52 protein-coding genes (2 of these 52 cut by a window edge) are annotated in these 55443 nt (G+C 72.4%); 30 read left to right on the top strand and 22 right to left on the bottom strand.

Features of this window, described 5'->3' with window-relative positions; translation table 11 throughout:
• Positions 1 to 56, bottom strand: partial view of a hypothetical protein gene (locus ASG51_RS21645; RefSeq protein WP_056221917.1) — the 5' end (the start) only. 208 nt of this gene lie to the left of the window's left edge; the window shows 56 of its 264 coding nt (coding positions 1–56); its start codon is at positions 54 to 56; the stop codon falls past the left edge of the window.
• A 208-nt stretch (positions 57 to 264) separates the two neighbouring features.
• On the opposite strand from ASG51_RS21645, the gene ASG51_RS21640 reads away from it, so the two are divergent.
• The gene (locus tag ASG51_RS21640; RefSeq protein ID WP_056221922.1) at positions 265 to 1017 is read left to right on the top strand and encodes a DUF502 domain-containing protein; all 753 of its coding nucleotides are present in this window, start codon (positions 265 to 267) and stop codon (positions 1015 to 1017) included.
• Between the two features lie 139 nt (positions 1018 to 1156).
• Here ASG51_RS21640 and ASG51_RS21635 read toward each other — a convergent pair whose 3' ends face one another.
• A complete protein-coding gene (locus ASG51_RS21635; protein ID WP_244480001.1) occupies positions 1157 to 2122 on the bottom strand; it encodes an AraC family transcriptional regulator in 966 nt (321 codons plus the stop codon).
• A 160-nt stretch (positions 2123 to 2282) separates the two neighbouring features.
• Here ASG51_RS21635 and ASG51_RS21630 point away from each other — a divergent pair, with 160 nt between their 5' ends.
• The gene (locus ASG51_RS21630) at positions 2283 to 2822 is read left to right on the top strand and encodes a DUF2380 domain-containing protein (protein WP_244480224.1); all 540 of its coding nucleotides are present in this window, start codon (positions 2283 to 2285) and stop codon (positions 2820 to 2822) included.
• Positions 2823 to 3039: 217 nt separating this feature from the next.
• Here ASG51_RS21630 and recG read toward each other — a convergent pair whose 3' ends face one another.
• On the bottom strand, positions 3040 to 5187 hold the full coding sequence (gene recG / locus ASG51_RS21625) for an ATP-dependent DNA helicase RecG (protein ID WP_056221929.1): 2148 nt from the start codon (positions 5185 to 5187) through the stop codon (positions 3040 to 3042).
• A gap of 236 nt (positions 5188 to 5423) precedes the next feature.
• On the opposite strand from recG, the gene ASG51_RS21620 reads away from it, so the two are divergent.
• The gene (locus tag ASG51_RS21620) at positions 5424 to 5717 is read left to right on the top strand and encodes a succinate dehydrogenase assembly factor 2 (RefSeq protein ID WP_056221932.1); all 294 of its coding nucleotides are present in this window, start codon (positions 5424 to 5426) and stop codon (positions 5715 to 5717) included.
• Positions 5718 to 6104: 387 nt separating this feature from the next.
• On the top strand, positions 6105 to 6443 hold the full coding sequence (locus ASG51_RS21615) for a hypothetical protein (protein WP_056221935.1): 339 nt from the start codon (positions 6105 to 6107) through the stop codon (positions 6441 to 6443).
• A 76-nt stretch (positions 6444 to 6519) separates the two neighbouring features.
• Here ASG51_RS21615 and ASG51_RS21610 read toward each other — a convergent pair whose 3' ends face one another.
• Complete coding sequence (locus ASG51_RS21610) at positions 6520 to 8532, bottom strand: PAS domain-containing protein (RefSeq protein ID WP_244472569.1); 2013 nt, start codon at positions 8530 to 8532, stop codon at positions 6520 to 6522.
• 1118 nt (positions 8533 to 9650) lie between these two features.
• On the opposite strand from ASG51_RS21610, the gene mfd reads away from it, so the two are divergent.
• Complete coding sequence (gene mfd, locus ASG51_RS21605) at positions 9651 to 13244, top strand: transcription-repair coupling factor (RefSeq protein WP_056382957.1); 3594 nt, start codon at positions 9651 to 9653, stop codon at positions 13242 to 13244.
• 84 nt (positions 13245 to 13328) lie between these two features.
• Here mfd and ASG51_RS21600 read toward each other — a convergent pair whose 3' ends face one another.
• Together ASG51_RS21600 and ASG51_RS21595 are read right to left on the bottom strand one after the other, a co-directional pair.
• Positions 13329 to 13673, bottom strand: a complete 345-nt coding sequence (locus ASG51_RS21600) for a hypothetical protein (protein ID WP_056222214.1) — start codon at positions 13671 to 13673, stop codon at positions 13329 to 13331.
• 306 nt (positions 13674 to 13979) lie between these two features.
• Positions 13980 to 15380: a class I adenylate-forming enzyme family protein gene (locus ASG51_RS21595; RefSeq protein WP_244480223.1), complete on the bottom strand. Its 1401-nt coding sequence runs from the start codon at positions 15378 to 15380 to the stop codon at positions 13980 to 13982.
• A gap of 459 nt (positions 15381 to 15839) precedes the next feature.
• On the opposite strand from ASG51_RS21595, the gene ASG51_RS21590 reads away from it, so the two are divergent.
• Entirely contained in the window at positions 15840 to 16634 is a 795-nt protein-coding gene (locus ASG51_RS21590) for an invasion associated locus B family protein (RefSeq protein ID WP_056221942.1), read from the top strand.
• A 124-nt stretch (positions 16635 to 16758) separates the two neighbouring features.
• On the opposite strand, the gene hspQ is transcribed toward ASG51_RS21590, so the two are convergent.
• Positions 16759 to 17085 (bottom strand): heat shock protein HspQ, encoded by a 327-nt coding sequence (gene hspQ, locus ASG51_RS21585; protein ID WP_244480222.1) that lies wholly within the window; start codon positions 17083 to 17085, stop codon positions 16759 to 16761.
• Between the two features lie 107 nt (positions 17086 to 17192).
• Positions 17193 to 18245 carry a CoA ester lyase gene (locus ASG51_RS21580; protein WP_056221945.1) on the bottom strand — a complete coding sequence of 351 codons (1053 nt, stop codon included), beginning with the start codon at positions 18243 to 18245 and terminating at the stop codon, positions 17193 to 17195.
• Positions 18246 to 18452: 207 nt separating this feature from the next.
• Between ASG51_RS21580 and ASG51_RS21575 the strand changes: the two genes are divergently transcribed.
• Positions 18453 to 19742 (top strand): patatin-like phospholipase family protein, encoded by a 1290-nt coding sequence (locus ASG51_RS21575; protein ID WP_056382952.1) that lies wholly within the window; start codon positions 18453 to 18455, stop codon positions 19740 to 19742.
• Here the strand turns inward: ASG51_RS21575 and ASG51_RS21570 are convergent, their stop codons facing one another.
• On the bottom strand, positions 19743 to 20969 hold the full coding sequence (locus ASG51_RS21570; protein WP_056382950.1) for an FAD-dependent monooxygenase: 1227 nt from the start codon (positions 20967 to 20969) through the stop codon (positions 19743 to 19745). It lies immediately after the preceding gene.
• Between the two features lie 189 nt (positions 20970 to 21158).
• On the opposite strand from ASG51_RS21570, the gene ASG51_RS21565 reads away from it, so the two are divergent.
• Positions 21159 to 22550, top strand: coding sequence for a GntP family permease (locus ASG51_RS21565; protein WP_056349727.1), 1392 nt, complete (start codon positions 21159 to 21161; stop codon positions 22548 to 22550).
• 48 nt (positions 22551 to 22598) lie between these two features.
• Here the strand turns inward: ASG51_RS21565 and ASG51_RS21560 are convergent, their stop codons facing one another.
• Entirely contained in the window at positions 22599 to 22823 is a 225-nt protein-coding gene (locus tag ASG51_RS21560) for a hypothetical protein (protein WP_056221957.1), read from the bottom strand.
• A gap of 320 nt (positions 22824 to 23143) precedes the next feature.
• Here ASG51_RS21560 and ASG51_RS21555 point away from each other — a divergent pair, with 320 nt between their 5' ends.
• From ASG51_RS21555 to ASG51_RS23700, 3 genes are read left to right on the top strand one after another with little or no spacing between them, the layout of a single operon-like run.
• Positions 23144 to 24118, top strand: coding sequence for a quinone oxidoreductase (locus tag ASG51_RS21555; RefSeq protein ID WP_056221959.1), 975 nt, complete (start codon positions 23144 to 23146; stop codon positions 24116 to 24118).
• Between the two features lie 28 nt (positions 24119 to 24146).
• On the top strand, positions 24147 to 24809 hold the full coding sequence (pncA, locus tag ASG51_RS21550; RefSeq protein WP_056382948.1) for a bifunctional nicotinamidase/pyrazinamidase: 663 nt from the start codon (positions 24147 to 24149) through the stop codon (positions 24807 to 24809).
• Between the two features lie 51 nt (positions 24810 to 24860).
• On the top strand, positions 24861 to 25046 hold the full coding sequence (locus ASG51_RS23700) for a DUF3606 domain-containing protein (RefSeq protein ID WP_082514176.1): 186 nt from the start codon (positions 24861 to 24863) through the stop codon (positions 25044 to 25046).
• Positions 25047 to 25122: 76 nt separating this feature from the next.
• On the opposite strand, the gene rimO is transcribed toward ASG51_RS23700, so the two are convergent.
• On the bottom strand, positions 25123 to 26466 hold the full coding sequence (gene rimO, locus ASG51_RS21545; RefSeq protein WP_056349731.1) for a 30S ribosomal protein S12 methylthiotransferase RimO: 1344 nt from the start codon (positions 26464 to 26466) through the stop codon (positions 25123 to 25125).
• Positions 26467 to 26737: 271 nt separating this feature from the next.
• Here rimO and pabB point away from each other — a divergent pair, with 271 nt between their 5' ends.
• From pabB to ASG51_RS21525, 4 genes are read left to right on the top strand one after another with little or no spacing between them, the layout of a single operon-like run.
• A complete protein-coding gene (gene pabB, locus ASG51_RS21540) occupies positions 26738 to 28132 on the top strand; it encodes an aminodeoxychorismate synthase component I (RefSeq protein WP_056274975.1) in 1395 nt (464 codons plus the stop codon).
• Complete coding sequence (locus ASG51_RS21535; RefSeq protein WP_056274973.1) at positions 28129 to 28749, top strand: aminodeoxychorismate/anthranilate synthase component II; 621 nt, start codon at positions 28129 to 28131, stop codon at positions 28747 to 28749. Before pabB ends, ASG51_RS21535 begins: the two co-directional genes overlap by 4 nt.
• Positions 28736 to 29569 carry an aminotransferase class IV gene (locus ASG51_RS21530; protein ID WP_056382946.1) on the top strand — a complete coding sequence of 278 codons (834 nt, stop codon included), beginning with the start codon at positions 28736 to 28738 and terminating at the stop codon, positions 29567 to 29569. The genes ASG51_RS21535 and ASG51_RS21530 overlap by 14 nt, the downstream gene beginning before the upstream one ends.
• A 13-nt stretch (positions 29570 to 29582) precedes the next feature.
• Positions 29583 to 29984, top strand: a complete 402-nt coding sequence (locus ASG51_RS21525; protein ID WP_056382944.1) for a DoxX family protein — start codon at positions 29583 to 29585, stop codon at positions 29982 to 29984.
• 35 nt (positions 29985 to 30019) lie between these two features.
• Here the strand turns inward: ASG51_RS21525 and mazG are convergent, their stop codons facing one another.
• Positions 30020 to 30829, bottom strand: coding sequence for a nucleoside triphosphate pyrophosphohydrolase (gene mazG / locus ASG51_RS21520; protein ID WP_277996217.1), 810 nt, complete (start codon positions 30827 to 30829; stop codon positions 30020 to 30022).
• Positions 30830 to 31482: 653 nt separating this feature from the next.
• Here mazG and ASG51_RS21515 point away from each other — a divergent pair.
• Together ASG51_RS21515 and ASG51_RS21510 are read left to right on the top strand one after the other, a co-directional pair.
• Positions 31483 to 32589 carry a replication protein RepA gene (locus ASG51_RS21515; RefSeq protein ID WP_056274967.1) on the top strand — a complete coding sequence of 369 codons (1107 nt, stop codon included), beginning with the start codon at positions 31483 to 31485 and terminating at the stop codon, positions 32587 to 32589.
• Between the two features lie 126 nt (positions 32590 to 32715).
• Positions 32716 to 33291 (top strand): hypothetical protein, encoded by a 576-nt coding sequence (locus ASG51_RS21510; protein WP_056382942.1) that lies wholly within the window; start codon positions 32716 to 32718, stop codon positions 33289 to 33291.
• A 168-nt stretch (positions 33292 to 33459) separates the two neighbouring features.
• Here the strand turns inward: ASG51_RS21510 and ASG51_RS21505 are convergent, their stop codons facing one another.
• From ASG51_RS21505 to ASG51_RS21485, 5 genes are all read right to left on the bottom strand, one after another.
• On the bottom strand, positions 33460 to 35220 hold the full coding sequence (locus ASG51_RS21505; protein WP_056382940.1) for a methanol/ethanol family PQQ-dependent dehydrogenase: 1761 nt from the start codon (positions 35218 to 35220) through the stop codon (positions 33460 to 33462).
• 119 nt (positions 35221 to 35339) lie between these two features.
• The gene (locus tag ASG51_RS21500) at positions 35340 to 35639 is read right to left on the bottom strand and encodes a hypothetical protein (protein WP_056383013.1); all 300 of its coding nucleotides are present in this window, start codon (positions 35637 to 35639) and stop codon (positions 35340 to 35342) included.
• Between the two features lie 144 nt (positions 35640 to 35783).
• On the bottom strand, positions 35784 to 36929 hold the full coding sequence (locus ASG51_RS21495; RefSeq protein ID WP_056382939.1) for an acyltransferase: 1146 nt from the start codon (positions 36927 to 36929) through the stop codon (positions 35784 to 35786).
• On the bottom strand, positions 36926 to 38245 hold the full coding sequence (locus ASG51_RS21490; RefSeq protein ID WP_056221996.1) for an O-antigen ligase: 1320 nt from the start codon (positions 38243 to 38245) through the stop codon (positions 36926 to 36928). The genes ASG51_RS21495 and ASG51_RS21490 overlap by 4 nt, the downstream gene beginning before the upstream one ends.
• Before the next feature lie 115 nt (positions 38246 to 38360).
• Positions 38361 to 39068, bottom strand: a complete 708-nt coding sequence (locus ASG51_RS21485; protein WP_056382936.1) for a DJ-1/PfpI family protein — start codon at positions 39066 to 39068, stop codon at positions 38361 to 38363.
• Between the two features lie 106 nt (positions 39069 to 39174).
• Between ASG51_RS21485 and ASG51_RS21480 the strand changes: the two genes are divergently transcribed.
• The 5 genes from ASG51_RS21480 to ASG51_RS21460 all read left to right on the top strand — a co-directional run bounded on the left by ASG51_RS21480 (position 39175) and on the right by ASG51_RS21460 (position 43808).
• The gene (locus ASG51_RS21480) at positions 39175 to 40251 is read left to right on the top strand and encodes a helix-turn-helix domain-containing protein (protein ID WP_244480221.1); all 1077 of its coding nucleotides are present in this window, start codon (positions 39175 to 39177) and stop codon (positions 40249 to 40251) included.
• A 123-nt stretch (positions 40252 to 40374) separates the two neighbouring features.
• Complete coding sequence (locus tag ASG51_RS21475; RefSeq protein WP_056222005.1) at positions 40375 to 42129, top strand: glycosyltransferase family 39 protein; 1755 nt, start codon at positions 40375 to 40377, stop codon at positions 42127 to 42129.
• A 21-nt stretch (positions 42130 to 42150) separates the two neighbouring features.
• Complete coding sequence (locus ASG51_RS21470; protein ID WP_056222008.1) at positions 42151 to 42876, top strand: glycosyltransferase; 726 nt, start codon at positions 42151 to 42153, stop codon at positions 42874 to 42876.
• 3 nt (positions 42877 to 42879) lie between these two features.
• On the top strand, positions 42880 to 43212 hold the full coding sequence (locus ASG51_RS21465) for a lipid-A-disaccharide synthase N-terminal domain-containing protein (RefSeq protein ID WP_056222010.1): 333 nt from the start codon (positions 42880 to 42882) through the stop codon (positions 43210 to 43212).
• A 2-nt stretch (positions 43213 to 43214) separates the two neighbouring features.
• Positions 43215 to 43808: a pyridoxamine 5'-phosphate oxidase family protein gene (locus tag ASG51_RS21460; RefSeq protein ID WP_056382933.1), complete on the top strand. Its 594-nt coding sequence runs from the start codon at positions 43215 to 43217 to the stop codon at positions 43806 to 43808.
• Positions 43809 to 44478: 670 nt separating this feature from the next.
• On the opposite strand, the gene metC is transcribed toward ASG51_RS21460, so the two are convergent.
• The 3 genes from metC to ASG51_RS21445 form a co-directional block, all read right to left on the bottom strand.
• On the bottom strand, positions 44479 to 45666 hold the full coding sequence (gene metC, locus ASG51_RS21455) for a cystathionine beta-lyase (RefSeq protein ID WP_056275086.1): 1188 nt from the start codon (positions 45664 to 45666) through the stop codon (positions 44479 to 44481).
• 77 nt (positions 45667 to 45743) lie between these two features.
• Positions 45744 to 46103, bottom strand: coding sequence for a DUF6883 domain-containing protein (locus ASG51_RS21450; RefSeq protein ID WP_244476433.1), 360 nt, complete (start codon positions 46101 to 46103; stop codon positions 45744 to 45746).
• Positions 46100 to 46351, bottom strand: a complete 252-nt coding sequence (locus ASG51_RS21445) for a DUF4926 domain-containing protein (RefSeq protein WP_056222016.1) — start codon at positions 46349 to 46351, stop codon at positions 46100 to 46102. The genes ASG51_RS21450 and ASG51_RS21445 overlap by 4 nt, the downstream gene beginning before the upstream one ends.
• Before the next feature lie 135 nt (positions 46352 to 46486).
• Here ASG51_RS21445 and ASG51_RS21440 point away from each other — a divergent pair, with 135 nt between their 5' ends.
• The 7 genes from ASG51_RS21440 to ASG51_RS21410 all read left to right on the top strand — a co-directional run bounded on the left by ASG51_RS21440 (position 46487) and on the right by ASG51_RS21410 (position 53406).
• On the top strand, positions 46487 to 47518 hold the full coding sequence (locus tag ASG51_RS21440; protein ID WP_056349762.1) for an amino acid ABC transporter substrate-binding protein: 1032 nt from the start codon (positions 46487 to 46489) through the stop codon (positions 47516 to 47518).
• Positions 47519 to 47595: 77 nt separating this feature from the next.
• Positions 47596 to 48744, top strand: coding sequence for an ABC transporter permease subunit (locus ASG51_RS21435; RefSeq protein ID WP_244480220.1), 1149 nt, complete (start codon positions 47596 to 47598; stop codon positions 48742 to 48744).
• Positions 48745 to 48774: 30 nt separating this feature from the next.
• Positions 48775 to 49911 (top strand): amino acid ABC transporter permease, encoded by a 1137-nt coding sequence (locus ASG51_RS21430; protein WP_056382929.1) that lies wholly within the window; start codon positions 48775 to 48777, stop codon positions 49909 to 49911.
• Positions 49912 to 49979: 68 nt separating this feature from the next.
• Positions 49980 to 50678, top strand: a complete 699-nt coding sequence (locus tag ASG51_RS21425; protein ID WP_244472583.1) for an amino acid ABC transporter ATP-binding protein — start codon at positions 49980 to 49982, stop codon at positions 50676 to 50678.
• A gap of 142 nt (positions 50679 to 50820) precedes the next feature.
• Positions 50821 to 51261 (top strand): hypothetical protein, encoded by a 441-nt coding sequence (locus ASG51_RS21420; protein WP_056222033.1) that lies wholly within the window; start codon positions 50821 to 50823, stop codon positions 51259 to 51261.
• 144 nt (positions 51262 to 51405) lie between these two features.
• Positions 51406 to 52263 (top strand): EamA family transporter RarD, encoded by an 858-nt coding sequence (rarD, locus tag ASG51_RS21415; protein ID WP_056222036.1) that lies wholly within the window; start codon positions 51406 to 51408, stop codon positions 52261 to 52263.
• Positions 52264 to 52362: 99 nt separating this feature from the next.
• Positions 52363 to 53406, top strand: a complete 1044-nt coding sequence (locus ASG51_RS21410) for a P1 family peptidase (protein ID WP_056382927.1) — start codon at positions 52363 to 52365, stop codon at positions 53404 to 53406.
• Between the two features lie 57 nt (positions 53407 to 53463).
• Here ASG51_RS21410 and ASG51_RS21405 read toward each other — a convergent pair whose 3' ends face one another.
• Positions 53464 to 53748, bottom strand: coding sequence for a hypothetical protein (locus tag ASG51_RS21405; RefSeq protein ID WP_056382925.1), 285 nt, complete (start codon positions 53746 to 53748; stop codon positions 53464 to 53466).
• A 28-nt stretch (positions 53749 to 53776) separates the two neighbouring features.
• On the bottom strand, positions 53777 to 53983 hold the full coding sequence (locus ASG51_RS21400) for a hypothetical protein (protein ID WP_056222048.1): 207 nt from the start codon (positions 53981 to 53983) through the stop codon (positions 53777 to 53779).
• 429 nt (positions 53984 to 54412) lie between these two features.
• Between ASG51_RS21400 and ASG51_RS21395 the strand changes: the two genes are divergently transcribed.
• Positions 54413 to 55443 carry the 5' portion of an ATP-binding protein gene (locus ASG51_RS21395; RefSeq protein ID WP_056222051.1) on the top strand. The gene runs 541 nt beyond the window's last position, so 1031 of the gene's 1572 nt are visible here — the first part of the coding sequence; the start codon lies at positions 54413 to 54415; its stop codon lies beyond the right edge, outside the window.

Below are 55443 nucleotides of genomic sequence, written 5' to 3'. Positions count from 1 at the left end.
GTCGCGGGAATGAGGCCCAGGTCGCACAGGGCGCGAATCGTCAGCTTCTCGGTCATGCGCTCTTCCATAGGCCCCCGGGGGGCGGGGCCGCAACGCGACCCGTCGCACGGGGCGCGGACGCGGTCTTGAGCCGCGGGAGCGCAGGGGCTACCTCTTGGGACGGGGGCCAAGCTTGCCGGAACCCCGGCTCCGCACGCCGCGCGGGGCAGGGGCGTTCCGTGCAGGGCGCTCCGAGACGCCGTCCCCCCGGCCGAAAGTGCATCCGTGGCACCCACCCTGTCCCCCCCGCTTCCCCCACCCGAGCCCGAGGCCGGCGCCCGCCCGCGGGTGAGCGCGCGGGGCCGCCTGCGGACCTATTTCCTCACCGGCATCATCGTGTCGGGGCCGCTCGCCATCACGATCTACCTGACCTGGTGGTTCATCAGCCTCATCGACGGCTGGGTGAAGCCCCTGGTGCCGGCGAGCTACCTGCCCGACCATTACCTGCCGTTCTCGATCCCGGGCCTCGGCCTCCTCATCGCCTTCGTGGCGGTGACCCTGCTGGGCTTCCTCACCGCCAACCTGGTGGGGCGCAGCGTGGTCGAGTTCGGCGAGGTGCTGCTCGCCCGCACGCCGGTGATCTCCGGGCTCTACAAGGGCCTGCGCCAGATCTTCGAGACGCTGTTCTCCGCCAACGGCACCTCGTTCCGCACCGTCGGCCTCGTGGAATTCCCCGTGAAGGGCACCTGGTCGGTGGTGTTCCTGTCCGCGCCGGCCGCCCCGGACGTGCAGAACGCCCTGGCGCCGGGGGGCGACCATGTCGGCGTGTTCCTGCCCTGCGCCCCCAACCCCACCACCGGGTTCTTCTTCTACCTGCCGCGGACCGACATCGTGGAGATCGCCATGAGCGTGGACGACGCGGCCAAGCTGGTGATGTCGGCCGGCGTGATCCAGCCCGACGACCACCCCGCGAAATTCCAGGCCCTGGCGGCGAGCCTGCGGGCCGCCCACGGCGAGCCCCCGAAGGTCGACGCCTGATCCGGGCGCCCCCGGCGTCTCGTCGTCGAACCCGGAGGCTTGGTGCCGTCTGCAACCGACCGAGGCCCTGGAAGCGGATTTGAAAGGGTTTCAACGGCGGATATTCGCCGTATGCGCGTTCCCGCAGCTTCGTGCTCAATCAGGAGCGCAGACCGTGGTGCCGCCGCCATTGGCTGGGCGTTGAGCCCGTCCAGCCCAGGAACGCACGCGTGAAGTGAGCTGCATCGTCGTAGCCGAGCTCTGCGGCGATGCGCCCGATGCTCAGCGTCGTCTCAACCAGCCGCTCGCCCGCGCGGAGAAGCATGATGCGGCGATGAATGTCGGCGTAGCACGTACCAACCTCCTCCAGGCGGCGCTGGAGGGTCCGGCGCGAGAGGCCGAGGCGTCGGGCCACGCGATCGATGGAAGAGCCCCCCTCGTCGAGTTCGAGGGCGATCACGTGTGCGACGCAATCTGCGAGCCGATCGGTGATCGGCGCGTCCTGCATGGCCCCGTCGCGAACAGGACGGAAGCGGCAGGGATTGACGGTCTCCAGAAGATTGGCTGGGAAGGCGAGCCCAGCGCGTGGGCCTAGCGCGACCTCGCATCCGAACAGGACCTCGATCTCGCCGCGGGCCGGGAGCCACGCCCCTGTCACCACGGCGCGCGTAGGCCGCCAGGCCTTGCCGAGAAAATGGCGCACCGTACCCAGCAGATAGCCGAGCGCCAGGATCTCGTTGGCCTGACGCCCGCACGCGATCCGCTCGGCGACTTCGTAGCCGTAGAAGGCCTCCGCACCCCGGCAGCAGACGCCGGTCCGGGTCGCGGTCTGCAAGAGCAGCGGTGTGACGACCTCCACCCGCCCAAGGGCGTCGCCGAGGGTGTCAGCGGACTGCACCTGGATGCCGATGGGACCCAGGCCTGCGATACCGGTGCGGGTCGAGAGCCGAGCCGGCAAGGCGGGATCGCCGATCTCGCGGATGGCTGCCTCGACGAGCGTGAGCTGATCCCGGAGGAGGATCAGCCGATCCGGAGTATCCAAGAGCGTCAGGGGCATTCCGGCGCGACCGAAGGCGCGGCCGACGGAACCGCCGGCTGCGGCGACCGCCTCGGCGATCGGCCCCATCGTGCGCGCCCTGGTCAGTCCGTATGCCGACATGGATGGCCTCCCGGCCGCAAGGTCCGCGCTTTGGCGCAGGATGGCAAGATTGGGGGTTGGGTGTCGCCTAGACCGGAGGGAATTGGCCGGCGTGGATCAGGCCAGAGGTATCCGGGAGGGAACGGCCATGTCGGCTTTCATCGATCGCAGCGTCATACGGCACGCGTATCGGATCGGTATGATCGGCGGCGTCATGACATCGCTGGCGGGAACACCGATCCGCGCGGCGGAAACCACCCCGGTTTCGGTCGCGGTGCTGCCTCTCAAATTGCTCGACACCTCAGGCGAGCCCGCTGATCAGTCCGTTCAGCACACGGAGCGTCTGGCACGCCTGACGGACGGCCTCGCCGTCGATCTTACCGGCACGGGCATGTACCGCGCGGCCGTGCTTCCCGCCGAGCACCTGCGCCAGGATTGCCCCACGGGCCAAGCGACTTGCCTGCTCCAAGCCGCACGGGATCGCGGTGCGCAGCTGATCTTCGTCGGCGTCGTGCATAAAAGCAGCACCCTGATCCTTCAGCTTTGGGCGCGTCTGGTTGATGCACGGACGGGCCGAGATATCATGACCCGCGACCTGAATTTCCGGGGCGATACGGATGAGTCGTGGCAGCGCGCCGAGGCGTTCCTCGTCGCCCAGATCCGCGATGCGGCGGCGAAGCCGCTTTAGCCGATCACCTATCGAAGGGGAGGCACACTCTCTACAGGCGCAAGATGGCGTTTCGCTCGGTTGGCCAGACTCTCGTACCGGAGCAAATCCTCTGCTTGGAAAAAGCCTCCGGCAGATGACGGATGTTCGCTTCCGCAACACGTTGCTGGGAAGCGAACGGGCAGACATCCCCCGTCCCGGCCGCTCGCCGCGGCGAACCGAGCGCCCGATCGTCCGGTCAGCCCGCCCCGAGCAGGCGGATCGCCGCGTCGCGCTCGAACAGGTAGAGCAGCACCCGGAGCGCCTGGCCCCGCGCGCTCGTCAGGCCGGGGTCGCGCTGGACCACGAGTTGCGCGTCGTCGCGGGCCACCTGGAGCAGTTCGGCGTCGGTCTCCAGGCTGGCCAGGCGGAAGGCGGCCATCCCCGATTGGCGGGTGCCCAGCACCTCGCCCTCGCCGCGCAGGCGCAGGTCTTCTTCCGCGATGCGAAAGCCGTCCTCGGTCTCGCGCATCATCTCGAGGCGCGCCCGCGAGACCTGGCCCAGCGGCCCGCGATAGAGCAGCAGGCAGGTGGAGGCGCGCGCGCCCCGCCCGACCCGGCCGCGGAGCTGGTGGAGCTGGGCCAGCCCGAAGCGCTCGGCATGCTCGATGACCATGATGCTGGCTTCCGGCACGTCGACGCCGACCTCCACCACCGTGGTGGAGACGAGGATCTTCGTCTCGCCCCGCTGGAAGCGCTCCATGGCGGCGTCCTTGTCGGGCCCCGGCATCTTGCCGTGGATCAGCCCGACCGCGTCGCCGAAGCTGTGGCGCAGGTCCCCGAAGCGCTCCTCGGCCGCAGCGAGGTCGACGAACTCGGATTCCGCCACCAGGGGGCAGATCCAGTAGACCCGGTCGCCGGCGGCGAGCGCCCGCCCCAAGCCCGCCACCACCTCGTCGAGGCGGTCGGTGGAGACGAGGCGGGTGGCGATGGGCTGGCGCCCGGCGGGCTTCTCGTCGAGCACCGAGACGTCCATGTCGCCGAAGCAGGTCAGCGCCAGGGTCCGGGGGATGGGGGTCGCCGTCATCACCAGGATGTCGACCGCCGCGCCCTTGGCGCCCAGAGCCAGGCGCTGGTGCACGCCGAAGCGGTGCTGCTCGTCCACCACGGCCACGCCGAGATCGGCGAAGACCACGCTGTCCTGGAACAGCGCGTGGGTGCCGACGACGATGTCGACCGCGCCGGCCGCCAGGGCCGCCAGGGTGGCCCGGCGCTCGGAGGCCCTGTCGCGCCCGGTGAGGAGGCGCAGGCGCAGGGGCGCGGCCAGGGGGGCGAGGCGCTCGAAGTGCTGGCGCGCCAGGATCTCGGTGGGGGCCATCAGGGCGGCCTGGCGCCCGGCCTCCACGGCCGAGGCCATGGCGAGGAGCGCCACCGCGGTCTTGCCGGAGCCGACATCGCCCTGGAGCAGGCGCAGCATGCGCCGGTCGGAGGCGAGATCGGCGCGGATCTCGGCCACGGCGCGGCTCTGCGCCCCCGTCAGCCCGAAGGGCAGGGCAGCCTCGATCCGGCCGCTCAAACGCCCGTCCCCCGCATTGGCCCGGCCGGGCGCCCGGCGGTTGCGGGCCCGCATCAGGGCGAGGGCCAGCTGCGAGGCCAGGAGCTCGTCGTAGGCCAGGCGCCGCCGGGCCGGGGAGCGGGGGGCCGCGCCGCCGCCCTCGGGCACGGGGGGCGGGGCCACCTCCGGCCGGTGCTCGGCCCGCAGGGCGTCGGCGAAGGCCGGCAGCCCCTCGCGGGCGATCCAGGCCGGGTCCTGCCACTCGGGCAGCACCGGCAGGCGCTCCAGGGCGGCATGGGCCAGCTTCGAGATCGCCCGGGAGGTCAGCCCCTCGGTGGCGCCGTAGATCGGCTCGACGGTGGGCAGGGCGGCGAGCCCCGCCTCGTCGACGATGCGGGCGGGATGGACCATCTGGCGGTGCCCGTCCCAGAGGTCGATGCGCCCCGTGATGTAGCGGTGGCTCCCCAGGGGCAGCATCTTCTCGACCCGGGCCTGGGGCATGCCGAAGAACACCAGGGTGATGTCCCCGGTGGCATCCTCCACCAGCACCCGGAACGGCCGCCGGCCCGCCCCGGGCTGGGGCGCCCGGTAGCCCGTCACGGTGACGCCGAGGGTCACGGGCTCGCCGGGGGGCGCCTCGGCGATGGAGCCCATCAGGCGCCGGGCGACGCCGCCCTGCGGCAGGTGGAACAGGAGGTCGACGATCCGGGCCGGCTGCTCGGGGGTGCCGAGCAGCCGCTCGATCATCGGCGCCATCTTGGGCCCGATGCCGGGAAGGCCGCGCGCGGGCGCGAAGAGGGCATCGAGGACGCTCGGGCGGAGCAGGGGCTGGCGGGACGCAGGCTCGGTCATGCGGCTCGGGGGCGGGAAACGGGCGGATGGGAATCCGGAGGAGGGGGCAGGACCCGGGCGGAACCGGACGGCCCGGGCGGGATGGCGGCGCGGGCCGCTGACTCTATATACCGCCTGGAAGGCTTGGTCCCGCGACGGATGACGCACCGGGGCCGGGCCGGGGCTGCCACGATCCGAAGGATCCCCCGATCCAAGGATCACGGCATCCCGGGATCCCCGCATCACAGGCTGACCGCATGTCCGGCACCACCCGCACCAGCGCCGACCTCGATCCGCGCCGCCGCCGCACCCTCTTCCGCGCCTGGCACCGGGGCATCCGCGAGATGGACCTGATCATGGGCCGCTTCGCCGATGCCGAGATCGGCACCCTCACGGAGGAGGAGCTCACCACCTTCGAGGCCCTGATCGAGGTGCCCGACCGCGACCTGTTCCGCTGGCTCACCGGCGAGGACGCGACGCCCGCGAACTACGACACCCCGGTCTATCGCCGCCTCAAGGCCTTCCACAGGCACGACGCGCCGATCCACTAGGGATCGGCACGCGCGCGACCCGTCCCCGCCCCCGACTTCCCGCCACCGGATTCCCGAGCATCGGGTTCGCCGGCCCCGGCATCGGCGCCGGGGTCGTGGGGAGACCGTCGATCGGTCGAGGCCGGTCAGCGTCGGAGCTGAAAACACAAGAAGAGCGCCGGCCGAGAGGTGCTTTTCCTGCCGTCGATCATCGGGGCAGACCGTAGATCCGCAGACGTTCGCGCCGATACCCAAAAAACGACCGCGATAGTCCACTCCGAATCAACCAAACCCGTTCAAATTTTCGGCGAGATCAAGGGTGCAATGCTTTTGAAACTTTCACGATCTACTGTTCGGCGCAGAACATAAAAGTAGACTATCGCGCGAGCCTGGATGATGGGATCTTTGATGAAGCGGCGCGTTTTCGCGTATGCAACAGGTCTGGCCTGTTGTCTCGGGGGCCTCCAAGCCTACGCCCATGCCTCGAACGTCGCCGGCATCGTCATCCAGAAAGCCCGACAATTCGGCTTCCAGGCCGTCACCCTGCAGGCCGGCGGGTCCATCGTGCTGTCCAACGACGAGGCGACGGCCGTCCACCACGCCTATATCGAGGCGGACGGCGTCCGCCGCGACTTCGGCGATCAGGCCCCCGGCAGCCGCACCACGATGGTGTTCCCGCACCGGGGCGACTTCCTCGTCCTGTGCGGCGTCCACCCGAAGATGAAGCTGGCCGTCCACGTGGACTGAGGCGCCGGCGGGCGCGGATCGAGCGGACTTCGTCGCCCGATCCGCGCCGGCAGGGTCCCGTCCCGGGGAGATTCGGTCACCGACCGTGGGCGTGCGCCGCCGATCGTCCGTCGGCCGAGGACAGGAACTGCACGTTCAGGCTGGCGCCGGACCGATGCCGCACGGCGCAGTCGAACTCGCGTCCATCCGCCTCGACGACGACCGCGAACCGATCCGGCACCTGGGCGGGCTGGCCCAGATGCAGCCGCGCCCCGCCCTGCGTCAGGTCGCGGATGGTGCAGGCGAGGCGCGCGCCGCCGGGCAGGCGGATCGCGGCGCGCAGGAGGACGCGCGTCCGTCGCTCGGTGCGCCGCTCCTCCATCCCGATGGTCCAGTCGTCCAGGCCCGTGCTGATGCGCGACACCCCGTCGGCCGCCTGCTGCATGCTGGCCAGGATCGCGCCCGTGGCCTGCGCCTGCTCATCCATCGCGGCGGTGACGCCGTCGACATGCCGGCTGATCGTGCCGACCGCCGCCGTGATCGTCGCCAGGGTGGTGGCGACCTCGCTGGAGACCGCCTGCATGCCGGCGATCTCGCTGCTGATCCGGTTCGTGGCGGCGGCGGCCTGGCCGGCCAGGGTCTTCACCTCGGTCGCTACCACCGCGAAGCCGCGCCCGGCCTCGCCGGCCCGGGCCGCCTCGATCGTCGCGTTGAGGGCCAGGAGATTGATCTGCTGGGCGATGTCCGTGATCATCGTGGCGACGCCGCTCATCGCCTGGGCCGCGCCGCGGAGCCGCTCGGTGGCGGCATCCGCCTCCCCGGCCCGGCCGTGGATGTCGTCCACGACGGTCTTGGACTGGGCCATGCTGCGGGAGATCTCCCGCGCGGAGGCGTTCATGACGTCGGCCGCATCGGTGACCGCCTGGACGTTGTCGAGGGTGCGCTCGGCGGTCTCGACCGCGACGGAGCGCGCCTCCATGTTGGCGGTGACGTCGGTGGCGTACTTGACGATCTTGGTCAGGCGGCCGGCGGGATCGAAGATCGGGTTGTAGCTGGCCTGGATCCAGACGGGCCGGCCGCCCTTGCCGAAGCGCTGGAACATGCCCGACGCGAAGCGGCCGGCGCGCAGGCGGTCCCAGAAGGCGGCATACTCGGCCGTCTGCGCGTAGCCGGGCTCGACGAACAGGGCGTGCGGCCGGCCCCGGATCTCCTCGATCCCGTAGCCGAGCGCCGTCAGGAAGTTGGCATTGGCGTCGAGGACCGTCGCGTCGGGGGCGAACTCGATCACCGCCTGCGAGCGGTTGACCGCCGCCAGCTGCGCCATCGCGTCCGCGACCTGCAGCTTCTGCGCGGTGATGTCGGTGGCGAACTTGACCACCTTGACCGGCACCCCGTCCCGGTCCCGGATCGGGTTGTAGGTGGCCTGGATCCAGATCTCGCGGCCACCCTTGGCGATGCGCTTGAACTCGCCCGAGCGGAACTCGCCGCGGCCGAGATCCGCCCAGAACGCGCGGTACGCGGCCCCCGCGCGCTCGTCCGGATCCACGAACAGGCCGTGATGGCGCCCCTGGACCTCGTCGCGGGTGTAGCCCACCGCGGCCAGGAAATTGGCGTTGGCCTCCAGGATCGTGCCGTCGAGGGCGAAGGCGATGACGGCCTGGGAGCGCTGCAGGGCCTCGAGCTGCCCGTCGTGGTCGATGCTGCGCAGGACCTCCGCGGTGACGTCGGTGGCGAGCTTGACCACCCGGGTCACGCGCCCGGCGCGATCGCGGACCGGGTTGTAGGTGGCCTGGATCCAGACCGCCCGGCCATCCTTCGCGAAGCGCTTGAACGCGCGCGTCTGCGGCTCGCCGCGGCGCAGGGCGTCCCAGAACGCGCGATAGGCTTCGCTGGCCCGCTCTTCGGGGGAGACGAAGCGTCCGTGGGGCTCTCCCGTCACCTCGGCGAGGGTGTAGCCCATCAGGTCGAGGAAGAGGTCGTTGGCGGTGAGCACCGTGCCGTCGGGGGTGAACTCGATGCGGGCCCGGGACCTGTCGATGGCGGCCATCAGCGCGCGCAGATCGGTGTCGAAGAACGGCACGGAGGGCCCCCCACGATGCGCAGCCCGCATCCGCACCCGTCCTACGAGAGTCTGATTAAGCAAACCCGAAACATCTTAAAGTCGAGGACTCGAACACCTTCAATCTTTGACGCGATGCGCTTCACGGAGTCGCGATCTCGACATTCATCGATGAGGTTAAACAATGTTGTTGCTGGGCAGCACAGGGCGCCTTGCCTGACCGGGTAAGGAACCGGCCCGGGCCGCCGCGCAGCCCCGCCCGACGGGCTTCCCAAACGCCGATCTGCCAAGCATCGATCTGCCAAGCATCGATCTGCCAAGCATCGATTCACCGGGCGGGCGGGCCCGACGCGGGGCGGACCGCGAAAGGTCTTGACAATATTCCTAATTCGTGCCCCTATCTCCCGACCTGCCGCCCGTACGAATCGGGAGCCCGACCGGAGACCGACCGGACGGGCTGGGGGCGGCGGGGCGGTGCCCGCGTCGGTGGCTTCGGTCGCTGCCGCCCCGGGCGACGGCTCGCTATGACCGCCGGCTCGGCACAGGGCGGCGCGCCGGGGGAGGAAATGCCCCCGCCGTCCGACCCGTCGCTGGGCCAGCGGGAAGACGCTGCGGCGCCGCCCATGACGAGGCGGCGTGCGACGAAGGCTCGCTCCGAAGCGTGCGGGGTCTCCCCAGAACCCGCCGAACTTAGCGCCAGCGCGAGCCCCGTCGGAGACACCGCGACGCCAACGGCCCCGGCGGCGACGCCGGAGCCGAGGGACGCCGGGGAACCGGCAACATTCCAAGCGCAACACAGGGTTCCGCGGCGTCCCGCGTCCCCGTCCGCGCGTCGACATCTGGGCCATGCCTCCGGCGCGGAACCGCGCGCGGGGGTGAAGCCGCATGGGGAGGGGGAACCCGCCGCCGGTCGAGGTCCGCGGGCCGCTGCGCTGGATCAACGCGGCGGGGTAGGTTAACGCCGGTTACGGCGGGGGGCGGGTCTGGTAAGGACCGGGCTCAGGGATACATACGGTCCCGTCCCCTTGCGCGTCCGTCCCGCCGGTCCGCCCCCGGGGGGGAACGAAACGTCCTTTCGAGGCCGCCGAGGCGGTCCTTCCGAGACAGGATGGCGGACGGAAGAACAGGCGCTTCCGCCCGGCCCAGCACGAGTTCAGAACCCCGACCCGATGGCAAAACCTCAACCCAAAGCCCCCGCGCCCGCGGCAAGACCCCAGACGGCGCGCTTCGCCCTGCCGAAATCCGGGGCGCTGGCCCGCGCCCTGGAGGCGCTGAAGCGCGGCGACAGCCCGACGCTCGCCAACGTGCCGGAGGGGTTCGACGCGGTGGTCGTGGCGGATCTCGCCCGGGCCCTCAGCCGCGACGTCGAGGGGCCGGCGGTGCTGGTGCATGTCGCCCGCGATTCGGGGCGCTCGGCCGCCTTCGTCAGCGCCCTGAAGTTCGTCGCCCCCGAGATCGAGGTGCTGAGCGTGCCGGCCTGGGACTGCCAGCCCTACGACCGGGTCTCGCCCAACGGCGCCATCGCGGCCCAGCGCATGACGGCCCTGTCGCGCCTCGCCCGCTCGCGCTCCTCGGAGGAACAGCCCCGCATCCTCTGCACCACCGTCAACGCTTTGATTCAGCGGGTGCCGCCCCGAGAGAAGATCGCGGTCGAGACGTTCTCGGCCGCCATCGGCAACGTGGTGCCGATGGACACGGTGACGGCCTGGGTCGAGGCCAACGGGTTCCTGCGCACGGGCACCGTGCGGGACACCGGCGAGTACGCGGTGCGCGGCGGCATCCTCGACCTGTCGCCGCCGGGTCTGCCCAACCCGATCCGCCTCGACTTCTTCGGCGACACCCTGGAATCGATCCGCGCCTTCGACCCCGAGACCCAGCGCACCGTCGGGCAGCTGCGCTCCCTCGACCTCGTGCCGATGAGCGAGGTGCAGCTCACCACCGAGACGATCCGGCGCTTCCGCCAGGGCTACCTCTCGAATTTCGGGGCCGCCACCCGCGACGACCGGCTCTACGAGACCATCAGCGAGGGCCGGCGCTATGCCGGCCTCGAGCACTGGATGCCGCTGTTCTACGACCACCTCGACACGCTGTTCGACTACGTGGCCGGCGTGCCGATGGTGTTCGACGCCCAGGTGGACGAGGCGGCGCACGAGCGCCTCACCCTGATCCGCGACTATTACGACGCCCGCGCCGAGGCGATGAAGGCGCCGTCCCCCGGGGTCGCGCCCTACAAGCCCCTGAAGCCCTCCGCCCTCTACCTCACCCCCAACGAGTGGCGCGACCGGGTCGCGGCGGCGGCGATCGCCCGGCTCTCGCCCTTCTCGATGCCGGAGAGCCCGGACCGGGCGACCATCGACTGCGAGGGCCGCCAGGGCCGCACCTTCGCGGCCGAGCGCGCCGAGGAGGCCGCCAGCGTGTTCGACGCGGCCGTCGCCCACGTGAAGGACCTGCAAGGGTCCGGGCATCACGTCATCCTGGGCTCCTGGTCCGACGGCTCGCGCGACCGGCTCTGCTCGGTGCTGGCCGACCACGGCCTGAAGAAGCCCGTGGCCATCAACACCCTCGCGGCGGTGAACGCCCTGAAGCGCGGCACCGACGTCGCCGTCGCGGTCTGGGGCCTGGACTCCGGCTTCGTCGTCGACCGCCTCGCGGTGATCTCGGAGGGCGACATCCTCGGCGACCGGCTGGTGCGCCAGAAGCGCAAGGCCAAGCGCCCGCAGGACATCATCCTGGAGGTGCAGGCCCTCCAGCCCGGCGACCTCGTGGTCCATGCCGACCACGGCATCGGCCGCTTCGTCGGCCTCAAGACCGTGACGGCCGCGGGGGCGCCGCACGATTGCCTGGAGATCCAGTATGCCGGCGGCCTGCTGCTGCTGCCGGTGGAGAACATCGAGCTCCTGACGCGCTACGGCTCGGAGGATGCCGAGATCGCCCTCGACCGTCTCGGCGGCGGCGCCTGGCAGGCCCGCAAGGCCAAGATGAAGAAGCGCATCCTGGAGATGGCCGGCCAGCTCATCCGGGTCGCGGCCGAGCGCTTCGTGCGGCAGGCCCCGCGCCTGCACGCGCCGGAGGGGCTCACCGACGAGTTCGCCGCCCGCTTCGCCTTCGACGAGACCGAGGACCAGGCCAACGCCATCGACGCGGTGCTCACCGACCTCAATGCGGGCCGGCCGATGGACCGCCTCGTCTGCGGCGACGTCGGCTTCGGCAAGACCGAGGTGGCGCTCCGCGCCGCCTTCGCGGGGGCCATGGGGGGCAAGCAGGTGGCGGTGGTGGTGCCCACCACGCTGCTGGCGCGCCAGCACTACCGGACGTTCAGCGAGCGCTTCAAGGGCCTGCCCGTGGAGGTCGCCCAGATGTCGCGCTTCGTCTCCAACACGGAGATGAAGCGGGTGCGCGACGGGCTCGCCGCCGGCACCGTCGACATCGTCGTCGGCACCCACGCGCTGCTGGCCAAGACCGTGGCCTTCAAGGATCTCGGCCTCATCATCGTCGACGAGGAGCAGCATTTCGGCGTGGCCCACAAGGAGCGCCTCAAGGCGCTCCAGGCCGACGTGCACGTGCTCACCCTGTCGGCGACGCCCATCCCCCGCACCCTGCAGCTCGCCATGACGGGGGTGCGCGAGCTCTCGATCATCGCGACGCCGCCGGTGGACCGTCTGGCGGTGCGCACCTTCGTGACCCCGTTCGATCCGCTCCTGATCCGCGAGGCCCTGCTGCGCGAGCGCTACCGCGGCGGCCAGTCGTTCTACGTGGTGCCGCGCATCGAGGATCTGGCCGAGGTCAAGCGCTTCCTCGACCAGGAGATGCCCGAGACCACGGTGGCGGTGGCCCACGGCCAGATGGCGGCGGGCCAGCTCGAGGACGTGATGACGGCCTTCTACGAGGGCAAGTTCGACGTGCTGCTGTCGACCACCATCGTCGAATCCGGCCTCGACATCCCCACCGCCAACACCCTGATCGTGCACCGGGCCGACATGTTCGGCCTCGCCCAGCTCTACCAGCTGCGCGGCCGCGTCGGACGCGCCAAGGCCCGGGCCTACGCGCTGTTCACCACCCCGGCCAACCGCACCCTCACGGTCCAGGCGGAGAAGCGCCTGAAGGTGCTCCAGACCCTCGACACCCTGGGCGCGGGCTTCCAGCTCGCGAGCCACGACCTCGACATCCGCGGCGCCGGCAACCTCCTCGGCGACGCCCAGTCGGGCCACATCAAGGAGGTGGGCTACGAGCTCTACCAGCAGATGCTGGAGGACGCCGTCACCGCGCTCAAGGCCGGCATCGACGAGCCGGTGGAGGAGGCCTGGTCGCCCACCATCGCGCTCGGCGCGCCGGTCACGATCCCGGAGGACTACGTGGAGGACCTCACCGTCCGCCTCGGGCTCTACCGCCGGCTCTCGACCCTGGAGAACGACGCCGAGATGGAGAGCTTCGGCGCCGAGCTGATCGACCGCTTCGGACCCCTGCCGCCGGAGGTGGAGCAGCTCCTCAAGATCGTCACCATCAAGATCCTGTGCCGCGACACCAACGTGGAGAAGGTCGAGGCCGGCCCGAAGGGCGTCGTCGTCCACTTCCGCGACAAGGCCTTCGCCAACCCGCAGGGGCTCGTGGCCTACGTCGCCGAGCAGGCCTCCTTCGCCAAGGTGCGGCCGGACATGAGCATCGTCTTCATCCGGGAGCTCGACACGATCCCGGAGCGCCTCAAGGTGACGACCACGATCCTGCGCAGCCTGTCGACCATCGCCCGCCGCAAGAAGGCGGCCTGAGCCGGAATGCGAAAAGGGCGCGCCGCCGGCACGCCCTTTTCGCATGGAACAGAAGAGGTTGGGACGGTCTCTTCGACCAGTCTCTCAGAGGTCCGGCTGGTTCAGCACATAGGGGCCGATCTGGCTCTGCAGGTCGATGCAGGTGCCGGACCGGCGGCCCATCGTCTCGTCGACGACGATCACCGGGATGCCGGCCTGGCGCATCTGCTCGCGCAGGCGCTCGGAGAGCTGGGCATAGGCCGGATCGCGCCGGGACGAGGCCTGGAGCAGGATGGCGGCCGGGCGCGCGATGACCGCGAGCACGTCATGCGCCGCCTCGAGGGAGGCGGTGACGCTGGCGTAGCCGAGCTCCGCGAGCTCGGCGGCGAGCGAATGATCGATCGCACGGTGGCCGTCGTCGACCACGAGAACTTGTTGCAGCGCACCCATGAGCATCAGTGCTAGCCCATCCTTCGTCCCTTGGAAAGAGACCCGTGTGACAACACACATGGGGGCGGTTGGTTCGCCGGCCACGTTTCGGACGTGACCGTGCCGCCCGATCCCTGAGCGGCGGATGAACCGATTCGATGCGGCGCATCATTCGGTGGCGACGGAGCGCGCGGCCTTCGCCCAACCCGTTCCGGCGAATCGGCAAACCGGCTTTCGGCACCGCAATCGCGGATCGGCGGCGGGCGCCGCGGCCGATCGCCGGAGGGCGCCGCGGTCCCCCGGCCGGCAGCCCGGACGGCGGGCGGTTCAGGCCCGCCGGATGGCGAGGGTGCGGTCGTCCTCGATGCCCGCGGCGAAGGGCGAGGGCGCCCAGGCATCGACCGTCTCGGGGATCGCGATATCGCGCTGCAGCGGCTCGGCGTGGCAGGCCCGGCCCCGGAAGGCGAGGCGCCCGTCCGGGTCCCGCCGCAGGGCCATGAGGGTCGAGAACAGGTGGGCGCGCTCGGGATGGGTCAGCGCCAGGGCGACGTCGTTGGCCTCCCGGGCACCGGCCAGGAGGGCGGTCTCGTCGAAGGCGACCACGTCGATGATCGGGCGATGGGCCTCGGAGGCGAGGGTGCGCGGACCGAGGCGCCCCGGGGCGCGATGCGCGAGGACGATGGCCTCCAGCGTCCGCGGCAGGCGGCTGGCGGCGAGGTTTCGCTCCAGCGCCGCCGGCACGACGAGGCGGGTCGGCAGCGGCCGGTCGAGGGCGTCGGCGAAGCTGCGGGCCTCGAACACCGGCAGCGTCTCGAGGCCGGCGCCCGCCACGAGGGCCGCCCCGAGGCCGGTCACGAGGCCGCGCAGGTCGCTCTGCGGCACCAGGCTGAGGATGCGGTCCCCGGGCTGGACCCGGGCGGTGACGAGGTACACGGCGATGGCCGCCAGCAGGGCGTCGCCGCTGCGGTGGACCGGATGCGCGGGATCGCCCGCGGTGAAGCTGATGAGGCCGCCGGGCCCGGGGGCGAAGGGGCCGCCCGCCTGGTCGAGGGCCATGGCGTCGAGGCTGATCACGCCGTCCGGAACGTCCGGGCCGAAGGCGGCGAGGTAGCGCAGCCCGAAATACCGGACCGCGACCCGGCACAGGCGCTCGGCCAGGGCGAGGGGGCCGAACCGGGTCTGGGTGATGACCGCCGGGAGCGCGGCCTGCTGCACGGCGGCGAGGAGGCCCTCCTCGTCGAGGCTCAGCGGCAGCAGGCAGGGGATGTGGCCGGCGGCCTCCACGGCCAGGTAGGCGAGGAAGCTCTCGGAGCTGCCCGGGAGGGCGAGGCCGATGCGGCTGCCGGGGGCCAGGCGCCAGCTGCGCAGGCCGTTGGCGAGGCGGGCCACGATCTCGGCCGCCGCCCCGTAGGTCCAGGTGATGGCGGGCCGCCCGCTCCAGAGGGGCTTATGCGGCGGATCGACGAAGGCGACGCGATGGGGATGGGCATGGGCCGTCCCCGCCAGAAGGGTACAGAGACGCTGCGCCCGGGGCGGAACCCGCGCGCTGTCGGGCCCCGCGCCCGCAGGGCTCCCCGACGTGGCCCCGGACCCCACCAGGGCCGGACGGCCGGGCCCGGGTGCGGACCCGCCGGCCATGCGGCGGCTGGCCTGGGACAGGGGGATTCCCGCCCGGACCGAGTCCAGGAGATGGGAGGCTTGAAACTGGGCTGCTTGCTGCGCCGGCACGTACGCTGACTCCCGCGACCCTTCGTTCATGAAGGTTTAGGGTTAAGTTCGCCTTAACCCCGGAGCCGCCGCAGCCCCCCGGCCACGGCCGTGGTGTCATGTCTTCGCCGCATTCGGGGGGAAAGCAGGCCGCCCTGTCGTCGGGACGGGACTGCGCCGTCGAGGGCGCGGTCCGCGGGTTGCCGCGCGGTGGCGGAGGCTCTCATCCGCTGCACCGCTGCGATCCCGGTCCAGTCATGATCTCGGCCCAGGGGGATGTCGGCTTCGAAGCGATCTCGGTCGAAGGGTGCCCGTCCGGCGGGCCTGGTGCGATGTATGCGCCGGGCAGGGGCCGAACGGACGTCCGAACGCCCGAAGCGCCCTTGAAGTCCGAACCGTTCGATGCGAATCCGCGCCCCAGCTTCGAGGCGCATCCCGCGAGCCGAATCCGTTACGCCGTATCTTAAGGGGTCAGAGCTGATGTTCTTCGCCAACCGTCCCGCGCGCCCGCTGCGCGTCGCCGCGTTCCTCGCCCTGGCGGGCCTTACCGGAATGGCGGGGGTTGCCGGACCGGCTCTCGCGCAGGGAGCCAAGGGCAAGGCCGCGCCGGCCCCGACCGCCCCCGCGCCGACGGCGCCCCCGGCCGCCGCTCCCACCGGGGCGGCCCAGACGGGCCCGCAGATCGTCAACGTGAAATCCGATCCGGCCCAGACGGAATGGACCAAGGTCTGCGGCAAGGACCAGGCCAGCGGCACCGACGTCTGCTACACCACCCGCGACTTCGTCTCCGACCAGGGCCAGCCCGTGCTCGCGGTCGCCGTCTACGAGATGAAGAACGCCGCCCAGAAGCAGGAAGTGCGGGTGATCCGCTACCTGCTGCCCCTCGGCCTGCTGCTGCAGCCGGGCATCCGCTTCACCATCGACGGCCAGCAGGGTACCGCCGGCAAGTTCGCCGTGTGCTTCCCCAACGGCTGCTTCGCCGAGGCCGGCAATGTCGGCCCCGAGCTCGTCGCCGCGATGAAGAAGGGCACCACCCTCAACGTCAGCGTCCAGAACCAGACCCAGCGCGAGGTCACCTTCGCGGTGCCGATCACCGGCTTCGGCAAGGCCTTCGACGGCCCGGCCATCGATCCGAAGGTGCTGGAGGAGCAGCAGAAGAAGCTGCAGGCGGAACTCGAGAAGCGCAGCGAGGACATGCGCAAGAAGCTCGAGCAGCAGAACGCCGCCGGCGCTGCACCGGCCGCCGGTGCGCCGGCCGCCGCGCCGAAGCCCTGAGGATCGCGACTCCGCCGGCCGCTCGCGCGGCCGGCCTTCCTGAACGCAACGAGGCCGGGCGCGATGCCCGGCCTCGTTGCGTTTCACGGGCCTGTCTCCCGGCGCCGACCGCGCCGGCGGGGTCTCAGTTGGCGTGGGCTGCCCCGCGCATCCGGTAGCTGCCGTCGGCGTCGCGCTCGAACACCTCGGCGATGCCGGTATGCCGGAGGGCCTCCCCGGAGGTGTCGGTCACGAGGTTCTGCTCGGACACGTAGGCGACGTATTCGCTCTCCGCATTCTCGGCGAGCAGGTGGTAGAACGGCTGGTCCTTGCGTGGCCGGACCTCCTCGGGAATCGCCAGCCACCATTCCTCGGTGTTGTCGAACACCGGGTCGATGTCGAAGACGATGCCGCGGAAGGGATAGATGCGGTGGCGCACGACGGCACCGAGGCCGAACTTGGCGGTTCTCATCACGGAATCGGCAGTGATCGTATCGGTCATGCGATAGAAAATAAGCGGCTCCGGGCCACTTGTCATCGGCGGTGCTCCGCCGATGACGAAGGGGAGGGGAAAAACCCTCAGGCGAGACCGTAGGTCTTGGCGAGTTCCGGATCCTTCTCGGCCACGAGCTTGGCGAGATCGACGATGACCTTGGCCTGCTTCCAGGTGGCGTCGTCCTGCATCTTGCCGTCGAGCATCACCGCGCCGGTGCCGTCGGGCATCGCCTCGACGATCCGCACCGCGAAGGCGACCTCCGCCGGATCGGGGGCGAAGACCCGCTTGGCGATGGCGACCTGATTCGGGTGCAGGGTCCAGGCCCCGGCGCACCCCATCAGGAAGGCGTTGCGGAACTGGGCCTCGCAGGCCTCGCCGTCGGAGAAGTCGCCGAAGGGGCCGTAGAAGGCCTTGAGACCGTTGGCCATGCAGGCATCGACCATCTTGGCGATGGTGTAGTGCCAGAGGTCCTGCTGGGCGGAGGCCCGGGCGGCGCCGTCGCTCGTCGGGTCGGCGATGACCCGGTAATCCGGATGGCCGCCGCCGACGCGGGTGGTCTTCATGCCGCGGGAGGCCGCGAGGTCGGCGGGTCCGAGGCTCATGCCGTGCATGCGGGGCGAGGCGGCGGCGATGGCATCGACGTTGGCGACCCCCTCGGCGGTCTCGAGGATGGCGTGGACGAGGATCGGCTTGGTCACGCCGTGCCGGGCCTCGAGCTGGGCCAGCAACTGGTCGATGTAGTGGATGTCCCACGGCCCCTCGACCTTGGGCACCATCACGACGTCGAGCTTGTCGCCGACTTCGGCGACGATCTCGAACAGGTCGTCGAGAATCCAGGGCGAGTTCAGGGCATTGATGCGGGTCCAGAGGCCGGTGCCGGAGGCGGCGAAGTCGGTGGCCCGGGCCATGGCCACGAAGCCCTTGCGGGCCGCCTCCTTCTGGTCGATCGGCACAGCGTCCTCGAGGTTGCCCAGCACCACGTCGACGGTGGCGGCGAGCTCCGGCACGCGGGCCCGGACCTTCTCGTTGTGGGGCGGCACGAAGTGGATCATCCGCTCCAGCTTGACGGGAAGCTCGCGGAAGGGGGCCGGTGCGCCGGTGGCGAGCGGCTGGAAGAAGCGGCGTGGCAGTTTCATGGGTGGTTCTGGCTCCCGGGAGTTTCTTTGTGTGAGATCGGCGTCCCGAACCAGCGGTTAGGGCAAGGCCGGCCCCGCCGTAAAGGTGCGCGGGCGCACGCAAGCCGTTTGCCATGCCGCCATCGCGGTGCGCGCGGCGGAACGCCCGTCTCCGGCTCACGTTCTCACGATCGAGGGGGCACCTCACGGACGACGAAGGACGGACCCATGTCCGGATCATCGACCCGGCGGACTGGCTTCCGCCATCCGGTGCTGCTTGGAGCAGCCCTGATCGGTCTCGGCCTTCCGCAGACCACGTTCGCCGCCGAGCGCGCCAAGCCGGCCGTCGAGAAGCAGGTCCAGTCCGCGACGCAATCCGGGCGCGTGGCCTTCACGGCCGCCGAGGCCGCGACGGCGTGGCCCGACGGACTGGCGGCGGGGCTGCGCATTCCCGGCGACGATGCCGCCGCCTTCCGCACCCTTCTCGATGGAGCCTCGGCCGCCAACCGGCCCTGGCTCGTGCTCTCGGGCGGGGGTGAGAACGGCGCCTACGCGGCCGGCCTGCTCAACGGCTGGAGCGAGGCCGGCACGCGGCCGGATTTCGGCATCATCACGGGCGTCAGCACCGGCGCGATGATCGCGCCCTTCGCCTTCATCGGCACCGCCGGCGACGCGGCCCTGCGCCAGAACTACACCGAGATCTCCGCCGCGGACGTGTTCGAGTTCGGCGGCACGAACGAGGCCCTCACCGATACCTGGCCCCTCAAGCGCCGGATCGACCGGGCGGTGACCCCGGCCCTTCTCAAGGCGGTGGCCGCGGAGCATGCCAAGGGCCGCCGGCTCCTGGTGGCGACCACGGCAGTGGATGGCGAGCGGCCGGTCCTGTGGGACATGGGGGCCATCGCGCAGACCGGGGGCCCGAAGGCGCTGGCGCTGTTCCGCTCGGTGATCCTGGCCTCCTCGGCCGTGCCCGGAGTGTTTCCCCCGGTGATGATCGACGCTGTGGCGGGCGACGGCAAGCATTTCCAGGAGATGCACGACGACGGCGGTACCACCGCGCCGTACTATCTCGCCCCGGAAGCGATGCTCCTGGCGAAGGATCCGGCGCCCTTGCCGACGCCTCAGGTCTACCTCGTCGTCAACAACAGTCTGGCGCCCGACTTCCAGATGGCGTCGCGCACGACCCTGAGCGTGCTCGGCCGCTCGATGTCGGCGGCGATCAAGGCACAGACCCGCGCCGCGCTCGCCCTCAGCCAGGGCTTCGCCCGGCGAACCGGCCTCGACCTTCAGGTCGCCCAGATCGACGGGCGCTTCGGGAAGACCTCCGCTGCGCCGTTCGACCAGGGGTATATGAAGGCCCTGTTCGCCCACGGCGTCGCCCTGGGCAAGTCCGGCACCGCCTTCCAGGACGGTACGGCGGACCCGGCGGCGGAGATCGCCACCGGCTCGGTCGACCGGCGGGTGGCCCGGGAGAGTCCCGCTCAGGACGGCCCGGTCCGGAGCGTGGCCGGGCGCTGATCAGCGCATCAGGCTCGGGGCGCCGAGGCGGGGCAGCACGCCCTCGCGCATGACGATGCGGCGCAACGGGCCGATCGTCGTCATGGCGAGGAGGCCGAGGCCGCGCAGGGCGTCCACCGGCAGGAGGTCGGCGAGCAGGCTGCGGTTGAGCGCGTCGACCGCGGTCGACCGCAAGCGCGCGTCGAGGTCGCGCCCGCGGGCGAAGCCGGCCAGCGACGCGCGCGAACCCGGGTCGCGCCCGTCCGCCACCGCCCGCATCACCGCGTCGCGCAAGGACGCGGCGTCGCGCAGGCCGAGGTTCAACCCCTGCGCGCCGATGGGCGGGAAGACGTGGGCGGCCTCGCCGATCAAGGCGAGGCGGGCCGCGACCGGGCTCGGCACGGACAGGCCCCGCATCGGCACGAGGCCGCGCGGCCCGTCGACGCGCATCGCCCCCAGCATCGCCTGGGCCTGGCGCTCCACCGCCCGGGCGAGGGCCGCATCGTCGCAGGCCGCCAGACGCTTGGCGGGGCTCTCGCCCATCACCCAGACGAGGCTGGAGCGGAGCCCACCGGGCAGGGGCACCAGGGTGAACGGCCCCTGCCGGGTGTGGAACTCGGTGGAGACGTCGCGGTGGGGCCGCGTGTGGGCGAGGATCGTCGTGATGGCGCTCTGCGGGTAGGACCAGGTGCGGGGCACGATGCCGGCGGCCTCGCGCAGCTTCGAGCGGGCGCCGTCCGCCCCGGCCACGAGACGGGCCGACAGGGTGGCGCCCCCGGCCAGCGTGATCGTGGCGGCGTCCGCGCCGGCCGTGAAGCCCGCGGCGTCCTCCTCGAACAGGGTCAGGTTGGCGGCCGAGCGGGCCTCGGCGCGCAGGCCCTCGACGAGGCGGGCGCTCTCGACGTTCCAGCCGAAGGCGTCGAGGCCGATCTCGGTGGCGACGAAGCGGGCCGGGGGCGGGCGGAACAGGCTGCCGGTGTCGTCGACGAGGTGGAGCTCGGCCAGGGGACTCGCCTGGGGCGCGATCGCTGCCCAGACCCCGAGGGCGTCGAGGAAGCGCACCGAGCCGTCGAGGAGCGCCACCGTGCGCCCGTCGGCCACGGGGGCGTGCCGGCCGACCAGGGCGGTGGCGACGCCGTCGCGGGCGAGCGCCAGGGCGAGGCTCAGGCCCGCCGCGCCGGCCCCGACCACGGCGACCGCGAAGGTCTCGGACGGGGGAGCCTCGGATTTCGCAGGAAGTGTCGCCACGGCGTCGCGGTCTCCAGAACGGCATCGGGCAGCGCATCGGCCGGCGAGAGCCCGGCCGACCGAAAGAACCTGACGCTTACAGAGGCGTGTCACCGCGCCGGTCAAGGCCGCGATGGTGCCGCAGGGGCGGGGCTTGTACCATCCGGCGCAAGGCCGCGACCCTCGGCGACCCGGAGGCCCACCCCGATCATGAGCCTGTTCATCGCGCTGCTGGCGCTCGGCTTCCTGATGCTCGTCGCCTATCGGGGCTTTTCCGTCATCCTGTTCGCACCGGTGGCGGCCCTGCTGGCAGTGCTCCTCACCGATCCGTCGGCGGTGCTGCCGGTCTTCTCCGGCCTGTTCATGGAGAAGATGGTCGGCTTCGTGAAGCTGTACTTCCCGGTGTTCCTGCTCGGCGCGGTATTCGGCAAGGTCATCGAGATGTCGGGCTTCTCCCGCTCCATCGTGACCGCCGTGATCGCGCTCGTGGGCACCCGGCGGGCCGTGCTCTCCATCGTGCTGGTGTGCAACCTGCTCACCTACGGGGGCGTCTCGCTCTTCGTGGTGGTGTTCGCGGTCTATCCCTTCGCGGCGGAGGCCTTCCGCCTCAGCGACATCCCCAAGCGCCTGATCCCCGGCACCATCGCGCTCGGGGCCTTCTCCTACACGATGGACGCGCTGCCCGGGACGCCGCAGATCCAGAACATCATTCCCACCACCTTCTTCGGCACCAACACCTGGGCCGCCCCCTGGCTCGGGCTGATCGGCGCGGCCTTCATCCTGGGGGTCGGCGTCGCCTATCTCGACCGGCGCATCGCCGCGGCCAGGCGCCGGGGCGAGGGCTACGGCACCGGCCACAGCAACGAACCGCAGGTGATGGACGCGGCGTCCCGCGCGCATCCGGCCATCGCCCTCCTGCCGCTGATAGTGGTGGGGGTGGCGAACCTCGCCTTCACGGCCCTGATCCCACGCCTCTACGGCGCGAAGGCCGAGACGGCCCTCGCCGGCCTCGACAAGCCCATCGTCACCGCGGTCTCGTCCGTGACCGCGATCTGGGCGGTGGAGCTAGCGCTGCTCGCCGGCATCCTCACGGTGCTGGTCTTCGCCTGGCGCCCGGTCTCGCAGGGCTTCGCGGAGGGCAGCCGCGCGGCGGTGGCGGGCTCGCTGCTGGCGGCGATGAACACCGCCTCCGAATACGGCTTCGGCGCGGTCATCGCGGCCCTTCCGGGCTTCCTCGTCATCCGCGACGCCCTCTCGGCGATCCCGAACCCCCTGGTCAACGAGGCCGTGACGGTGACGGCGCTGGCCGGCATCACCGGCTCGGCGTCGGGCGGCATGAGCATCGCGCTGGCGGCCATGTCCTCCACCTTCATCGCGGCCGCGCAGGCCGCCCACATCCCCATGGAGGTGCTGCACCGGGTCGCCGCCATGGCGAGCGGCGGCATGGACACCCTGCCCCACAACGGCGCGGTCATCACCCTGCTGTCGGTGACGGGCCTGACCCACCGGCAGGCCTATGCCGACGTCTTCGCCATCACGCTCCTGAAGACCGGGGCGGTGTTCCTGGTGATCGGGGTCTACTATCTCACCGGCATCGTGTGAGCTGGCGCTGTGCCTGGGCGAAGCCCGGATTCGTCCGTGCCGAAGGGATCAACCGGATCCGGCGCGGAGCGGCGGTTCCTCCGGTTCGACGAGCCGTAGGGTGAGCTGCGTGAAGGGCCGGATGTCCCAGGCCGGACCGGCATGGAACATCATCACCACGGGCCGGCGGGCCAGCACCTGGAATTCCGGCAGTCCCGCCTCCGGGCGCAGGATCGTGCCCGGCTGGACGGCGGGGTCGTACCCGGCAGGACGTATCCACACGATCTCATCCATTCAGCCGATCCATCGTCATGGTCGTGCCGCGCCCTCCCGGCGGGACCGGGACGGCCGCATCCCGGCGCCGGAGCCGGGAACGACTCGCGGGACGGGGGCCGGTTAACCTGCGTTAATCACGCGGCCGCCGTGGACGCAATCGGAGAGCTGCGGGAGTCCGATCCGGTGCGCCAGCGCACATGGGCTGGCGGGAGCGGGATGAGAACCTGCACCATTGCCGGCATACCGGGACCGTCTATGGCGCAGATCATCGCGGCCGGTGGCCCCGCACCCGTCCCGCCCCAGACCTACACCGAAGACCCACACTGAGGAACGACACGATGCCGAAGGCGATCCAGGTTCACGCGTACGGCGGCCCCGAGGTGATGCGCTACGAGGACGTGACGCTGCCGGCCCCGGGCCCCGGCCAGATCCACGTCCGGCAGACCGCCATCGGCGTCAACTTCATCGACATCTACTTCCGCTCGGGCGCCTACAAGGCGCCGCAGCTGCCCTTCACCCCCGGCAAGGAGGGCGCCGGCGTGATCGTGGCGCTCGGCGAAGGCGTCACCGGCTTCCGGGTCGGCGAGCGGGTCGCCTACGGCTCGGCCGCGAGCACCTATGCGGAGGAGGCGGTGATCGAGGCGAGCGCCGCCGTGCACCTCGCCGACGACATCGACGACAAGACCGCCGCCGCGATGATGCTGAAGGGCCTCACCGCCGAGTACCTGCTGCACCGGACCTACGCGGTGAAGCCGGGCGACACCATCCTGTTCCACGCCGCCGCCGGGGGCGTCGGCCTCATCGCCTGCCAATGGGCCAAGCACCTCGGCGCCACGGTGATCGGCACCGTCGGCTCGGCGGAGAAGGCGGAGCTCGCCCGCGCCAACGGCTGCGACCACGTCATCCTCTATCGCGACGAGGATTTTTCGGCCCGCGTCCGGGAGATCACGGGCGGCAAGGGCGTGCCGGTGGTCTATGACGGCGTCGGCAAGGACACCTTCCCGGCCTCCCTCGACTGCATCAGCCCGCTGGGCCTGTTCGTCAGCTTCGGCTCGGCCTCCGGCCCGGTGGACGATTTCAGCCTGGCGCTGCTGGGCCAGAAGGGCTCGCTCTACGCCACCCGCCCCTCGCTCTTCGCCCATGCGAGCAAGCGGGAGACCCTCGACGCCATGGCCAAGAACCTGTTCTCGGTGGTGGCGAGCGGCGCGGTGAAGATCCCGGTCCACAGCACGGCCCGGCTCGCCGACGCGCAGCAGGTCCACCGGGATCTCGCCGCCCGCAAGACCACCGGCGCCACGGTGATGATCCCGTGATCCGGTCGTCCCGGGATCGGAGGATCGCGTGATCCCGGGAGCCCGGGACGTCCTCCTCGTCATCGACGTGCAGGTGGACTTCTTGCCCGGGGGGGCCCTTGCCGTGCCGGACGGCGACGCCGTGGTCGCGCCGGCGAACCGCCTCCTCGGCCTGTTCCCGCACGCGGTGCTGACGCAGGACTGGCACCCGCCGGGGCACGTCTCCTTCGCGACGAGCCATCCCGGCCGGGCGCCCTCCGACACCGTGCCGCTCGCCTATGGCCCGCAGGTGCTGTGGCCGGAGCATTGCGTGCAGGGCAGCGCCGGGGCCGCCCTCGCCCCCGGCCTTGCGGCGGACCGCGCCGAACTGGTGATCCGCAAGGGCCACCACCCGGGGGTCGACAGCTATTCGGCCTTCCTGGAGGCGGACCGCCGCACGCCCACGGGGCTGGCCGGCTACCTGCGTGAGCGCGGCTTCACCCGGGTGGTCCTGTGCGGCCTCGCCACGGATTACTGCGTGGCCTGGAGCGCCCGCGACGCGCGGGCGGCCGGCTTCGAGGCCCTGGTGGTCGCGGACGCCGTGCGGGGCATCGACCGGGACGGCTCGCTGGCGCAGGCCTGGACCGAGATGGCGGCGGCCGGGGTCGGGCGGATCACGAGCCAAAGGATCGTGGGCCCGGGATTCCATGGCGAAGGGCACACAGCCCCTTGAAATCACACCTCAGGTTAACAAAATTCCATTCGTAAACCTGAGGTAATATTTATGTCTGATGATCTTACGAAGCGCGGCTTGCCTGACCAGCGCCGCATCAACGTGAACGAGCCGTGGGAAGTCAAAGCGTGGGGCGAAAAGTTCGGTGTGACGGAAGCTCAGCTGCTTGCTGCGGTTAAGGCTGTCGGCGTGATGGCGAAGGATGTCGCGAGACATCTCGGAAAACCGTATCCTTGAAGTCGGGACGAAAAAGGGGAAAGGGGCCTACGGCCCCTTTCCATCCAAACGACGGCTCGGAAATCCGGACACCGATCTACACCGCGCTCCCGTAGAGATCGTAGGCGTCCGCGCGCTCGATCTTCACGGTGACGATGTCGCCCACCCGCAGGGGCCGGCGCGCCGTGACGTGGACGTTCCCGTCGATCTCGGGGGCGTCGTATTTCGAGCGGCCCTTGGCGACGGTGCCGTCGGCCGCGTCGATGATGACGGGCAGGCGCTTGCCGATGCGGGCCTTCTGCAGGCGGGCGGAAACGGCCTGCTGCGCCTCCATGAAGCGGCGCTTGCGCTCGGCCTTGACCTCCGGCGGGACGAGGTCCCCGAGGCCGTTGGCCACGGCGCCGGCCACCGGCTCGAACTCGAAGCAGCCGACGCGCTCGAGCTTGGCTTCGCGAATCCAGGTCAGCAGCTCCTCGAACTCGGCCTCGGTCTCGCCGGGGAAGCCGACGATGAAGGTCGAGCGGATGGCGAGATCGGGGCAGATCTCGCGCCAGCGCCGGATGCGCTCGAGCTGGCGCTCCTGGTTGCCGGGCCGGCGCATGCGCTTGAGCACGGACGGGCTCGCGTGCTGAAGCGGCATGTCGAGGTAGGGCAGGATCTTGCCCTCGGCCATCAGCGGAATGACCTCGTCCACGTGCGGGTAGGGGTAGACGTAGTGCATCCGCACCCAGGCCCCCAGTTCGCCGAGTTCGGCGGCGAGGTCGTAGAACTTCGCCCGTACCGCGCGGTCGCGCCAGGGGCTCTCCGCGTAGCGGATGTCGACCCCGTAGGCGGAGGTGTCCTGCGAGACCACCAGCAGTTCCTTGACGCCGGCCTTCACCAGCTTCTCGGCCTCGCGCAGCACGTCGCCGGCCGGCCGGCTGACGAGATCGCCGCGCAGGGAGGGGATGATGCAGAAGGTGCAGCGGTTGTTGCAGCCCTCGGAAATCTTCAGGTAGGCGTAGTGGCGCGGGGTGAGCTTCACCCCCTGCGGCGGCACGAGGTCGAGGAACGGGTCGTGGGCCGGAGGCACCGCCGCGTGCACCGCCGCCACCACCGATTCGTAGGCCTGCGGCCCGGTGACCGCGAGCAGGTTCGGATACTTCTCGCGGATCTCGTCGGGCTGGGCGCCCATGCAGCCGGTCACGATGACGCGGCCGTTCTCCGCCATGGCCTCGCCGATGGCCGAGAGCGACTCGGCCTTGGCCGAATCGAGGAAGCCGCAGGTGTTGACGATGACGACGTCCGCGCCGTCATGCCGCCGGGCGAGCTCGTAGCCCTCCGCCCGCAGGTGCGTGAGGATGCGCTCGGAATCCACCAGCGCCTTCGGGCAGCCGAGGGAGACGAAGGAGATTTTCGGCGCCGCCTTGGCGGGGGCCGGCGGCAGGGGGGATGCGGTCATGGATGCTCGTCGGGCCGGACCGGCTGCGGAAGAACCGGATCGGCCGTGGACTCGGGGGAGGGCGGGACAAAGAGGTTGACAGCCCTATAACGGGATTCGCGCGCCCAAGCGAGCCGGGCGGGTCCGAGCCATGCGCGGATCGCGCTTTTGCCACGGCATCGCGCATGCCACCTGTGCATGATACCGCAGGCCACGACGGATGCGTCGGCCCCCAATGCTTCGGCACACCGGGATCGTCGGTCCGTCGCCGCCCCAAAACCTTCGAGTCGTCATGTGGATTGCTGACATCCCGTTCGTCGAGCCCGTCGCGGCGGCCGAGGCCCTGGCCGCCCTGCCGGGGCTCGCCTTCCTCGACAGCGCCATGCACCACGACACCCTGGGGCGGACCTCGACCCTGGCGGCGGACCCGTTCGGGCGCTTCCGGTTTCGCAATGGCCAGGCCACCCTGGATGGGCGTCCCGTCCCGGGCTCCGGCCTGGAGGCGCTGCGCGCCTGCCTCGCCCCCTACCGCACGGCGCGGGACCCCGATGGCCCGGCCTTCGCGGGCGGCGCGATCGGCTACGTCGCCTACGATTTCGGCGCCGCCCTGGAGCGGGTGGCGCCCCCGGCCCGGCGGGCGGGCCTCTGCGACGACATCGCCTTCAACCTCTACGACACGGTGCTGAGCCTCGACCACGCGACCGGGCGCTGCCGCCTTCTCGCCACGGGCTTTCCCGAGACCGACCCCGCCGCGCGCGAGGCCCGCGCCCGGGCCCGGCTGACGCAGTTCACCCGCCTGCTGGAAGGCGCGCATCCGAGCCCCGAGCCGGCGGCGCAGGGGCCGCTGGCCTGGCGCTCGAACTTCACCCGCGCCGGCTACGAGGCGGCCGTGGAGCGGGTGCGCGACTACATCCGCGCCGGCGACATCTACCAGGCCAACATCGCCCAGCGCTTCGAAGCCGACCTGCCGGAAGGCTTCGATCCGTTCGCCCTCTATCGGCGCCTGCGCGCCACCAACCCGGCGACCTTCGGCGCCTATCTCGACTTCGAGGACCTGCGGGTCGCCTCCAGCAGCCCCGAGCGCTTCCTCAAGCTCAGCGGGCGGGCGATCGAGACCCGGCCGATCAAGGGCACGGTGCGGCGCGTGGCCGATGCGGCCGCCGACGCGCGCCTGGGCGAGGCGCTGCAGGCCAACGCCAAGGAGCGGGCCGAGAACATCATGATCGTCGACCTCCTGCGCAACGACCTCTCGCGCATCTGCGAGCCCCACAGCGTGCGGGTGCCGGTGCTGTGCGGCCTCGAATCCTACGCCTCGGTCCACCATCTCGTGTCGGTGGTCACCGGAACCCTGAAAGCCGACATGGACGCCCTCGACCTGATCGCCGCCACCTTCCCGGGCGGCTCGATCACCGGCGCACCGAAGCTGCGCGCCATGGACATCATCACGGAGATCGAGAGCGACGCGCGCGAACTCTATTGCGGCGCCATCGGCGCCCTCGGCTTCACCGGCGACCTCGACACCGCCATCGCCATCCGGACGGTGTTCATGAACGACCGCACGGCCGTGCTCCAGGCCGGCGGCGGCATCACCCTGCTGTCCGAGCCGGGCCCTGAATACGAGGAGACCCTGACCAAGGCCGCGCGGGTGTTCCAGGCCTTCGAACCTGAGGCGGGGAGGGCGCCGTGATCCTCGTCATCGACAACTACGACAGCTTCGTCTTCAACGTGGTGCGCTACTTCGAGGAACTGGGCGAGACCGTCCGGGTGGTGCGCAACGACGCCCTCGACGTCGCCGGCATCCGCGCCCTGGCGCCCGAAGCGATCGTGATCTCGCCCGGCCCCTGCACCCCGGCGGAGGCCGGCATCTCGCTGCCCGCCATCCGGGCGCTCTCCGGGGCGGTGCCGCTGCTCGGCGTCTGCCTCGGCCACCAGGCCATCGGGGCGGCCTTCGGCGGCCGGGTGGCGCGCGCCGGGCGCCCCCTGCACGGGCAGGCGACGCCGATCCGGCACGACGGGGCCGGGCTCTTCGCCGGCCTGCCCGACCCGATGCAGGTCGGGCGCTACCACTCGCTGATCGTGGCGCCGGAGGCCGGCATGGCCGACCGGCTCAGCATCGACGCGGTCTCGACGGAAGGGGAGGTGATGGCCCTGTCGCACCGGACCCACCCGACCTGGGGCGTGCAGTTCCACCCGGAATCGGTGCTCACCGAGAACGGGCACGCCATCTTCGCCAATTTCCTGCGACTGGCCCGCGACTGGCGCGCCGACCACGCCCTGCCGGCCCAGACCGATGCTGTGGTTTGACGGCGGCCTCACCGAGGGGCCGGTGCCCTTCGACCTCGGCGACCGGGGCCTGACCCTCGGGGACGGGGTGTTCGACACGGCCCTCGCCCGCCATGGCCGCATCCTGTTCGAGGCCGCGCACGTGGACCGCCTGGCGGCCGCCACCGCGACGCTGGGCTTTCCCGTGGCGCCGGAGCGCATCGCCGAGGCGATGCGGGAGCTCGCCGAAGCGGCGGGCCGGGTGCATCCCCTGGCGGCGATCCGCACCACCGTGACCCGGGGCTCCGGCCCGCGCGGGCTCGGCCCCCCGGCCGCGCCCCGGCCGGTGCTGTGGGCGAGCGCCGCCCCGGTAGGCGACGCCCTGGCCTTCGCGCCCCTGACCCTCCACCCCACGGAGATCCGCCGCAACGAGACCTCGCCAGCCGCGAGCCTGAAGACGCTGGGTTACCTCGACGCGGTGCTGGCCGCCGGCGCGGCCCGGGCCGCCGGCTTCGACGAGGCCCTGTTCCGCAACACGCGCGGGCACGTCGCCTGCGCCGGCACGGCCAACCTGTTCGCGGTGGTCGACGCCACCCTCGTCACCCCGCCCCTGTCGGACGGCGTCCTGCCGGGCATCCTGCGCGGCGAGATTCTGTCGGGATGCGCTTCGCGCCTCGGCCTGCCCGTCGCCGAACGCAGCGTCGGCCTCGACGAACTCCTGCGCGCCGACGCGGTGTTCGTGACCAATTCCCTGCGGGGCCTCGCCCCCGTGACGGCGATCGGCGAGACCGCCTTCGCGAGCGCCGACCACCCCGTGGTGGCGGCGCTCATCGCCGACCTGCGCGACGCCTTCGCGCCATGAGGGCGCCCGATCCATGAGGACGCCGCGCTTCTGGTGGCGCCTGCCCCTGATGGCGGCCTACGGCTTCATCGGGATCGTGCACCTCGCCGCCCCCGACGCCTTCCTGCCGATCATGCCGGACTGGGTGCCGGAGCCCCGCCTCACCGTGATCGTCACCGGCCTGTGCGAGCTCGCCGGGGTGCTCGGCCTCGCCTGGGGCCCGACCCGGCGCTGGGCCGGGATCGGGCTCGCCTTCTACGCGGTCTGCGTCTTCCCGGCCAACCTCAAGCACGCCCTGGAGGGCATCGTCGTGCCGGGCCTGCCCGACAGCTGGTGGTACCACGGCCCCCGGCTGGCGTTTCAGCCGGTCTTCGTCTGGTGGGCCCTCTATGCCGGCGGGGTCGTCGACTGGCCGTTCGGCCGGCGCCCGGCCTGAGCCCCAGGGCCCGCCCTTCGGCGGAGCCCACGGCGTCAGCCCTTCTCCGCGACCTTGACCGCCGCCCAGGCCGCCTCCATCGCGTCGAGATCGCTGTCGGCCAGGTCGCACCCCTCCGCGACGAGGGTCGCAGCCATGGCGGTGAAGCGGCGCTCGAACTTCATATTCCCTTCTCGTAAGGAATATTCCGGATCGATCCCAAGGTGGCGGGCGAGGTTGGCCACCGAGAACAGGAGGTCGCCGAGTTCCTCCGCCACCGCCGCCCGGGTGCCGTGGGCCATGGCGTCCGCGACCTCGTCGATCTCCTCGCGCACCTTCAGCACCACCTGGGCTGGATCGGTCCAGTCGAAGCCGTAGGTCGCGGCCTTGGCGGAGAGCTTGTGGGCGCGGGTCAGGGCGGGGAGGGGCAGCGGAATGCCGGCGAGCGGGCCGGTCTCCCGCGGCGGCTTGGCCCGGCGTTCCTCCGCCTTGATCGCCTCCCATTGCCGCGCCACCGCCGCGGGATCGCGCCGGGGCGAGCCCGTCGGCAGCAGGGTTCCGTCCGGCGCGAACACATGTGGGTGGCGCCGGACCATCTTCTCCATCACCGCCCGGACCACGTCCGGGAACGCGAACAGCCCGGCCTCCTCGGCGATGCGCGCGTGGAACACCACCTGGAGCAGCAGGTCGCCGAGCTCGTCGCGCAGGTCGTCGGTGTCGCCGCGCGCGATGGCGTCGGCGACCTCGTAGGCTTCCTCCACCGTGTAGGGGGCGATGCTGGAGAAATCCTGCGCCACGTCCCAGGCGCAGCCGGTCTCCGGGTCGCGCAGCTGCGCCATCAGCGCCAGCAGATCCTCGATCCTCACTCCATCGCCTCCGCGTCATGCCTCGATCCGCTTCCCTTAGCGGATCGCGGGCCAACCCGTGAGGCTGGGGATGGAGGCGGGAGAAGCGGTGGCTTCCTCTGGAAAATTCCCATGAAAAAGCCTTGGTCGGTGGGGTGTTCGTTCTTCCGAACGGTTCCCGCGCCCTTAGGAAAGGTATCAGTAAGGGATTCTCAGAGAGTCATTTCTGAGAGTTATATGGGGGCGTCGAAAGCCGTTCCGCTGCAGGGGTTTGGCGGGTGTTCGCGCATCGAACTCTGCGCAAGTCCGTATCGAACTCTGCGCGGGTCAGCATCGAACTCTGCGTGTCCGAACCCGGCCGGCGCATGGGATTCTGCGTGCCTGCGTATTGGGTTCGGCGTGGATCGGCGGTCGCAGCGGTGAACTCTGGGGATTGTGCCGAATCCGGCCCCGTATCGAACTCTGCGTCGGCGCGCGCCGGCCGGATCCGGCCCGTCCACCGGCGTCGGTTTTCCCCGTCCCGGCCGGTGGATAGCCGGGATGACGCCGGTCTTCGGCCTGGGCCGGCGAGACTCCGCGGCGGGGAATCGGGCATGGTCGCCCCGCGGCGGGGTCCGGGGATGTCGATCCCCGGGCGGGTCTTCTCGGGCTGCCCGAGGGGCGCCGCCGGGAGCATGGGGCGGGGGCGCGTGGGGATCGAGGACACATTGGCGGGCATCCGCGACGCCGACCTCCTCGCCGAGGTGGAGGCGGCCCGGGGCAGCTTCCTATTCGCCACCATCGCGGAGACCATCCTGCATCGGCAGCGGGCCCGGGACGCGGAGGCCGCCGCCCGCGGCGCCGTGGCCGGCCGGCGCCAGGCCATGGGCCGCGACCAGCGACGCCGGGACGCCATCCGCGAAGTCATCGAGACCGAGCCCACGGGCCCGGAGAACCTGCAGCACATCCACTCGGTGCTGGCCCTCTGCGGCCTGCCCTATCGCGACCCCGGCGACGCGCGCGAATTCTTCCGCGAATACGGGCGGAATTCCCTCAGCCTGCTGGCCGGACGGCTGAAGAACCCCGCCACCGGCGAGATGGAGTTCCAGGGCCTGCCCTACGGTCCCAAGGCCCGCCTCGTGCTGCTGCACCTCTGCACCGAGGCGGTGCGCCAGCGCAGCCCGACGATCGCGGTGGCCGACAGCCTGTCGGGCTTCATGAAGGAGATGGGATTCGCCGTCACCGGCGGCGAGCGCGGCACCATCCGGCAGTTCAAGGAGCAGCTCGCGCGGCTCGCCGCCTGCACCCTGCAGATCGGTCTCTGGGACGGGGCGGGCAGCGCCAGCACCCTCAACGTGCCGCCCTTCCGCCAGCTCGACCTGTGGCTGCCCCAGGGGGCCGACGGGGTGGTCTGGCAGAAGAGCGTCCAGTTCCACCAGGATTTCTACGACAACCTGATCCAGCACGCCCTGCCGGTGGACATCCGGGCGGCCCGGGCCTTCTCGGGCTCGGCGCGCAAGCTCGACCTGCTGTTCTGGGTCGGATACCGCCTGCGCGCCCTACAACGGCCCCTGCGCCTTACCTGGGACAACCTGCACAAGCAGTTCGGCGCCGACAACGCCAGCATCCGCAGCTTCCGCCAGGCCTTCAAGGCGGATCTCGCCCACCTGCAGGAGGTCTTTCCGAAACTGCCGATCCGCCTCGACGACGGCGGCATGCTGCTCCAGCCCGCCGACCCGAGCGCCCTGCTGATCCCGCCGCGCGGGGCCAAGCTGCCGCGCAAGGCCGCCGCGTCGGGCTGAGCCACATGTTCCCTTAACGGAATGGAATAAAGGAAGGAACACGGGTTGTTCCCCATCCGCAAATAGGGAATAATGGTTGGAATTCTGGGTCGCTTCGCTGCCCGCGGAATATTCCAAGGGGATTCGATGTTCCTGTCCGAAGCCGAGGCGGAAGCGGCCCTGCGGGATTTGCGGCGTCGCCGCGACGAGCTCGACCGGGCCATCGCCGACCACCAGCTCTACCTCGAGCTCGGCCGCCGCCTGCGGCCGATCGGCCCGGCGCCGGCCGCCGAGGCGGAGACTCCCCCGCCCGGCGCCTGGGACGCGCCCGCCCGCCCGCCCGCGGCGGAGCCGGCCTCGCTTCCGGAGCCGGTCTTCGTGCCAGGACGGGATTTCGTCTCAGGACACGGCGTCGTGCCAGGGCAGATCTCGGGTCCCGGACAGGCCGAGCCCGCGCGCGCCGGCGAGGATCTCGTGGCGGCGCGCCGGCACGGGCGCGCGCTCGTCGCTGCGGCCGTGAACCTGCTGCACGAGGCCGGCCGGCCCCTCCATGCCGGCGAGATCTGGCAGGGCCTCACCGCCCTCGGCTTCGCGCTTCCCGGCCACGATCCCGTGGCGGCCCTCAATACCCGCCTGTGGAAGCGCTCGGGACCGGGCGGCCCGCTGAAGCGCCTCGGCGAGGCGGTCTACGCCCCGTCCGAGGAGGATGACGAGCTGGGCTGACCCGCGCCGCCGGTCCGGCGCGCCGGAAGCGTTCCGTCCCGAGACGGCGGCGTTGACATCCGGCCCTCCCTGATCCCCGGTTCCGCTGCGCGGCCCCGGGATCAGGGGGCTGCGAGCGGGCTTCCGGCGCGACGCTCCGCCCATGCGATCACGCGCCACAGCAGAGGATCATTCGAGCAGGGCGAACACGGTGAGCTGGCCGCCGAGCGCGGTGTAGCGCGCCAGCGCGGCGTAGCCGCCGACCGCGCCGGCGCCGTCGTTCGGGTCGGTGAGGCCGGCCGCGAGGCCGATCCCGGCCCAGCCGCCGACGCCGGAGAGCACGGCGACGTATTGCCGGCCCTCGTGCAGGTAGGTGGTGACGTTGCCGACGATGCCCGAGGGCGTCTTGAAGCGGTAGAGCTCGTGGCCGTCCCGCGCGTCGACGGCTTTGAGATAGCCCTCGAGGGTCCCGTAGAACACCACGTCCCCGGCGGTGGCGAGCACGCCGGACCAGACCGAGAACGGCTCGGGAATCGTCCAGCGGATCGCCCCCGCGACCCCGTCCCAGGCGGTCAGGGTTCCGGTGCGGGGATCGTCGGGTGCCGGGTGCAGGCTCACGGTGGCGCCGACATAGGGCAGGCCGGGGGTGTAGGAGACCCGGAACGGCTCGTAATCCATGCAGATGTGGTTGGTCGGCACGTAGAACAGCCGGGTCCGGGGCGAGTAGGCCGCCGGCTGCTGGTTCTTGGCCCCGATGGCGCCGGGGCAGATGCCCGTGGTGGTCTCGTCCTCGCCCGAGGATTCCGGCGCATGGCGCGGGTCGAGCACCGGGCGCCCGTAGCCCGGCGAGGCCCGGTCGAGGTCCACATGGGTCGCCCAGTTCACGGAGCGGTCGAACTTCTGCGCCACCAGGAGTTCGCCGGTGGCGCGGTCCAGGGTGTAGCCGAAGCCGTTGCGGTCGAAATGGGTGAGGAGCGGGCGGGGGACGCCGCCGACCGCCGCATCGGTCAGGATCATCTCGTTGACGCCGTCGTAGTCCCACTGGTCGTGGGGCGTCATCTGGTAGAGCCAGCGGGCGATGCCGGTGTCGGGGTCGCGGGCCACGATCGACGCCGCCCAGCGGTTGTCGCCGGGGCGCTGCGCCGGGTTCCAGGTCGAGGGATTGCCGGTGCCGTAATAGACGAGGTCGAGGGCTGCGTCGTAGGCGAACCAGCCCCAGGCGCAGCCGCCGCCGGTCTTCCACTGGTCGCCCTCCCAGGTCTTCAGGGAGGAATCCCGGCCGATGGGCTTGCCGAGCGACGTCGTGCGCGCGGGGTCGACCCGCATCTGTTCGTCGGTGCCCGTGGCGGTGGCGCGCCAGAGCCGGCCGCCGGTCTTCGCGTCGTAGGCGGTGACGTGGCACTGGACCCCGAACTCGCCGCCCGAGAGGCCCACCAAAACCTTGCCCTTCACCGGCAGCACGGCGGCGGTGTTGGTCTCGCCCCGGGCCGGGTCGCCGTTGCGGACCGACCAGTTCACCCGTCCGGTCTTCGCGTCGAGGGAGACCAGGGTGGTGTCGGCCTGCTGCAGGAAGAGGGCGCCGTCCGCGTAGGCGAGGCCCCGGTGGACCGTGTCGCAGCACAGGAGGGCCATCACGGCCGGGTCCTGCTTCGGTTCGTAGCGCCAGAGGATGCGGCCGTCGTGGTCGAGATCGAGGGCCGTGACGGTGTTGGGGAAGGGGGTGTGGACGTACATCACCCCGTCGACCACCAGGGGCGCACCCTCGTGGCCGCGCAGGATCCCGGTGGAGTAGGTCCAGGCCACCCGGAGCCGGCCGACATTGGCGGCGGTGATCCGGTCGAGATCCGAATAGCGGGTGTTGGCCGCGTCGACCGTGGGCAGCACCATCTGGGCCGCGGCGGGACCCGGGAGGACGCTCGCCAGCAGGGCGAGCAGGGGGATGGCGCGCATGGGACTCCCGGTTGCGGGGGCGGAGACGGTCGCTTCCCCTCCCCGTGCCACAGCCGGGCGCCGAAGCGAAGGGACCGGGCGGTGCGCGGCCGCCCGATCCCTCCCGGAGAGACCCGATCCTAGAAGTAGGGCCCGAAGGGCGGGCGCGGGCGGTAGTCGCCGTAGCGCGGTCCGTAGAAGGGACGGGGGCCGTAGAACGGCCGCGGGCGATAGTCGCCGTAGGGGCGGTACATCGGCCGGCAATAGCCGAACCGGTTCGGGATGAAGCCGGGACCGCAGCCATAGGCGACGGTTTCGGCGGCGGCCCCCGCCAGCGTCCCGGCGGGGGCCGGGGCGAGGGGCGCCGCCTCGGCGGCGGCGGCGAAGCCGACGGCACCCGCGACGCCGAGCGACGCGGCCAGCGCCGTGCGGGCGAGCATCGTGCGAAACAGCGATTTCACGGACATGAAACCATGACCTTCTGCTGGTGTGACCTTTGTCGTTCCCGACCGTCCGGCCTCCCGGAGGCCGGACGACGCTGATCCTGCCGGGCGACGGCTGAACGCTCCCTGACAGGGTGCGTTTCAGCCCGCGGCGACGGGTCCGGCGGCCGGCGGGCGCGCGGCCCGGCGGAGGATGCGCCGGCGCATCGGCTCCTCGAGGCCCCGGTGCAGGAGGACACTGAGGGCGAGGGCCAGGGCGGCGGCGAGCCCCGCCCCGAGCCAGGGCGCGGCGGCGAGGCGGCCCCCGAGGGCGATCCGGTCGAGGCTGTTGACCAGGGCGTAGGCTGGGACGTGGATGAGGTAGAGGGCGAAGGAGATCCGGCCGAGGAAGACGAAGCCGGGCCTCACCAGGGGGCCGCTGCGGAGCTGGGCGCCGGCCAGGATCAGGGGCGCCCAGGCCAGGGCCGTCAGGCCGTTGTGGAGCAGCACCGCGGGCAGGTGGGGCGCCCCCGCCACCAGCGCGAGGCCCGCCAGGGCCGCCAGGGCGAGGAGGGCGGGCGTGGGCAGGCGCCACCGGGTCCAGGCCCCGTAGAGGAGGAGCCCGGCCACGAATTCCGGCAGGCGCAGCAGGGGGTTGTACTTGATGGCCTGGGCCAGCAGCACCGGGCCGGCGCCCCCCGCCTCCGGATCGATGAGCGAGACGCCGGGGGCGTAGCGCGCGAAGGCGAGGGCGGCCCCGGCGGTCAGGACGATCCACGCGGCGAGGGTCAGCCGCGCGGTGCGGCCGGGCGCCCCGCGCGCCAGGGGCAGCAGGAGGGGAAACAGGGCGTAGAAGACCACCTCCACCGAGATCGACCAGCTCGGGCAGTCGAGGGCGCAGGCGGCCCCCGGCACCCAGGCGTGCAGGCCCAGCGGCGCCAGCACCGCGCTCGCGGCCATCAGCCCCTGCAGGGGCGGGGGGGACTTCGCCACCCAGGCGACGAACCAGGGCAGGGCGAGGACGAGGCAGGCCAGGTAGACCGGGTAGACCCGCGCCACCCGGGCCCAGGCGAAGCGCGCGCGAGCGGCGCGGTCGGTCAGGTCCACGTCCCGGTAGGTGTAGGCCAGGATGAAGCCCGAGAGCAGGAAGAAGAAGGTCACCCCGGAATAGCCGAGGCGCACCGCCCCGGGGATCGCCGCCTCCGCGAAGAAGAAGGTCGCGTAGTGGAACGCCACTACGTAGGCGGCGGCCACGAAGCGCAGGGCGGTGAGCGCCGGCAGCGGCGTCACAGGGGGATGGGCGCTCATCGCGGGGCCTCCGCGACCACCCGCCCGGCGGCGCCGAAGCGCAGGCCGAAGACCGAGAGGGCGACGAGGAAGAACAGCGCGTTGGTGGCCTGGTAGAACACCGACTCGAAGACGCCCACCATCAGGCCGAACAGCCAGATCCGCAGGAAGAGCAGCCGCAGGGGGTCGAGGGCGGGGCCGGCCCCGGACCGGCTTTGGGCCTGGAGGTCGGAGAGGGGGGCCAGCACCATCCACCACACCGTGAGGGCGAGGCCCGGCAGGCCGCTTTCCAGGGCGGTGTTGAGGTAGCCGTCATGGGCGTCGGTGGCGCGGTTGACCCAGGTCGTGGCCTCGCCGCCGCCGCCGTAGAACACGCTTTCCCAGAAGGCGCCGTAGCCGAAGCCGGTGAGCGGCTTCTTGGCGATGTTGTCGAGGGCGAAGCGCCAGATCTCCGTGCGGCCGGTATAGGTCGGGTCGGCGGCCAGGCCCGCCACCAGGGCGCCGAGGCTGGGCGACAGGACCGAGCCCACGGTGAGCAGGAGCAGCAGCGCCAGGGGGCCGAGGAGGATCAGGCGGCGCCAGGTGCCCGAGGCCGAGAGGGTGCAGGCCCAGGTCAGGCCGAGCACCGCCGGGGTCATGACCAGGGAGGTCTTGGCGTTGGTGAAGACGAGGAACACCCCCGCCAGCCCCACGACCGCGTAGCCCAGGAGGCGCTGGCCCATCCCGGCCCAGAACAGCCCGACGATGATGAACAGGCTCATGGCCGCGCCGGCGCCGTTCTTGTGGGCGAAGACGCCGCGCCAGCTGCCCGCGTGCTCGGGCTCGATCAGGTCGAGGGCGGTGTGCATGGCGCGCTCGGGCACCAGCACGAGGCCGAGGTAGCAGGTCGCCAGCACGAGGAGGACGGTGCCGCCGAGGACCTGGGCGAACTGGCGCGCGTCGCGGGCGAGCACCAGCACGCTCACCACCCCGCCGAACATGATGACGAGGGAGACGAGGCGCCGCGCCGAGACCGCGGGTTCGATCGAGAGGGCGGTGGAGACGCCGATCCAGGCCAGCATCGCCAGGATCGGCAGGGTGGCCAGGGGGCGCAGGGCCTCCCGCCCGCGCCAGGCCAGCGCCGCCGCCGCGATGCCCGCCATGACCAGGAACAGCCCCTGGTTGACGAGGTTGCCGCCGGCCCGCGAGGCGGCGTTCTCCGCCGCCGTCCCGTCGAGGAAGGGATCAGCCCCGATCAGGATGAAGAGCAGGATCGCGCCCATCGCCCCGATGCGCAGGGCATCGGGGAGGTCCGCCCGCCGCGTCGCGCCCGCGCCGGTGGCGATGCCCGTCGTCATGGTCCACTCCCGCGCTCGAGGGCCGGCAAGGTCTTGCGCACTCTAGATCCGCCGGTGCCGCCCGCTAGGCGCGCAGAATACGTTTAAGAACGCGCAAAGGACCGGCGGGCCCGCCTCACGGCCCGGCCGGCCCCCAGGGGACGATGTCGGTCGCCCCGGTGATCGCGCCCACGATGCGCTCCCGCTCGGCCCGGCCGGCGGCGAGGCGCCCCCGCACCGCCGCCAGCACGGCGGGGTCGGCGCCGGCGGGCGTGCCGGCGGCGAAGGGCGGGGCGGGCGCGTATTCGAGGCCGAGCTGGATCGCCTCCGCCGCCGGCCGTCCGGCGAGCTCGGCCGCCAGGGTCAGGGCGAAGTCGATCCCGGCGGTGACGCCGCCCCCCGTGAGGAGGGTGCCGTCGCGCACCACCCGCTCGGCGACCGGGATCGCCCCGAAGGCCGCCAGGAGGTCGAGGCTGGCCCAGTGGGTGGTGGCGCGCCGGCCCCGCAGGAGTCCGGCCGCCCCGAGCACCAGGGCCCCGGTGCAGACGGAGGTGACGTAGCGGGCGCCCTCCGCCTGGTCGCGCAGGAAGGCCAGGACCGCCGCATCCCGCATCAGCCGGTTCACCCCGAGGCCGCCGGGCACGCAGAGCACGTCGAGCTGCGGGCAGTCGGCCATGGCCAGCGTCGGGGCGAGCACGAGGCCGGTGGAACTCGTCACCGGCGCCCGGTCGGCGGCCACGAGGTGGACCCGCGCCTCCGGAATCCCGACGAAGACCTCGTAGGGCGCGGTCAGGTCGAGCTGCTGGACGTCGGGGAAGGCGAGAAGGCCGATCGTGAGGGGCATCGGGACTGTCTCCGGCTGTCTGGACAGGACGACCCTAACCCCGCAGGCTCCGGCCGACATGACCAAGAGGCCTCGTTTCCTGCCAGATCGCACCGCGGACGAACCCTTGCGCCACGAAGTCTTGCGCCACGAAGTCTCGCGCCACGAAGTCTCGCGCCACGAACCCCGCCGCATCGAGATCCTCGCCTTCCCGGGGGTGCAGCTCCTCGACGTGTCGGGGCCGCTTCAAGTGTTCGCCACGGCGAACGATCTCGCGGGCGAGGCCCCGGCGCCCTATGCCCTGCGGGTGGCGGCGGCGGGCGGCGGCGTGGTCCGGAGCTCCGCCGGGCTCGGCCTCGCGACGGAGCCGCTGCCGGCGGCGGAGGCCCCCGTGGACACCCTCGTGGTCGCCGGCGGGCGCGGCGTCGACGGGGCGATCGCGGACGGGCTGCCCGCCTGGGTCGCCGCCCGGGCACCCCGCGCCCGGCGGGTGGCCTCCGTCTGTACCGGCGCCTTCCTGCTCGGGGCGGCCGGCCTCCTCGACGGGCGCCGGGCCGTGACCCACTGGACCCGCTGCGACGCGCTCGCGCGGCGCCATCCGGAGGCCCGGGTCGAGCCGGATCCGATCTTCATCCGGGACGGCGCGGTCTGGACCTCCGCCGGGGTGACGGCGGGCATCGACCTGGCGCTGGCCCTGGTGGAGGCCGATCTCGGCCGGGCCGCGGCGCTGGCGGTCGCCCGCCACCTCGTCGTCTTCCTCAAGCGCCCGGGCGGCCAGGCCCAGTTCAGCACCGTCCTGTCGCAGCAGGTCCTGTCGCCCGGGGCGGGCGGCGCCCGCTTCGAGGCCCTCCAGGCCTGGATCGCCGATCATCTCGCCGAGGACCTCACCGTGCCGCGCCTGGCCGAGATGGCCGGCATGAGCCCGCGCGGCTTCGCCCGCCACTACCGGGCGGCCACGGGGCTGACCCCCGCCCGCGCCCTGGAGCGCCAGCGGGTCGAGGCGGCCCGGCGGCTCCTGGCCGAGACCGCGCTGCCGGTGAAGCGCATCGCCGCGCGCTGCGGCTTCGGCTCCGAGGAGACCCTGCGGCGCAGCTTCCTCCGCCACGGGGCGGTGGCGCCTGGCGTCTGCCGCCAGCGGTTCCGCGCGGCCGGGGCGGGGGGGCCGGGCGCGGCGGCCGGCGACCCCGCGGAACCGGAGATTTGACATTCCCGGCCGCATCATCGACACCGCCGGCCTCGCGGCATCGACCGGAATCAGCGACCGGATTCCCGGGTCGGGTGCCGGTCCGGAGCCGCGTATGTCCCCCCTGACGGCCCATCCGCCCGCATGACCGACCGCGCCACCGTGCCCCGCCCGGCCCGTGGGGACGCCTTCGCGTTCCCGGACAGCCTCCTGTCCGCCGCGGCCCGGAGCCATGCCCGGGCCTGCGCCCTCCTGGTGGCCCTCTGCCTCGTCTGCTTCCTGCCCGGGATCGTCTCGCTCCAGCCCATGGACCGGGACGAGCCGCGCTTCGCCCAGGCCTCCAAGCAGATGCTGGAGACCGGCGATCTCGTCGACATCCGCTTCCAGGCCGAGGCGCGGCACAAGAAGCCCGTGGGCATCTACTGGGCCCAGGCCGCCGTGGTCGGCGCCGCCGAGGCGCTCGGCGTGCCGAACGCCCGCACCACCATCGGCCTCTACCGCATCCCGTCCCTGCTGGGCGCCATCGGGGCGGTGCTCCTCACCTACTGGTCGGCCCTGGTCTTCCTGCCCCGGCGGGGCGCCGTCCTCGCCGCCGCCCTGTTCGGGGCCTGCGTCGTGCTCTCGGCCGAGGCGCGCCTGGCCAAGACCGACGCGCTGCTCTGCGCCTGCGCCGTGGCGACCTTCGGCGGCCTCGCCCGGGCCTGGCTCCGGCGCGACCGCGCGGAGGGGCATCGCGTCGAGGGCCCCCTCGACACCGCCACGGTGCTGACCTTCTGGCTCGGCCTCGCCCTCGGCATCCTGATCAAGGGCCCGATGGTGCCGCTGTTCTGCGGCCTGCCGGCCCTGATCCTCTCGCTGCGGTGGCGCTCCGGCCGCTGGCTCGGCGCCCTGCGGCCCGGCCTCGGCCTGCCGCTGACCCTGCTGATCGTGGCGCCCTGGTTCGCGGCCATCACCTGGAAGAGCGGCGGCGCCTTCTACGGGGAGGCGGTGGGCCACGACATGCTGAGCAAGGTCCAGGGCGGCTCGGAGAAGCACTTCGCCCCGCCCGGCGCCTACCTGGTGGCGTTCTTCGGCACCTTCTGGCCGGGTGCCGCCTTCGCGGCGCTCAGCGCCCCCTTCGCCTGGGGCTACCGGCGCGAGCCCGCCATCGCCTTCCTCCTCGCCTGGATCGTGCCGACCTGGATCCTGTTCGAGATCGTGCCGACCAAGCTGCCCCACTACGTGCTGCCGCTGATGCCGGCCATCGCCATCCTCACCGTGCGGGCGCTGGCCGCCGGCGCCCTGCACCCCGAGCGCCGGGGCGCGCGCCTCACCGCCGGGCTCGTGGTGCTGATCCCCGTCGGCCTCACCCTCGGCCTCTCGGCCTTCGCCTTCGCCTACGACCGGACCCTGCCCTGGGCCGGGCTGCCCCTGCTGCTCGGCGCCAGCGCCGTCGCCGCCCTGGCCTGGCGCGCCTTCGCCCGCGGCCTGCCCGAGCGCGCCCTCGGCCTCGGCGTCCTGGCGTCGATGCTGCTCTCGCCGGCCGTGTTCGGCCTCACCCAGCCGGTGATGGCCGCCCTCAAGGTCTCGCCCCGCCTCGCGGCGATCCGCGATGCCTTGCCCTGCCCGCATCCCCGCGTCGCCAGCCTCGGCTACCGCGAGCCGAGCTTCGTCTTCCTGATCGGCACCGACCTCGCCATGCTCGGCACCGGCACGGAGGCCGCCGACTTCCTGAAGGGCGACGGTTCGCTCAGGGGGGACGCCTGCCGCCTCGTCTACGTCGAGGGCCGGTTCGCGAGCGAGTTCGACGCCGCCGTCAAGGCCGCCGGGCTGGCGCCCAACCGGGTCGGCACCGTCTCGGGCTTCAACATCAACGGCGGACGCCGGGTCGACCTCTCGGCCTACGCGGCGACGCCCTGACCTCCCTCGGATCGAACCTCCATGCGCCTCTCCGTGATCATCCCGGTGAAGGACGAGGCCGGCAACATCGCGAGCCTCGTCGCCGAACTCGAGACCGCCTGCGCGCCCCTGGCGCCCTTCGAGGTGATCTACGTCGATGACGGCTCCACCGACGGCACCGCCGAGGCCCTGCGGGCGGCCCAGAGCGGACGGCCCTGGCTGCGGGTGCTCGCCCACGACCGCACCGCCGGCAAGGCGGCCGGCATCCGCAGCGGCATCGCGGTGGCGCGGGCGCCGGTCTGCGCCCTGATGGACGGCGACGGCCAGAACGACCCGGCCTTCCTGGCGCCCCTGCTCGAGGCCATCGAGGCGGGCGGCGCGCGGGTCGGCCTCGCCCAGGGCCAGCGCGTCGGGCGCAAGGACGGGCGGCTGAAGAGCCTCCAGTCGCGCATCGCCAACGGGGTCCGGGTGCGCATCCTGAAGGACGCCACCCGCGACACCGGCTGCGGCTACAAGCTCGTGCGCCGGGACGTCTACGGGACGCTCCCGTTCTTCGACGGGCAGCACCGCTTCATGCCGGCGCTGGTCGCCCGCGAGGGCTTCGGCGTGGTCCACCGGGACGTGGTCGACCGGCCCCGCTTCACCGGCACCTCGAAATACGGCCTGTTCGACCGCCTCTGGGTCGGGCTCCTCGACCTGGCCGGGGTGTGGTGGCTGATCCGGCGCAAGCGCGTGACGCCGCGGGTCACGGACGTGACGGGAGCCTGAGCCATGCTGATCCAGCTCGCCGAGGACGTGCGCGGCTACGTCTACGACGTCTTCGTCACCCGCTTCGATGCCTGGCTGGTCTTCGGCATCCTGGCCCAGGCGGTGTTCGGCGCCCGCTTCGTGGTGCAGTGGCTCGCCTCCGAGCGGGCGGGCAAGAGCGTGATGCCGCTCGCCTTCTGGTTCCTCTCCATCGCGGGCGGCCTGATGACCCTGGTCTACGGCCTCGTGCGGCGCGAGCCGGTGATCATCTTCGGGCAGGCGCTGTCGACCTTCATCTACCTGCGCAACGTCGCCCTGATCCTGCGCGAGCGCCGCGCCGCCCGGGCGGCGCCCTGACCATGGACCCGCTGCCGCCCTTCCATGACGACCTGGACGCGGCCCTCGCCGAGGTCTGGCGCCTGCTGGTCGAGGGGCCGCGCTTCCGCCGCAACGCCTTCCACATGCCGGCGCTGGCCACCGTCGACGCGCAGGGGTACCCGCAGGTGCGCACCGTGGTGCTGCGGCACGCCGACCCGGTGGCCGGCGCCTTGCGCTTCCACTGCGACCGCCGCTCGGACAAGGCCTCCGAGATCGCGGCCTCCGGGCATGCGGCCCTGCACGGCTACGATTCCGCCGCCAAGATCCAGATCCGGGCGTCGGGCCCCGCGACGCTCCACGGCGACGACGCGCTCGCCGACGCGGCCTGGGCCGGGTCGATGGCCATGAGCCGGGTCTGCTACGGCGCCGACCCCGCCCCCGGCGCGCGCCTGCCCGCGGGCGATGCCTACACCCTGCCGGACCCCGAGACGGCCCTGACCCTCGGCCGACCGAACTTCTGCGCCGTGGTGGTCACGCTCGCCCGCCTCGAATTCCTCTACCTCGACCGGCGCGGCCACCGCCGGGCCGCCTGGGCGCGGGCCGACGGCTGGCGCGGGGTCTGGCTGGCGCCCTGAAGGCGCGCCGCCGCCGAGCCGCCGGGCGTTGAGCGGGCCCGGCCACGGGGACGCGGCCCCGCCGCCGGGGCCGGCGCGGGGGATGACCCAAGGAGACCGGGCGGAACGAACGCCCGGCGAAACGGGAGACGCGGGACGCCGCGAGACCACGTTTTGGAAACAGGTATGCCGGTCCCCCGGCGTCCCTCGGCCCGGCCCCTCGCGGGGCCGATCCGTTTCGTCACGACGTCTTCTCGGCACCGGCGACCCGGCTTGTGGCAGCCCCCCTCCGGATCCGCCGCCCTGGCGGGCGGTGCGGTCCGGCGGCCGTCTGATCAGGGCGCGTGGCCCCGAGCCCGCCTCGTAGTGGGCGGGCCGTCCGCTCTCTCGGTGCGCCTCAGGGGACCGGGTGCAGCCGTGCGGCCTTGCAGCCCTGCGGCCTTCCCGTCCGAGACGCCTTGCGTCGCCGATGCGGCCCGGGGCGATGGCGAAACCGGGCCATCGACGCGGGGCGCCGTCTCCTCCCCCCGAGCCCCCCGGCCCGGTCCGCCGGGGGGCCTCCCGCGTGGGAGGCGAGTGCCCGGACTGAACCACACAATAGGAATATTGTCAATGTTTTTCGGTGGCGGCGGTGGGGCCGCCGGCGCCGGACCGGAGAAACCCGTTGCGGCTTCGTCGTGCCGGCGCCCGCTCACAGCGCCGCGCGCAACCGCGAAAACCCCGCATCCAGATCCGCCTGCAGATCCGCAACATCCTCCAGGCCGATGTGGAAGCGCAGGGCCGGGCCCTCGGGCGCCCACCGGGTGGCGGTGCGGTAGGTCCTGCAGTCGAACGGGATGACGAGGCTCTCGAAGCCGCCCCAGGAGAAGCCCATTCCGAAGAGCTCGAGCCCGTCGAGCATCGCCGCCACGGCCCGCTCCGGGGCGGGCTTCAGGATGACGCCGAACAGGCCCGAGGCGCCGGAGAAGTCGCGCTTCCAGATGGCGTGGCCGGGATCGTCGGGGAGGCCTGGGTGGAGCACGCGGGCCACCTCCGGCCGGGCCTGGAGCCACCGCGCCATGGCGAGCCCCTGGGCCCCGTGCTCGCGCAGGCGCAGGGCCATGGTGCGCAGGCCCCGCAGGGCCAGGAACACGTCCTCCGGGCCGGGACACATGGCGAAGTGCTCGAAGGTCCGGTGCAGGGCCGGCCAGTATTGCGCGTTGGCCGAGGTCAGGCCGAGGAGCAGGTCCGAGCCGCCGGAGAGGTACTTGGTCCCGGCCTCCACCGCGATGTCGACGCCGCGCGCATGGGGCGGGAACAGCAGCGGCGTCGCCCAGGTGTTGTCCATGATGACGGCGGCGCCCCGGGCGTGCACGATCTCGGCGATGGCCGGCACGTCCTGCATCTCGAAGCTCTGCGAGCCCGGGGCCTCCACCAGCACGGCCTTGGTGGTGTCGCGCATCAGGGCGCCGATGCCGGCGCCGATCAGGGGATCGTAGTACTCGACCGCGACCCCGAAGCGCTTCAGGACGCCGTCGCAGAAGATGCGGGTGGGGCGGTAGGCGGAATCGCTGACCAGCAGGTGGTCGCCGGCCGAGACCACCGCCATCAGGGCCACGGTCAGGGCGGCGAGGCCCGACGGCGTCAGCACGGTGCCGGCCGCGCCCGCGAGCTCGCTCCAGGCCTGGGTCAGCGAATCCGTCGTCGGCGTGCCGGAGGTGCCGTAATCGTAGCGCCCGCGCCGGTGCTGGAGGTCGTCGTAGGTCGGGAACAGCACCGTCGAGCCGCGATAGATCGGCGTGTTGACGAAGCCGTGCTGGGCGGAGGGATCGCGCCCCGCATGGACGAGGCGGGTGCTCGCCCCGAAGCGGGCGGGGTCGCGGGGAGGGGTGTTCGACATCGGCACCGGTGGGCGAGGGGTGAGCGTGCGGCGACCGAAGCCCGGCCCGCGCGCCGGCGTCAAGCCGGGCGGCCGGATCAGGCCTCCTCGTCCGCGCGCCTCAGGGGAACGACCGTCACGAGCCTGGCGACGCCATCGGCCTCGACTTGCCAGACCGAGCGCACCCAGGGCTCCCGGCCGTTCGGCGCGCGAAGCCGCCCTTCGAAGACGAGCTTGGTCGGGCCGTTCTCCGTCAGATTCTGCGGGCGTCCCTCCGTCCTGAGGACGTGGTCGGCCAGGGCGTCGGCAAGTTCCATCGGTCTGTCCCGGCTGAAGCCGAAGGCCAGGAAGAAGCGTGCCTTCGAGCCGCCCCGTGGATGGGAGAGGTCCAACAGGTAGTCGACGAGCTTGTTGTTGCGGATCGTGAACCGCGTCGGAGAGGCCGCCGGCCCGCTCAAGCCGCCCGGCGCCCGATCCGCTTGATTCCGGTGGCCCGAACCGTCGCGAGGGCGCCTTCGGGCTCGGCGAACTCGACCTCGTAGGCTGATCCGTCCTGCCAGACGGCCACCACGGTTCCCTCCGTGCCGGCCTGGATCAGGGTTCCGTCATCCGTCCGCGCGTCGGCCAGCAGCACGACGTCATCGAGTTCCCGGAGATCGACCCCAGGCTCGTCCTTTCGCAGGAGATAGAAGACTTCGACGGACATGGGCGAAGGATATCCGGCGGGTGCCGGCCGGACAAGCCACGCGGCCCGATCCTTTGGTCTTGGGGCCCCCTGGTCTTGGGCCCGACGCCTGGGTTCCCGGCTTGACCCCGGCCGCCGATGCCCTGCAATGCGCGCATGCGATCCCTGTCGATCCCGCTCCTCGCCGCCCTGCTCGCCGCGTCTCCGGCGCTGACCCAGACTGCGGCGCTCGCGCAAGGCGACACCCTCGCCCAGGTCAAGGCGCGCGGGCACCTCGTCTGCGGGGTCAGCGGCGGGGTGGCGGGCTTCAGCATGCCGGACGGGCAGGGGCGCTGGCACGGGCTCGACGTGGATTTCTGCCGGGCGCTCGCCGCGGCGATCTTCGACGATCCCGACGCGGTGCGCTTCATCCCGCAATCCTCGGCCGCGCGCTTCACCGCCCTGCAATCGGGCGAGATCGACGTGCTCGCCCGCAACACCACCTGGACCCTGTCGCGCGACACCGCCGCGATGAACTTCCCGGTGATCACCTTCTTCGACGGGCAGGGGTTTCTCGTGCGCAAATCCCTGAACGTCACGGCGGTGAAGCAGCTCGACCGGGCCACGATCTGCCTGCAGCAGGGCACCACCACGGAGCTCAACACCGCCGACTGGTTCCGCACCCGCGGGCTGACCTACCAGGTGGTCACCTTCGCCAACAGCGAGCAGACCCTGGGCGCCTACGAATCCGGCCGCTGCGACGCCTACTCCACGGACAAGTCCTCCCTCTTCGGCGAGCGCCTGAAGACCGCCCACCCGGAGGCGCACGTGATCCTCGAGGAGGCGATCTCCAAGGAGCCCTTCGCGCCCGGCGTGCGCCAGGGCGACGATGCCTGGCGCGACCTCGTCGCCTGGACCCACTACGCCATGCTCGACGCGGAGGAGGCGGGCATCACGCAGGAGAACGTGGACCGGCTCCGGGGCGAGACCCTGAGCCCGGACGTCAAGCGCATCCTCGGGCTGGAGGGCAAGTACGGCCAGGGCCTCGGGCTGACCGGCGACTGGGCCTACCGGATCGTCCGCCACGTCGGCAATTACGGCGACGTCTTCGCCCGCAACCTCGGCGACGGGACGCCCCTGAAGATCCCGCGCGGGCTGAACGCGCTCTGGACGAACGGGGGCCTGCACTACGGGCCGCCGATCCGGTGAGGGGGGACGGGATGGACCGCGCGTCCGGGCGGACCCGCCCCCGCAGCGGGGGGAGGGGTGCGCGGGGAGGTCGGCGCGTGCCTCGATCCCCGCGCGCCCTCGCGCTCCAGGCCCTCGTCGCGCTCGCGCTCGCCGCGCTCGCGTATGTCGCCGCCACCAACGCGTCCGAAAAACTCGCGCGCCAGGGCATCACCGCCGGCTTCGGCTTCCTCGGACGCTCGGCGGGGTTCGACATCAGCCAGCGGCTGATCCCCTACGCCGCCGCGACCGCGACCTATCTCGACGCGTTCCGCGTCGGGCTCCTCAACACCCTGCTGGTCTCGGGCCTCGCCATCGGGCTGGCCACGCTGATCGGATTCGCCGTGGGCATCGCCCGGTTGTCGCCGAACTGGCTCGTCCGCACCCTGGCGGCCACCTATGTCGAGACCCTGCGCAACCTGCCGCTGCTGCTCCAGCTCCTGGTCTGGTACGTGGCCGTGCGGGTGGCGCTGCCCGAGGCGCAGCGTCCGGCGGCCTGGGGCGGGGCCTATCTCAGCCAGCGCGGGCTGGTCCTGCCCCGCCCGGAATTTTCCGGTGTCGCCTGGCTCGTGCCCGCAGCCGTCCTGGCGGGGATCGTCCTGTCGGGCGCCTGGGCGCGCCGCAGGGCCCGCCGCGTCGAGGCCGGGGCCGCGCCCGGCCCGATCGTGGGGCCGGCCCTCGCCCTGGTGCTCGGCCTGCCGGCGCTCGCCTGGATCGGTCTCGCCCGCGCCGGGCACCCCGTGCCGGTCGCCTGGCCGGCGCCCGGTCCCTACGGACCCGAGGGCGGGCTCGGAATCCTGCCGGAATTCGCCGCGCTGCTCCTCGGGCTCTCCACCTACACGGCGGCCTTCATCGCCGAGATCGTGCGCGCCGGCCTCAACAGCGTGGCCCGGGGCCAGGGGGAGGCGGCCGCCGCCCTGGGCCTGAGCCGGGCCAAGACCTTGGCGCTCGTCACGATTCCCCAGGCGATGCGGGTGATCGTGCCGCCGCTCACCAGCCAGTACCTCAACATCACGAAGAACTCGTCCCTGGCCGTGCTGATCGGCTATCCCGACCTCGTCCACGTCTTCATGGGCACGGTGCTCAACCAGACCAACCAGGCCGTGGAGGTCGTGGCGATCACCATGGCGGTCTACCTGACCCTGAGCCTCGGCCTCGCCGCGCTGATGAACGCCTACAACCGCCGCGCGGCCCCGGGGATGCGATGAATCCGGGGTCCCCATGAGTCCGGTCTGTCCATGACCATCGTCCGCGAGACCCTGCTGCCCCCGGCTCCGCCGCCGCGCCGGACCGGCGGCCCCGTCGGCTGGCTGCGGGACAACCTGTTCTCGGGCCCCGGCAACACGCTCGCCACCCTGGTGGTCCTGGCCGGGCTGGCGCTCCTGCTGCCGCCGGCGATCCGCTTCCTCGTCACCGACGCGGTCTGGAGCGGGACGTCGGGCGAGGCCTGCCGGCCGGCGACCGCCGGGCACCCGGTGGGCGCCTGCTGGGCCTTCATCGGCGACAAGATCAACTACCTCGTCTACGGCTCCTACCCGGCGGCCGAGCGCTGGCGGCCGAACCTGTTCTTCGGCCTCGTGGCGCTCAGCGCGGTCTGGATGCTGTGGCTCGACGCGCCCAAGCGCGGCCTCGGGGCGGTCTTCGTCTTCCTGGTGGGCCCGATCCTGTCGGTCTGGCTGCTCTCGGGCGCCTCCGTCCTCGGCCTCGCCCCCGTCGCCACCAGCCTGTGGGGCGGCATGCTGGTGACCCTGGTGGTCTCGCTCGTCGGCATCGTCGCCGCCCTGCCGCTGGGCATCCTGCTGGCCCTGGGGCGGCGCTCCGAACTGCCGGTGCTGCGATACGCCTGCATCGGCTTCATCGAGTTCTGGCGCGGGGTGCCGCTGATCACCGTGCTGTTCATGGCCAACGTGATGCTGCCGCTGTTCCTGCCCGGGGACCTCACGGTGGACCGGCTGGTGCGCCCGCTCGTCGGCATCGCGCTGTTCGCCTCCGCCTACATGGCCGAGGTGGTGCGCGGCGGCCTGCAGGCGATCCCCGAGGGGCAGGGGCGGGCGGCCCTGGCGCTGGGCCTCACCCGATGGCAGGCCCTGCGCCTCGTGATCCTGCCCCAGGCCCTCAAGGTGGTGGTGCCCGGCATCGTCAACACCCTGATCGGCCTGTTCAAGGACACGACGCTCGTCTCCATCGTGGGTCTGGCCGACTTCATCCGGGTGCTGGAGGCGGCGCGTGCCGATCCGCGCTGGTCGGCGCCGACGATCCCCGCCACGGCCTACGCCTTCGCGGCCCTGTTCTACCTCGCGGTCTGCTTTTCCATGGCGCGCTACGCCGCCTTCATCGAGCGGCGTCTGGCCGCCGGCGAGCGGGGCCGGTCGTGACGGACGGCCCCGCGACCCCGGATCCCGCGACCCCTGATCTCAAGACCCCCGCCGTCGAGTTCCGCGGCGTGAACAAGTGGTTCGGCACCGCCCACGTCCTGCGCGAGGTCTCCCTCACGGTGGCGAAATCCGAGCGAATCGTGATCTGCGGCCCCTCGGGCTCGGGCAAGTCGACCCTGATCCGCTGCGTCAACGGCCTCGAGGCCCACCAGGGCGGCACGATCCGGGTCGCCGGCCAGGACCTCACCCCGGCCCGCATCCCGGCGGTGCGGCGGACCGTCGGCATGGTGTTCCAGCACTTCAACCTGTTTGCCCACCTCACCGTGCTGGAGAACTGCACCCTGGCGCCGATCCACGGGCGCGGCATCGGGCGCCGGGCCGCCGAGGCGCGGGCGCGGGACGAACTCGAACGCCTCGCCGTCGCGGATCTGGCGGACCGCTACCCCGGCCAGCTTTCCGGCGGGCAGCAGCAGCGGGTGGCCATCGCCCGCGCCCTCTGCCTCGACCCGGCGGTGATGCTGTTCGACGAGCCGACCTCGGCCCTCGACCCCGAGATGGTGCAGGAGGTGCTCGACGCCCTGACGGATCTCGCGGGACGCGGCATGACCCTGCTCTGCGTCACCCACGAGATGGGCTTCGCCCGGCGGGTCGCCGACCGGGTGGTGTTCATGGACGCGGGCCAGATCGTCGAGGTCGCGCCGCCGCAGGCCTTCTTCGACCGGCCCGAGCATCCCCGCACCCGGGAATTTCTCGCGCGTCTTCTCTGAGGGACGGGAGGCCCCGCGCTGCGGGCGCGGCCCCGGCGGAGTTGTGCCGGCGCAGGACCGTTCGCGAAATCGGACGCTCCGGTTCGTTAACGCCGATGCGCTAAATCCATCCCGGTACTCGCGTATCCGGGAAGCCCGTCCCTTGCGTATCCTGCGGAACATCGTCGTCGGCAGCGTCTTCGGCGGCAGCGCCCTGGTCATCGCCTTCGCCTGCGTCGACCGGCTCGACCATCCGGCGCCCCGGGCGGCCGTGCCGGTGGCCGCCCTCACCCGGCTCCGCCCGCCCGAGCCCACCGTGACGGGCGCGCTCCCGGCCGAGACCGGCCCCTCGATCAGCGACATCCTCGGGCGCGACGCCGTCGCCCGCCAGACCGTCACCCGTCCGCCCGTGCCCAAGGCCTCCACCACTCGCGAAACCCCTGCCCGCGAGACGGCGGGTCGGGCCCCGGCCAAGCCCGTGGCCAAAGTCGCCGCCGCGCCGGCCCCGAAGCCGGCGAAAAAAACCGCCGAGGGCTTCGACACCGAGCGCCTGAACGCCCTCATGCGCGGCGACCCCGCCGTCACCCTCGCGCGCACGCGCTGAGCCCGCCGGGCGCCCCGAGCGCCCCCGCCATGCGCCATCCCGCACGGGGCGCATCCCTGAACGCCTGCTATAAGCCGCGCCCGGTCCCCCCGCGGGCCGCGGCGAGGCCGCCGGCAAAGGGCCGGCGGCAAGGGGAGGCGGCCTTTGGGTCTGATCTACGCGCTCGGCGCCTATCTCAGCTGGGGCCTCGTGGTCCCGGTGCATTTCCGCCTGCTCGACGCCGTGCCGGCCCCCAGCATCCTGGCCCACCGCATCGTCTGGTCGAGCCTGCTCGTCGCCGGCCTGCTCGTGGCCCTGCGCCGCCGGATCCGGACCCCCTTCCCCCTGGTGCGCCGCCACGGGCTCCTCGTCCTGTCGGCCGGCCTGATCGGCGTGAACTGGCTGCTCTACCTCCGGGCCGTGCAGTCCGGGCACATGCTCGACGCCAGTCTCGGCTACTTCATCAACCCGCTGATGAGCGTCGGCCTGGGCGCCCTGGTGCTGGGCGAGCGCCTGCGCCCGGTCCAGGCCGCCGCGGTGGCCCTGGCCGCCGGCGCCGTGCTCCTGGCCGTCGCCCTGGCGGGCAGCCTGCCCTGGGTCTCGCTCGCGCTGGCCGGCAGCTTCTCGCTCTACGGGCTCGCCCGCAAGGTCGTGGGCGTCGACGCCATGGTGGGCTTCGCCGCCGAGACGCTGGTGCTCCTGCCGGTGGCGCTGCTCTACCTCGCGGCCTTCGCGCCGCCGGTGATCCAGGGCGACCCCGTGCGGGCCGGCCTGATCCTGCTCACCGGAGTCACCACGGCCCTGCCGCTGATCTGGTTCGCGGCGGCCGCCGAGCGGCTCACCCTGGCGACGCTCGGGCTGATGCAGTACCTCGCGCCCTCCTGCCTCCTCCTCCTCAGCACCCTCGTCTACGGCGAGCGGCTGGAGCCGCACCGGATGGTGCTGTTCGGGCTGATCTGGCTGGCGCTGGCGATCTACGCCGCCGACGCCTATCGCGCCGCCCGGCAGGCGCGAGCCGGCTGAGGGCCCGCGCCGGAACCCCTCGCCCCGAACCCCTCGCCCCGAACCCCTCGCCCGGATCCCCGCCGCGTGCGATCCTGGCCCCCCGGGAGGAGGTGACCCGTGCCGACCAACCGCATCACCGACATCGCCGGCCTCCGGGTCGGCCACGCCAGCGATCCGCGCCTCGCCAGCGGGGTCACCGCGCTCCTCTTCGACGAACCCGTGGTGGCGGGCGTCGACGTGCGCGGCGGCGGCCCCGGCACCCGCGAGACCGACCTCCTCGATCCCGAGCGCACCCTGGAGCGCATCGACGCCCTGGTGCTCTCCGGCGGCTCGGCCTTCGGCCTCGACGCCGCCGCGGGCGTCGTCGCCCACCTCGCCGAGACCGGGCGCGGCTTCGCGATCGGCCCGGCGCGGGTGCCGATCGTGCCGGCCGCGATCCTGTTCGACCTCCTCAACGGCGGCGACAAGGCCTGGGGCCGGTTCTCGCCCTACCGCGACCTCGGCTACGCGGCGGCCCTCGCCGCCACGCGGGCGTTCGCCCTCGGTTCCGTCGGGGCCGGGACGGGGGCGGCCACCGCCAACCTGAAGGGCGGCCTCGGCTCCGCCTCGGCGGTCGTCGCGGGCCTCGCGGCCGCCGGCGTCGCGGCCGGGGGGCCGGCCGAGAGCGGATCGCCCGTGCGGGTCGGGGCGCTGGTGGCGGTGAACGCCTTCGGCCGGGTGACGCTGGGGGAGGGGCCGCATTTCTGGGCCGGCGCCGACGAGGTCGGCGACGAATTCGGGGGCCTCGGGTTGCCCGCCGCGATGCCGGCCGATGCCTTCGCCTGGCCGCCGCGCAAGGCGCTGGCCGGGGCGAGCACCACCCTGGCGGTGGTGGCCACCGACGCCGCCCTCACCAAGGCCCAGGCCCGCCGCCTGGCCGTGATGGCCCAGGACGGCCTCGCCCGGGCGATCCGCCCGGTCCACACGCCGCTGGACGGCGACGTCGTCTTCGCGGTCTCCACCGGGCGGGCGGCGCTGGCCGATCCCGTCACCGACCTCGCCCGCATCGGCGACGCGGCCGCCCGAACCCTGGCGCGCGCCGTGGCGATCGGCGTGCATCGCGCGACGGTGCCGCCCGGATGGGCCGGGCCGCCGGCCTGGCGGGATCGCTTCGGGACGTGACCGGTTCGGAACGCGGCCGGCCGGTTCAGGCTCGGCGCGATTCGGGCTCGGCCCGGTTCACGTCTGGCCGAGTTCGGCCTTCGAATCCGCGATGAGGCCGGCGAGGCCGGCATCGACCTCGGCCCCGAGCAGGCGGCGCTCGGCCTCCGTCAGGTCGGCGGCCCAGCCGCGCTGGCCGAAGCCCTCCGCGCACTTGGCCCGCTCGGCCATGAGATAGGCCTCCGTCTCGGCGGGCTGCGTCCGCATGGCCTGGACCAGGCCGAACCAGGCCGCGCGCTCCACCACCGCGAGGCGGGCGCGCAGGCGGATCATCACCGCGCGGTCGGGGTCGACGTCGTCCATGGCGTGTCCGGTCTCCGGGAGCGCCGCGTCAGCGCCGCGGCTCGCAGCGCGTCTTCACGTAGGTGCCCTGGTCGTTGCCGTGCCCCGCATTGGCGGCGAGCACGGGCCCCTGCATCAGGCATTCCTGCAGGGTGTGGGCGGGGCCCGTGATGATGTCGAGCGCCGTGTCCCGCGAGCAATCCGGGGCCTGGACGGTGGAGGCGCAGACGAGGGCGACGACGAGGACTGGGTTCATGGGAGGATTAACTGGATCAGGCCGGCGACGCGGCAAGGGCGGCTTTTGCCGCGGGTGCAGTTTAATGCCTGCGGGGTGATGCCTGTGGGGCTCCTCGACGCCGGCCGCTCTCCGTGCCGGCCCGTGTTTCTCCTTTGTTCCGGCAGGGGCTCTGAGATCGCGTTGGTCAAGGCCAAGATACCTAGGATATCGCGCCTAGGTTCTTGCGCCTAGGACAAGAGGCTTATCCTCCGTATTGTCTTCCGAGGTGCCTCGAACGAAAGAGGAACAAAGGGGGGCTGCCGGCTCTGTCTGCGCGCCGGGTGCGGCCCCTGGCCTGTGGATGCCGGGCCCGCGCGACGGACCGGCCCGATGGCGCGCGTGTTAAGGTCTTCGTGCGAGAGCCAGGAGGTGCGGAGGACCAGCCTCCGCGCGGGAGCCGGAGCAGGCATGACGGTCGGCATCGAGATGGGTCTGAGCATGGGGCCGGGGGCGGAGCCCGCGCGCCTCGACCTCGAGGAGCTCCTGGCGACGCGTCTCCTGGTCCAGGGCAATTCGGGCTCGGGCAAGTCGCACCTGCTGCGGCGCCTGCTGGAGCAGAGCGCCGGCGCGGTGCAGCAGGTGGTGATCGACCCCGAGGGCGACTTCGTCACCCTGGCGGAGGCCTACGGCCACGTGGTGGTGGACGGCGCCCACGGGGAGGCCGACCTGCAGGCCATCGCCGCGCGGGTGCGGGCGCACCGGGTCTCGGTGGTGCTCACCCTGGAGAGCCTCGACATGGAGGCGCAGATGCGCGCCGCGGCCGCCTTCCTGGGCGGGCTGTTCGAGGCCGAGCGCACCCACTGGCACCCCGCCCTGATCGTGGTCGACGAGGCCCAGATCTTCGCGCCGGCGGCCGCCGGCGACGTCTCCGACGAGGCCCGCAAGGCCTCGCTGGGGGCCATGACCAACCTGATGTGCCGGGGCCGCAAGCGGGGCTTGGCCGGCATCATCGCCACCCAGCGCCTGGCCAAGCTCGCCAAGAACGTGGCGGCCGAGGCCACCAACTTCCTGATGGGGCGCACCTTCCTCGACATCGACATGGCCCGCGCCGCCGACCTCCTCGGCCTCGACCGGCGCGGGGCCGAGCGCTTTCGCGACCTGTCCCGGGGCGAGTTCGTGGCGCTGGGCCCGGCCCTGAGCCGGCGGCCCCTGGCGCTGCGCATCGGCCCGGTGACGACCTCGGCGCGCTCCGGCTCGCCGAAGCTCGTGCCGCTGCCCGCCCCGGCGGATGCGGACCTGCGCGCCCTCATCCTCACCCGCTCGCCCGACGAACCGACCCTGGCCTGGGCGCCGGCGCCGCGCACGCCGCCGACCCCGCGCGCCACCCCGGCCGATCTGATGCGCGAGCTCAGCGCCTACCGTCCGGAGCCGGTGGAGGCGCCCGAGCCGATGAGCGAGGACGAGATCCGCGCCGGGCTCGACGCGGTCCTGCGCGGCAT

This window comes from Methylobacterium sp. Leaf465, from assembly GCF_001424705.1.
Taxonomy (GTDB): domain Bacteria; phylum Pseudomonadota; class Alphaproteobacteria; order Rhizobiales; family Beijerinckiaceae; genus Methylobacterium.
The sequence above is the reverse complement of the archived record's forward strand: the minus strand, read 5'-3'. Positions and strand labels throughout refer to the sequence as shown.

What these genes read in the sequence shown, in the direction of transcription:
- ASG51_RS21515 (WP_056274967.1), top strand. Translation starts at nt 31,483, where the DNA reads ATGGGGCGGGGGCGCGTGGGGATCGAGGACACATTGGCGGGCATCCGC.
- pabB (WP_056274975.1), top strand. Translation starts at nt 26,738, where the DNA reads ATGTGGATTGCTGACATCCCGTTCGTCGAGCCCGTCGCGGCGGCCGAG.
- ASG51_RS21580 (WP_056221945.1), bottom strand. Translation starts at nt 18,245, where the DNA reads ATGAAACTGCCACGCCGCTTCTTCCAGCCGCTCGCCACCGGCGCACCG.
- ASG51_RS21505 (WP_056382940.1), bottom strand. Translation starts at nt 35,220, where the DNA reads ATGCGCGCCATCCCCCTGCTCGCCCTGCTGGCGAGCGTCCTCCCGGGT.
- recG (WP_056221929.1), bottom strand. Translation starts at nt 5,187, where the DNA reads ATGACCGAGCCTGCGTCCCGCCAGCCCCTGCTCCGCCCGAGCGTCCTC.
- ASG51_RS21615 (WP_056221935.1), top strand. Translation starts at nt 6,105, where the DNA reads ATGAAGCGGCGCGTTTTCGCGTATGCAACAGGTCTGGCCTGTTGTCTC.
- mfd (WP_056382957.1), top strand. Translation starts at nt 9,651, where the DNA reads ATGGCAAAACCTCAACCCAAAGCCCCCGCGCCCGCGGCAAGACCCCAG.
- ASG51_RS21610 (WP_244472569.1), bottom strand. Translation starts at nt 8,532, where the DNA reads ATGCGGGCTGCGCATCGTGGGGGGCCCTCCGTGCCGTTCTTCGACACC.
- ASG51_RS21485 (WP_056382936.1), bottom strand. Translation starts at nt 39,068, where the DNA reads ATGCCCCTCACGATCGGCCTTCTCGCCTTCCCCGACGTCCAGCAGCTC.
- ASG51_RS21575 (WP_056382952.1), top strand. Translation starts at nt 18,453, where the DNA reads ATGTCCGGATCATCGACCCGGCGGACTGGCTTCCGCCATCCGGTGCTG.
- ASG51_RS21440 (WP_056349762.1), top strand. Translation starts at nt 46,487, where the DNA reads ATGCGATCCCTGTCGATCCCGCTCCTCGCCGCCCTGCTCGCCGCGTCT.
- ASG51_RS21560 (WP_056221957.1), bottom strand. Translation starts at nt 22,823, where the DNA reads ATGGATGAGATCGTGTGGATACGTCCTGCCGGGTACGACCCCGCCGTC.
- ASG51_RS21565 (WP_056349727.1), top strand. Translation starts at nt 21,159, where the DNA reads ATGAGCCTGTTCATCGCGCTGCTGGCGCTCGGCTTCCTGATGCTCGTC.
- ASG51_RS23700 (WP_082514176.1), top strand. Translation starts at nt 24,861, where the DNA reads ATGTCTGATGATCTTACGAAGCGCGGCTTGCCTGACCAGCGCCGCATC.
- ASG51_RS21510 (WP_056382942.1), top strand. Translation starts at nt 32,716, where the DNA reads ATGTTCCTGTCCGAAGCCGAGGCGGAAGCGGCCCTGCGGGATTTGCGG.
- ASG51_RS21405 (WP_056382925.1), bottom strand. Translation starts at nt 53,748, where the DNA reads ATGGACGACGTCGACCCCGACCGCGCGGTGATGATCCGCCTGCGCGCC.
- rimO (WP_056349731.1), bottom strand. Translation starts at nt 26,466, where the DNA reads ATGACCGCATCCCCCCTGCCGCCGGCCCCCGCCAAGGCGGCGCCGAAA.
- ASG51_RS21635 (WP_244480001.1), bottom strand. Translation starts at nt 2,122, where the DNA reads ATGGGGCCGATCGCCGAGGCGGTCGCCGCAGCCGGCGGTTCCGTCGGC.
- ASG51_RS21490 (WP_056221996.1), bottom strand. Translation starts at nt 38,245, where the DNA reads ATGACGACGGGCATCGCCACCGGCGCGGGCGCGACGCGGCGGGCGGAC.
- ASG51_RS21530 (WP_056382946.1), top strand. Translation starts at nt 28,736, where the DNA reads ATGCTGTGGTTTGACGGCGGCCTCACCGAGGGGCCGGTGCCCTTCGAC.
- ASG51_RS21620 (WP_056221932.1), top strand. Translation starts at nt 5,424, where the DNA reads ATGTCCGGCACCACCCGCACCAGCGCCGACCTCGATCCGCGCCGCCGC.
- ASG51_RS21590 (WP_056221942.1), top strand. Translation starts at nt 15,840, where the DNA reads ATGTTCTTCGCCAACCGTCCCGCGCGCCCGCTGCGCGTCGCCGCGTTC.
- ASG51_RS21475 (WP_056222005.1), top strand. Translation starts at nt 40,375, where the DNA reads ATGACCGACCGCGCCACCGTGCCCCGCCCGGCCCGTGGGGACGCCTTC.
- ASG51_RS21630 (WP_244480224.1), top strand. Translation starts at nt 2,283, where the DNA reads ATGTCGGCTTTCATCGATCGCAGCGTCATACGGCACGCGTATCGGATC.
- ASG51_RS21600 (WP_056222214.1), bottom strand. Translation starts at nt 13,673, where the DNA reads ATGGGTGCGCTGCAACAAGTTCTCGTGGTCGACGACGGCCACCGTGCG.
- ASG51_RS21470 (WP_056222008.1), top strand. Translation starts at nt 42,151, where the DNA reads ATGCGCCTCTCCGTGATCATCCCGGTGAAGGACGAGGCCGGCAACATC.
- metC (WP_056275086.1), bottom strand. Translation starts at nt 45,666, where the DNA reads ATGTCGAACACCCCTCCCCGCGACCCCGCCCGCTTCGGGGCGAGCACC.
- ASG51_RS21500 (WP_056383013.1), bottom strand. Translation starts at nt 35,639, where the DNA reads ATGCTCGCCCGCACGGCGCTGGCCGCGTCGCTCGGCGTCGCGGGTGCC.
- ASG51_RS21460 (WP_056382933.1), top strand. Translation starts at nt 43,215, where the DNA reads ATGGACCCGCTGCCGCCCTTCCATGACGACCTGGACGCGGCCCTCGCC.
- ASG51_RS21465 (WP_056222010.1), top strand. Translation starts at nt 42,880, where the DNA reads ATGCTGATCCAGCTCGCCGAGGACGTGCGCGGCTACGTCTACGACGTC.
- ASG51_RS21445 (WP_056222016.1), bottom strand. Translation starts at nt 46,351, where the DNA reads ATGTCCGTCGAAGTCTTCTATCTCCTGCGAAAGGACGAGCCTGGGGTC.
- ASG51_RS21525 (WP_056382944.1), top strand. Translation starts at nt 29,583, where the DNA reads ATGAGGACGCCGCGCTTCTGGTGGCGCCTGCCCCTGATGGCGGCCTAC.
- ASG51_RS21430 (WP_056382929.1), top strand. Translation starts at nt 48,775, where the DNA reads ATGACCATCGTCCGCGAGACCCTGCTGCCCCCGGCTCCGCCGCCGCGC.
- ASG51_RS21555 (WP_056221959.1), top strand. Translation starts at nt 23,144, where the DNA reads ATGCCGAAGGCGATCCAGGTTCACGCGTACGGCGGCCCCGAGGTGATG.
- hspQ (WP_244480222.1), bottom strand. Translation starts at nt 17,085, where the DNA reads ATGAGAACCGCCAAGTTCGGCCTCGGTGCCGTCGTGCGCCACCGCATC.
- ASG51_RS21400 (WP_056222048.1), bottom strand. Translation starts at nt 53,983, where the DNA reads ATGAACCCAGTCCTCGTCGTCGCCCTCGTCTGCGCCTCCACCGTCCAG.
- ASG51_RS21495 (WP_056382939.1), bottom strand. Translation starts at nt 36,929, where the DNA reads ATGAGCGCCCATCCCCCTGTGACGCCGCTGCCGGCGCTCACCGCCCTG.